The sequence below is a fragment of the Mitsuaria sp. BK041 genome (assembly GCF_014193085.1).
Taxonomy (GTDB): Bacteria; Pseudomonadota; Gammaproteobacteria; order Burkholderiales; family Burkholderiaceae_C; genus Roseateles.
Genome location: NZ_JACHYT010000001.1, coordinates 705,804 through 761,821 on the forward strand (window position 1 = coordinate 705,804; position 56,018 = coordinate 761,821).

General features: G+C 71.4%; 48 protein-coding genes and 1 pseudogene (1 of these 49 only partly in view). 35 read left to right on the top strand and 14 right to left on the bottom strand.

Annotated features, from left to right (window positions below):
- A pseudogene (locus tag FHT38_RS25560) lies at nt 1-851 on the bottom strand (hypothetical protein); the annotation flags it as partial.
- Between the two features lie 239 nt (nt 852-1,090).
- Here FHT38_RS25560 and FHT38_RS03050 point away from each other — a divergent pair.
- Nucleotides 1,091-2,671: a hypothetical protein gene (locus FHT38_RS03050; RefSeq protein WP_175538168.1), complete on the top strand. Its 1,581-nt coding sequence runs from the start codon at nt 1,091-1,093 to the stop codon at nt 2,669-2,671.
- A 53-nt stretch (nt 2,672-2,724) separates the two neighbouring features.
- Here the strand turns inward: FHT38_RS03050 and FHT38_RS03055 are convergent, their stop codons facing one another.
- Together FHT38_RS03055 and FHT38_RS03065 are read right to left on the bottom strand one after the other, a co-directional pair.
- Nucleotides 2,725-5,631, bottom strand: coding sequence for an Ig-like domain-containing protein (locus tag FHT38_RS03055; RefSeq protein WP_183489778.1), 2,907 nt, complete (start codon nt 5,629-5,631; stop codon nt 2,725-2,727).
- Between the two features lie 1,258 nt (nt 5,632-6,889).
- Entirely contained in the window at nt 6,890-7,303 is a 414-nt protein-coding gene (locus FHT38_RS03065; RefSeq protein ID WP_183489781.1) for a hypothetical protein, read from the bottom strand.
- A gap of 331 nt (nt 7,304-7,634) precedes the next feature.
- Between FHT38_RS03065 and nudB the strand changes: the two genes are divergently transcribed.
- The 3 genes from nudB to clsB are packed head-to-tail and all read left to right on the top strand — an operon-like array spanning nt 7,635 to nt 10,251.
- Nucleotides 7,635-8,153, top strand: a complete 519-nt coding sequence (gene nudB, locus FHT38_RS03070; protein ID WP_183485769.1) for a dihydroneopterin triphosphate diphosphatase — start codon at nt 7,635-7,637, stop codon at nt 8,151-8,153.
- Nucleotides 8,150-8,980, top strand: a complete 831-nt coding sequence (locus tag FHT38_RS03075) for an endonuclease/exonuclease/phosphatase family protein (RefSeq protein WP_091721653.1) — start codon at nt 8,150-8,152, stop codon at nt 8,978-8,980. Before nudB ends, FHT38_RS03075 begins: the two co-directional genes overlap by 4 nt.
- Nucleotides 8,977-10,251, top strand: coding sequence for a cardiolipin synthase ClsB (gene clsB, locus FHT38_RS03080; protein ID WP_221211207.1), 1,275 nt, complete (start codon nt 8,977-8,979; stop codon nt 10,249-10,251). Before FHT38_RS03075 ends, clsB begins: the two co-directional genes overlap by 4 nt.
- Nucleotides 10,252-10,378: 127 nt before the next feature.
- Here clsB and FHT38_RS03085 read toward each other — a convergent pair whose 3' ends face one another.
- From FHT38_RS03085 to FHT38_RS03100, 4 genes are all read right to left on the bottom strand, one after another.
- Nucleotides 10,379-11,746, bottom strand: a complete 1,368-nt coding sequence (locus FHT38_RS03085) for an alpha/beta hydrolase (protein ID WP_183489784.1) — start codon at nt 11,744-11,746, stop codon at nt 10,379-10,381.
- Nucleotides 11,747-11,828: 82 nt separating this feature from the next.
- Nucleotides 11,829-13,388, bottom strand: a complete 1,560-nt coding sequence (gene hutH, locus FHT38_RS03090) for a histidine ammonia-lyase (protein WP_183489787.1) — start codon at nt 13,386-13,388, stop codon at nt 11,829-11,831.
- A 62-nt stretch (nt 13,389-13,450) separates the two neighbouring features.
- On the bottom strand, nt 13,451-15,145 hold the full coding sequence (hutU, locus tag FHT38_RS03095; protein ID WP_183489789.1) for a urocanate hydratase: 1,695 nt from the start codon (nt 15,143-15,145) through the stop codon (nt 13,451-13,453).
- 43 nt (nt 15,146-15,188) lie between these two features.
- Nucleotides 15,189-16,640: a cytosine permease gene (locus tag FHT38_RS03100; protein ID WP_091721668.1), complete on the bottom strand. Its 1,452-nt coding sequence runs from the start codon at nt 16,638-16,640 to the stop codon at nt 15,189-15,191.
- Nucleotides 16,641-16,738: 98 nt separating this feature from the next.
- Here FHT38_RS03100 and hutC point away from each other — a divergent pair, with 98 nt between their 5' ends.
- The 6 genes from hutC (at nt 16,739) to FHT38_RS25565 (ending at nt 23,328) form a co-directional block, all read left to right on the top strand.
- Nucleotides 16,739-17,494 carry a histidine utilization repressor gene (gene hutC, locus FHT38_RS03105; RefSeq protein ID WP_183485410.1) on the top strand — a complete coding sequence of 252 codons (756 nt, stop codon included), beginning with the start codon at nt 16,739-16,741 and terminating at the stop codon, nt 17,492-17,494.
- Between the two features lie 88 nt (nt 17,495-17,582).
- Nucleotides 17,583-18,137: a HutD family protein gene (locus tag FHT38_RS03110; RefSeq protein ID WP_175538170.1), complete on the top strand. Its 555-nt coding sequence runs from the start codon at nt 17,583-17,585 to the stop codon at nt 18,135-18,137.
- Nucleotides 18,134-19,366 (top strand): imidazolonepropionase, encoded by a 1,233-nt coding sequence (gene hutI / locus FHT38_RS03115; protein WP_221213730.1) that lies wholly within the window; start codon nt 18,134-18,136, stop codon nt 19,364-19,366. Before FHT38_RS03110 ends, hutI begins: the two co-directional genes overlap by 4 nt.
- Nucleotides 19,367-19,454: 88 nt before the next feature.
- Nucleotides 19,455-20,315 carry an N-formylglutamate deformylase gene (hutG, locus tag FHT38_RS03120; protein WP_183489791.1) on the top strand — a complete coding sequence of 287 codons (861 nt, stop codon included), beginning with the start codon at nt 19,455-19,457 and terminating at the stop codon, nt 20,313-20,315.
- Nucleotides 20,312-21,682, top strand: coding sequence for a formimidoylglutamate deiminase (hutF, locus tag FHT38_RS03125; protein ID WP_183489793.1), 1,371 nt, complete (start codon nt 20,312-20,314; stop codon nt 21,680-21,682). The genes hutG and hutF overlap by 4 nt, the downstream gene beginning before the upstream one ends.
- An 89-nt stretch (nt 21,683-21,771) precedes the next feature.
- Complete coding sequence (locus FHT38_RS25565) at nt 21,772-23,328, top strand: methyl-accepting chemotaxis protein (RefSeq protein WP_183489795.1); 1,557 nt, start codon at nt 21,772-21,774, stop codon at nt 23,326-23,328.
- Nucleotides 23,329-23,353: 25 nt separating this feature from the next.
- Here the strand turns inward: FHT38_RS25565 and FHT38_RS03135 are convergent, their stop codons facing one another.
- On the bottom strand, nt 23,354-25,036 hold the full coding sequence (locus FHT38_RS03135; RefSeq protein WP_183489796.1) for a diguanylate cyclase: 1,683 nt from the start codon (nt 25,034-25,036) through the stop codon (nt 23,354-23,356).
- A gap of 233 nt (nt 25,037-25,269) precedes the next feature.
- On the opposite strand from FHT38_RS03135, the gene FHT38_RS03140 reads away from it, so the two are divergent.
- The 17 genes from FHT38_RS03140 (at nt 25,270) to FHT38_RS03220 (ending at nt 42,115) form a co-directional block, all read left to right on the top strand.
- Nucleotides 25,270-27,873 carry a GAF domain-containing protein gene (locus tag FHT38_RS03140; protein ID WP_183489798.1) on the top strand — a complete coding sequence of 868 codons (2,604 nt, stop codon included), beginning with the start codon at nt 25,270-25,272 and terminating at the stop codon, nt 27,871-27,873.
- Between the two features lie 179 nt (nt 27,874-28,052).
- Nucleotides 28,053-28,490, top strand: a complete 438-nt coding sequence (gspG, locus tag FHT38_RS03145; protein WP_183492376.1) for a type II secretion system major pseudopilin GspG — start codon at nt 28,053-28,055, stop codon at nt 28,488-28,490.
- Between the two features lie 69 nt (nt 28,491-28,559).
- Nucleotides 28,560-29,153, top strand: coding sequence for a hypothetical protein (locus FHT38_RS03150; protein ID WP_221213977.1), 594 nt, complete (start codon nt 28,560-28,562; stop codon nt 29,151-29,153).
- 100 nt (nt 29,154-29,253) lie between these two features.
- On the top strand, nt 29,254-29,877 hold the full coding sequence (locus FHT38_RS03155) for a hypothetical protein (RefSeq protein ID WP_183489802.1): 624 nt from the start codon (nt 29,254-29,256) through the stop codon (nt 29,875-29,877).
- A 63-nt stretch (nt 29,878-29,940) separates the two neighbouring features.
- Nucleotides 29,941-30,597: a type II secretion system protein N gene (locus FHT38_RS03160; RefSeq protein ID WP_183489804.1), complete on the top strand. Its 657-nt coding sequence runs from the start codon at nt 29,941-29,943 to the stop codon at nt 30,595-30,597.
- Nucleotides 30,598-30,605: 8 nt separating this feature from the next.
- Nucleotides 30,606-32,729 (top strand): type II secretion system secretin GspD, encoded by a 2,124-nt coding sequence (gene gspD / locus FHT38_RS03165; RefSeq protein WP_183489807.1) that lies wholly within the window; start codon nt 30,606-30,608, stop codon nt 32,727-32,729.
- Entirely contained in the window at nt 32,726-34,204 is a 1,479-nt protein-coding gene (gene gspE / locus FHT38_RS03170; RefSeq protein ID WP_183489811.1) for a type II secretion system ATPase GspE, read from the top strand. The genes gspD and gspE overlap by 4 nt, the downstream gene beginning before the upstream one ends.
- A complete protein-coding gene (gspF, locus tag FHT38_RS03175) occupies nt 34,201-35,403 on the top strand; it encodes a type II secretion system inner membrane protein GspF (RefSeq protein ID WP_183489814.1) in 1,203 nt (400 codons plus the stop codon). The genes gspE and gspF overlap by 4 nt, the downstream gene beginning before the upstream one ends.
- An 8-nt stretch (nt 35,404-35,411) precedes the next feature.
- Nucleotides 35,412-35,912 (top strand): prepilin-type N-terminal cleavage/methylation domain-containing protein, encoded by a 501-nt coding sequence (locus tag FHT38_RS03180; protein WP_183489818.1) that lies wholly within the window; start codon nt 35,412-35,414, stop codon nt 35,910-35,912.
- Nucleotides 35,902-36,309 carry a type II secretion system minor pseudopilin GspI gene (gene gspI, locus FHT38_RS03185; RefSeq protein WP_255488587.1) on the top strand — a complete coding sequence of 136 codons (408 nt, stop codon included), beginning with the start codon at nt 35,902-35,904 and terminating at the stop codon, nt 36,307-36,309. Before FHT38_RS03180 ends, gspI begins: the two co-directional genes overlap by 11 nt.
- Nucleotides 36,306-36,851: a type II secretion system protein GspJ gene (locus FHT38_RS03190; RefSeq protein WP_183489824.1), complete on the top strand. Its 546-nt coding sequence runs from the start codon at nt 36,306-36,308 to the stop codon at nt 36,849-36,851. The genes gspI and FHT38_RS03190 overlap by 4 nt, the downstream gene beginning before the upstream one ends.
- Nucleotides 36,848-37,726 carry a type II secretion system minor pseudopilin GspK gene (gspK, locus tag FHT38_RS03195; RefSeq protein WP_183495075.1) on the top strand — a complete coding sequence of 293 codons (879 nt, stop codon included), beginning with the start codon at nt 36,848-36,850 and terminating at the stop codon, nt 37,724-37,726. The genes FHT38_RS03190 and gspK overlap by 4 nt, the downstream gene beginning before the upstream one ends.
- A complete protein-coding gene (gspL, locus tag FHT38_RS03200) occupies nt 37,723-38,895 on the top strand; it encodes a type II secretion system protein GspL (protein WP_183489830.1) in 1,173 nt (390 codons plus the stop codon). The genes gspK and gspL overlap by 4 nt, the downstream gene beginning before the upstream one ends.
- Nucleotides 38,892-39,395 (top strand): type II secretion system protein GspM, encoded by a 504-nt coding sequence (gspM, locus tag FHT38_RS03205; protein WP_183489833.1) that lies wholly within the window; start codon nt 38,892-38,894, stop codon nt 39,393-39,395. The genes gspL and gspM overlap by 4 nt, the downstream gene beginning before the upstream one ends.
- Entirely contained in the window at nt 39,392-40,138 is a 747-nt protein-coding gene (gene gspN, locus FHT38_RS03210) for a type II secretion system protein N (protein ID WP_183489836.1), read from the top strand. The genes gspM and gspN overlap by 4 nt, the downstream gene beginning before the upstream one ends.
- Nucleotides 40,139-40,211: 73 nt before the next feature.
- Entirely contained in the window at nt 40,212-41,105 is an 894-nt protein-coding gene (locus FHT38_RS03215; RefSeq protein ID WP_183489840.1) for a DUF429 domain-containing protein, read from the top strand.
- Between the two features lie 116 nt (nt 41,106-41,221).
- Nucleotides 41,222-42,115 carry a ketopantoate reductase family protein gene (locus FHT38_RS03220; RefSeq protein WP_183492377.1) on the top strand — a complete coding sequence of 298 codons (894 nt, stop codon included), beginning with the start codon at nt 41,222-41,224 and terminating at the stop codon, nt 42,113-42,115.
- A 124-nt stretch (nt 42,116-42,239) separates the two neighbouring features.
- On the opposite strand, the gene rocF is transcribed toward FHT38_RS03220, so the two are convergent.
- The 4 genes from rocF to FHT38_RS03240 all read right to left on the bottom strand — a co-directional run bounded on the left by rocF (nt 42,240) and on the right by FHT38_RS03240 (nt 46,124).
- Nucleotides 42,240-43,160, bottom strand: coding sequence for an arginase (gene rocF / locus FHT38_RS03225; RefSeq protein WP_183489843.1), 921 nt, complete (start codon nt 43,158-43,160; stop codon nt 42,240-42,242).
- 42 nt (nt 43,161-43,202) lie between these two features.
- Nucleotides 43,203-44,111 (bottom strand): LOG family protein, encoded by a 909-nt coding sequence (locus FHT38_RS03230; protein ID WP_183489846.1) that lies wholly within the window; start codon nt 44,109-44,111, stop codon nt 43,203-43,205.
- A 96-nt stretch (nt 44,112-44,207) separates the two neighbouring features.
- The gene (locus tag FHT38_RS03235; protein ID WP_183485451.1) at nt 44,208-44,957 is read right to left on the bottom strand and encodes a HesA/MoeB/ThiF family protein; all 750 of its coding nucleotides are present in this window, start codon (nt 44,955-44,957) and stop codon (nt 44,208-44,210) included.
- Nucleotides 44,958-44,960: 3 nt separating this feature from the next.
- The gene (locus FHT38_RS03240; protein WP_183485454.1) at nt 44,961-46,124 is read right to left on the bottom strand and encodes a trypsin-like peptidase domain-containing protein; all 1,164 of its coding nucleotides are present in this window, start codon (nt 46,122-46,124) and stop codon (nt 44,961-44,963) included.
- 13 nt (nt 46,125-46,137) lie between these two features.
- Between FHT38_RS03240 and FHT38_RS03245 the strand changes: the two genes are divergently transcribed.
- The 3 genes from FHT38_RS03245 to FHT38_RS03255 all read left to right on the top strand — a co-directional run bounded on the left by FHT38_RS03245 (nt 46,138) and on the right by FHT38_RS03255 (nt 48,709).
- Nucleotides 46,138-46,890, top strand: a complete 753-nt coding sequence (locus FHT38_RS03245) for a Nif3-like dinuclear metal center hexameric protein (RefSeq protein ID WP_183489849.1) — start codon at nt 46,138-46,140, stop codon at nt 46,888-46,890.
- The gene (gene pdxA, locus FHT38_RS03250) at nt 46,887-47,936 is read left to right on the top strand and encodes a 4-hydroxythreonine-4-phosphate dehydrogenase PdxA (RefSeq protein WP_183489851.1); all 1,050 of its coding nucleotides are present in this window, start codon (nt 46,887-46,889) and stop codon (nt 47,934-47,936) included. Before FHT38_RS03245 ends, pdxA begins: the two co-directional genes overlap by 4 nt.
- A gap of 116 nt (nt 47,937-48,052) precedes the next feature.
- The gene (locus FHT38_RS03255; protein WP_147243037.1) at nt 48,053-48,709 is read left to right on the top strand and encodes an energy transducer TonB; all 657 of its coding nucleotides are present in this window, start codon (nt 48,053-48,055) and stop codon (nt 48,707-48,709) included.
- A gap of 43 nt (nt 48,710-48,752) precedes the next feature.
- Here the strand turns inward: FHT38_RS03255 and FHT38_RS03260 are convergent, their stop codons facing one another.
- Nucleotides 48,753-51,185, bottom strand: a complete 2,433-nt coding sequence (locus tag FHT38_RS03260) for a DUF1631 family protein (protein ID WP_255488588.1) — start codon at nt 51,183-51,185, stop codon at nt 48,753-48,755.
- Between the two features lie 117 nt (nt 51,186-51,302).
- A complete protein-coding gene (gene mscL / locus FHT38_RS03265) occupies nt 51,303-51,746 on the bottom strand; it encodes a large conductance mechanosensitive channel protein MscL (protein ID WP_091721743.1) in 444 nt (147 codons plus the stop codon).
- 220 nt (nt 51,747-51,966) lie between these two features.
- Between mscL and petA the strand changes: the two genes are divergently transcribed.
- The 5 genes from petA to FHT38_RS03290 form a co-directional block, all read left to right on the top strand.
- Nucleotides 51,967-52,563, top strand: a complete 597-nt coding sequence (petA, locus tag FHT38_RS03270; protein ID WP_091721747.1) for a ubiquinol-cytochrome c reductase iron-sulfur subunit — start codon at nt 51,967-51,969, stop codon at nt 52,561-52,563.
- 20 nt (nt 52,564-52,583) lie between these two features.
- Nucleotides 52,584-53,984, top strand: coding sequence for a cytochrome bc complex cytochrome b subunit (locus FHT38_RS03275; protein WP_183489856.1), 1,401 nt, complete (start codon nt 52,584-52,586; stop codon nt 53,982-53,984).
- Between the two features lie 26 nt (nt 53,985-54,010).
- The gene (locus FHT38_RS03280) at nt 54,011-54,793 is read left to right on the top strand and encodes a cytochrome c1 (protein WP_091721753.1); all 783 of its coding nucleotides are present in this window, start codon (nt 54,011-54,013) and stop codon (nt 54,791-54,793) included.
- 167 nt (nt 54,794-54,960) lie between these two features.
- A complete protein-coding gene (locus FHT38_RS03285; RefSeq protein ID WP_091721758.1) occupies nt 54,961-55,578 on the top strand; it encodes a glutathione S-transferase N-terminal domain-containing protein in 618 nt (205 codons plus the stop codon).
- A 14-nt stretch (nt 55,579-55,592) separates the two neighbouring features.
- On the top strand, nt 55,593-56,018 hold the 5' portion of the coding sequence (locus FHT38_RS03290; RefSeq protein ID WP_091721763.1) for a ClpXP protease specificity-enhancing factor. Its footprint extends 123 nt past the window's final position; only the first 426 of its 549 coding nucleotides appear in the window; it begins with the start codon at nt 55,593-55,595; its stop codon lies off the right edge, out of view.

Below are 56,018 nucleotides of genomic sequence, written 5' to 3' on the forward strand. Positions count from 1 at the left end.
GGATCAACCGGATCGACCGGATCGACCGGATCAACCGGATCAACCGGATCAACCGGATCGACCGGATCGACCGGATCGACCGGGTCAACCGGATCGACCGGGTCAACCGGATCGACCGGGACAACCGGATCGACCGGGTCGACGGGATGAATCGGATCAACCGGGTGATCAGGGTCGGAGGGAACAACGGGATCCACCGGTTGCTCGGGTCTGACGGGGTCCACCGGCGGCATCGGATCGGAGGGAAGCTCCGGGTCGGCCGGATGGACCGGCTGTTCGGGCTCGACCGGGACGACCGGGTCGGCCGGCGGCCGGGGGACGTCGGGGGGGCCCGGATCGACGGGGGGCTGAGGATCGGATGGGCGCGGCGGGTGACCGTCACCGGCACCGCCGTGGGTGCCGCCACCGCCGCCGCCACCGCTCGCGGCCGCCGCGATGCTGGCGCCCATCAGCGCGACACCGGGCCAGACCCAGCCGCCCTCGGCTGGGCCGGCGGACGCCGCCGCGACGGACCGCGGCGTGTCCGCTCGCGCGCCGCCGCAGTCGGCGGCGTTCGATGCGGCGCTCTCCGGCGACGTGGCTTGGGGGAGGCACTCGGCCGGCGCCGGCGCGTCGCTTGCGGCAGCGGCCTCGTCGCTGGTGGACGCTGCAGTCGCGGTCTCGGCCTCAGCGGCGGGCGTCGATTCGTCGTCGGCCTCGCGTCTCGGGCGCGGCAGCGGGCGGTTTTTCTCCGGGGTGGACGACGGCGGGAGGGCGCGCGGATGCGGCGCGGTGGCCGGCGAGGCGGGGAAGGTGGGGGACGTGGTAGCCGGTTCGGGCTGGCTGGGCGAGGGGGTCGGAGCGGCGTTCATGGCGACTAGCACGGATGGATGGAATGCCGGCAGTCTCCGAGGTCCGAACCTGAGGGGCGATGGCTGAAACGGGTGTGATTCCTGTAGCCGAATAGCAAGTTCATGTCAGTCATAGGCCCCTGCCATGACTTGAAGAGGTGGGGCTCCGACGATTCCCCTCGCCGAGCGCTAGCCTGATGAAGCCAATCCTCAGGCGTTTATGCTTCCGCCTTCCCCCGGACGGGGCGGCTTCGGACGGAATGGACATGGCGATCGGCGAGCGGGGCGAGGGCGGCGGCAAGGGCAGGGGCGGGCGGACGCGTCCCGCGGGCGCGCGGCGCGGCGGTGGCGCCGTCACCCGGACGGCGCTGTCGCCGCAGGCGCGTTGGGAGCGGCTGGTGATGCGCCGCCCCGGGCTGGCCTTGCCGCGGCTCCAGCGCCTGATCGCGCGCGAGGACGAACCGCCTTTCCAGGCGCTGCTGGGCGCCTTCTTCATCCTTGAGCGCTGGGGCCGCGGGCCTGAACTCCAGGCCGAGCTGGAGCGCGCTTTGGCGCGCGCGCTGCAGCACCGCCTGCTGGAAGAGGCCGCCGAGCTCAGCGAGGCGCTGGGCCGCATGCATTACCAGCGCGGCGACTACGTCCAGGCCTGCAACGCCTGGAGCCAGACCCTGGAGCTGGCCGACGACGAGACCCGCTGGGCCTGCCTGGCCCGCATCGGCCTGGCGCACCTGTGCTTCGCGCTGGGCGACTGGGCGCGCGGCGGTCGCGTGCTGGACCAGGCCGAGCTGCACTACCCGCAGCTGGGCGACGACCCCTACATGCGCTCCAAGATCGCGCTGAACCGCGCGGTGTCGCTGCGCGCGACGCAGGGCCCGCAGGCCGCGCTGCCGCGCCTGGACGAGGCCCGCGCCGACGCGCGCGCCGTCGGGCACCGCGACTACGAGGCCGAGGCCATGTGGCATCACGCGCGCTGCGCCCGCGACAGCGGCGCCCTCGACCACGCGCTGGCGCTGGCGCTCCAGGCCGAGGATCTCTCGCGCCGCAGCCGCTATCGCTGGCTGCAGGCGCAGACGCTTTTGCTGGTCAGCGAGCTGCGCCGCGGTGCAGAGGCGGTGGCGGCCGCGCAGCAGGCGCTCGCGCTGGGCGAGGCGATCCAGTCGCGCTCGCTGCAGGCGGCGGCGCATGGCCGGCTCGGGCAGTTGATGGCCGAGCAGGAGCAGCTCGGGCCGAGCTGGTACCACCAGCAGCAGCGGCAACGCCTGGAGGCGACGCTGGGCCAGACGGAGTTGCCCGCGCGCCTGGAGCAACTGGCGCGCTTCGACACGGACCCGCATGGCGCGGAGGGGCTGCTGCTCGCGCTTGGCCGGTCCTCCGCCGTGGTGGCCTCCATCGCCGAGGTCGAGGCGCAGTGGCAGCAGGCGCGGCCCCGTTTGATGGAGGCGCTGGCGCTGACCGGACTGGAACTGCGATGGACGCCGGGCGGCCTGGCCGGCGGGCGGATCGAGCGCAACGATCGCTCGTCGCAGCTGCTGACCTTGCGCGACGCGAGCGGCGGGGCGGTCGGCGCGCTGGTGCTCGAACGCGCCACTGGCGCCGTCTGGTCGCGCGCCGATCGCAGCCGCGCCGAGCGGCTCGCGGGGTGGCTGCAGCGGCTGATCGCGCAGCTGCCGCTGCCGGGCGCGACCGCCGCCGCCATCGAGACGGTCGACCCCGCCGAGCAGGCCCGTGCGCTCGTGGCGACCCTGGAGCGCCTGTCCGGCGAGACCGACGCCGCGGTCCAGGCGGCCGGGCTGCCACAGGCGCTGGCGCTCGCGCGGCGGCTCGCCGCGCGGCTCGGCTGAGGCGCCCCGTCACGGCCGCGGCGGGCGACCGCGCCGCAGCCGCGACGAGCGCTTCAGACCACCGCCTGGCCCGCGATCACGAGATGGAGCGGGTCGCTCGCCCACAGCGCGGCCGGCGCGATCGTCCGGCCGTCGTCGCCGATGCCGCCGTCGTCCGGCCCGTCGATCAACAGCTCAGCCTGCACGCGTGACGTGACGCCGCGGAGGACGCGTGCCTCGACGCCTTGCAGCCGGTCCAGGTCGACCACCGGGAGGCTGCCGATACCCAGGCCGTCGTCGATCCGACCGTGAACCGGCGCCTCGAGCCGGATCCCGACCTCCTCGATCACCCCCCGCTCGCCCTGGACGGTGAAGCGGATCGTCTTGACGGTCTCGCCGGCCGCGAAGCTCAGCAGGCCGGCGCTCGGGCCGGAGAAGTCGATGCCACCGGCCAGCTCGTCGGCGGATTGGCTGGCCGTCGTGGACGCGCGGTCCACCGCGAAGCGCACGCTGCCCGCCTCGCCCAGGTCACCGCTGCGCGTCACCGTGAACACCAGCTGGGTGGTGCCGTCCGCTCCGTCGACAAGCTGCCCGTCCGAGAGGCTGTACACCGTATCCGCAGCGACGGCGCTCGCGGTCCGGGTCGTGACGTTGCCCGCGCGATCGGTCGCCAGCACGCGCAGGTGGACCGTGTCGCCGCCGTCGAATCGACGCGCCGCTCCCGCGACCGGTGTCGCGGTGGCCGTGTCCAGCTGCCACTGCCCGTCGGCGTCCGCGCGCGTGAGGTAGCGCACTTCGTAGCCGTTGGCGGGGTTGCCGTCGGTGTCGAGTTCGACGGTGACGCTCACATTCGCCTCGGTCTTGCCGCCCAGCACCGGGCGGGGACGCACCGTGCTGCCGATGTCGAGGACGCTGTCCGGCGCGCTGGCGTCGACCGTGACCGCCAGGAGCGCCGACGTGAAGCCGCTCGCGACCGCGCCGAAGCGATGCGTGCCGTCCGCGAGCGCGGCGCCGGTGAGCGTGTATTGCCAGCGGCCGGCGCTGTCCGCCACCACCGTGCCCAGCGCCTCGCCCGCCTCGAGCAGGCCGTTGTCGTCGGCATCGCGGAACAGCGTCACCGTCGCGGCCGCCGCGGCGAAGCCGGCGAGTGTCAGCGGCGAGGCCGCGCTGCCGTTGGCGAAGGTGAGTTCGTCATGGGCCGACGCACCGGTGTCGCTGCCGCGGCCGAGCTGCACGACCGGCGTGCCGATCGGCTTCACGTCCAGCGTTGCCACCGTGGGGACGATGCTGACGTTGCCGGCGCGGTCCGTCGCGGTGATCTCCACCTGGCGGACGCCCGGGACCTGGCCGATGCCGCATTTGTAGGCCAGACGCTCAAGCAGCGTCTGCGTGACGTTCTCGGTCAGTGTCATGTTCGGCGTGATGGTCACGACCACCGAGCCGTCGCCGGGACGCGTGTAGACCATGTCCATCAGCAGGCCCGGGAACCAGCCCACCGCCGAGTGGCTGAATGGCTGCCCCAGGTTGTCCATGAAGAGGAGCTGGTCCGGCTTGTCCAGGTCGTAGAAGCCGAAGATCTCCGTGTCGTTGCGCAGGTTCGGCGGGTAGTTGTTGGTGGGCGCGAGCGCGCCGGCGACCGCGCTGGTGAACTTGAGCTGCAGCTGGACGACGCCGCTGCTCTCGGTGACCTGGCTCCGGGTCGGCAGGCCGAGCGTGACGCCGATGGGCACGCCCGACACGGCCGTCAGGCTGGCATCGAGCCCCGGCGCCGCGCCGTTGAGGTCCAGGACCGGCGGCGTGGTGTCCAGCAACAGGACGCTGGTGGCCGAGCCGGTCCGGCCGAGGTGATCGGTGACCGTGACCTTGAACTGCCGGGGGCCTTCCTGCGGCTGCGCGGCGACGCTGCCCAGCGTCAGCGACTCGAGCAGCGCCTGCGTCTGGGCGGCGCTGGCCCAGCCGCCGTCCTCGAGGCGGAACACGAAGCGGTCGGCCGCGCGGCTCGCGTGCCACGCGGTGCCGGCCACGGTGAAGGAGGTGGCGGCCTGATCGAGCGCCGTTACCGTGCCGCCCACCCGGCTGCCCAGGACGTCGTCCCGGCTCGCGCCCGAGCCGCCGGCCTCGATCGTCACCTGCTGGAAGCGCGCGTCGGGATTGGCGTGCCGCAGGCCGGCGCCGTCCGGCAGCAGGGCACGCGGCGCGGTCAGCGTGCGGAAGGCGATGTCGGCGTCCAGGCCGGGCCGGGCGCCATTGAAGTCCAGCGTGGGGACGCGGGTGTCCACCATCACCGACACCTGCGCGTCGGCGCTGACGTTGCCCGCCACGTCGAGCAGGCTCAGGGTGACGGTCCGTTCGCCGTCGCGCGGCCGGGTCTGGAGGTTGTTCAGGCGGATCGCGTTGGTCAGCGCGGCGGCGTCGGAGCCGGTCAGCGCGCTGCCGTCGGCGCGCCAGATCGCCAGCGACGCGGTGGCCGCGTCGTAGCGGTAGGCCAGGTCGTCCAGGCCGCCGATGCGTACGCCCTGCGCCTGGCCGTCGCGGCTCAGGTCCAGGTCGCGGTCCAGGCGGAGGCGGTCGTTGAGCGGATCGAAGCCATCGCCGCCCAGGCGCAGGCGCAATTCATGGAGGTCTTGCGGGGTCAGGGCGGCTTCGGTGGCGGTGAGCGCGACACCGGTGGCGATCGTGGCGCGGTCGACGATGCGGTGCAGCGCCGACTGCGGGCCGGGCTGCGACGAGAGGTCCAGGTCGTCGGCGTGGGTGTAGAGGGCCAGGCGCAGCGCGCTGAGCCCGCTGCTGCCGTGGGCATTGGCCTGCCGCGCCAGCACCGTGTGCAGGCCGTCGCGGGTGAACAGCGCCGCGTCCACGCTGTTGCCCTGCCCGTCGTGCCAGGTCTGGCCGAGGTCCAGGCTGAACTGCCAGTGCGCGTCGGGCGCCAGCCCGGACACGATCACCCGCGCGTCGCGGGTGCGGTGGTCCACGGCGGACATCCCGGAGTCCTGCGCCAGCGCGAGCCGAACAGGCCCCGGGCGCTGGGCGGGATCCGGCTCGAACGGGTCGATGGGCGGGGTCGGATCCCCGCCCGGCTGAGCGGGCTCGGAGGGGCCTCCGGGGCGGGTGGGATCCTCCGGCAGCGGCGGTTCAGCCGGGCGAGACGGGTCCTCGGGGTGGCCCGTGCCCCCCGGACGAGTGGGGTTCCCGGGCTGCGAAGGATCCTCCGGATGGGAGGGATCCCCAGGCTGCGAGGGGTTCGTCGGGTCGGTGGGATCCGTAGGCCGGGTCGGGTCCGTCGGGCCAGCGGGATCGGCTGGATTGCCTGGATTGCCAGCATCGCCAGAGTTGCCGGAGCTGCCGGAGCCGCCGGAGTTGCCGGAGTTGCCGGAGCTGCCGGAGCTGCCGGAGCTGCCGGAGTTGCCGGAGCTACCAGAGCTACCAGAGCTACCAGAGCTACCAGAGTTGCCGGAGTTGCCGGAGTTGCCGGGGTCGGAGGGATTGGCGGGCGACGCGGGCTCCCCCGGCGTCGCCGGGTCCGTGGGCCGGCCCGGCCCGATGGCATGCGCCGGAGCGAAGGGGGCGTCATCGCGAGTACCGCGCAGGCCGCCGGCCATCACCCCGAACGCCCAAGGCGTGATCAGCCCCGCGCCGGGCCAGATCCAGCCGATGACGGGGCCGCGGTCGTCGTCGGTCGCCGCGCCGGGTGTCACCTCGGACCTCGTTCCGCAAGTGACGGCGGTGTTCTGGGCGTCGATGTTGGCGTTGGCCGGCGTCGGCGCGTCGGAGGCGGGGCAGTCGGGGATCGTCGTGTCGGCCGCCGGGGCCGTTGCAGAAGAGGCCGGCGACTGCTGTTCATCGCCGTTGGCCGAGGGGGCCACCCCCTCATCCGCCGGACGTCCGGCGCGATCGGCCCTCGACGTGGGGGTGCCTCGAGCTGGCGGCAAGGTCGCGGTCGGAGACGGCGACGGCGACGGCGACGGCGACGGGGGGAGGGGCGAGGCGGTCATCGCGGCCGAAGCGGCCGGCAGAGAGCGGGGATCGGACATGGGCAAAGGGGGTTCACCAAGGAAGCCCGCAGTGTTCCGGGCTGAAACCGCCCGATCGATGACCGGAAACGACGTGAGATTGGCGGTCCTTAGCAAAACCGAGTCGGTCGAGGCCCGCAGAAACACTGCTCCGGAAGGGCGAGGGGGTGAACCGGCGCGCGCGAGCGCCTCACCCGGGCGCACCGGACGAGGGCGGCGGCGCGCAGGATCAGAGGATCTCGTCGACCAGCGCCTTGCCCGCGACGGCGCCCGCCGCGAGGTAGGCGCCGACGCTGCTGCCGAGCTCGCCGGCCTCCTTCATCACGGTGCTCGCGCCGCTGGCCACCGCGTCCTTGACCTCGCCCGCCAGTTCCGCCACCTCGGACGCGCCGCTCGAGACCGCGTGGCCCACCGCCTTGGCGCCGTCCTCCAGCGCCTGCAGGCCTTCCTCGCTCCAATGGACGACGCTGCTCACCGCGTTCTCGCCGCCTTGCCAGGCGGCCTGCGCCAAGCCGATCGCGCCGGCGGCGACGCTGCCGTACTCGCGGGCGTTGATCTCGAAGCTGCCGCTCGGCCGGTTGACGAGTTGGCGCGACGCGACCGGCGCGGCGCCGGTGCCGTTGATCTGGGAAACCGTGGTCATGACCCCTCCAGGGTGTGTGCTTGGTGAGCCCATTCTTCCGGCGGCCGGCACGGCGGATGCCCACATGAGCGACCAGGGCCGACGGCTCTACAAACTTTCTATATTTCCTGCCGCACATCTGCCGGCGCCCTTGTGCCGCGCTTGTGAACAAGCGTTGCGGGACTCGGCGCCGCTCATGTCGGAAACCGCGATGCGCCCGTTGTTGTCGACTGTTTGTCCCGCTCGTCCGCATCCATGTCGGCCGCGTGCCAGGCCTGGCACGCGCCGGTCGCGCCATGACGCTGGGATATGCTTGCCCGCTATGAGCGAAGTGCCTCTCGCCCCTGCCGCGATGCCCCCGGCGGCCGCCGCCGACACCGACGCCGACGCGTCCGCGCGCCCCTACAAGATTCCCGAGTCGGTGCTGGTCGTGATCCACACCCCGGCGCTGGACGTGCTGATGCTGGAACGCGCCGACCGGCCCGGTTTCTGGCAGTGCGTGACCGGCTCCAAGGACCGCCTCGACGAGCCGCTGGTCGAGACCGCGAGCCGCGAGGTGCTCGAGGAAACCGGCATCCGCGTGCAAGACCTGGCCCCGGGCGCGCTCGACGACTGGGGCCTGGTCAATGTCTACGAGATCTATCCGGTCTGGCGTCACCGCTACGCCCCGGGCGTGAGCCGCAACACCGAACATGTCTTCGGCCTGACGGTGCCGGCCGGCACCGCGGTGACGCTGGCGCCGCGCGAGCACCTGCGCTACCGCTGGCTGCCCTGGCGCGAGGCCGCGGACCTGTGCTTCTCACCCTCCAACGCCGAGGCCGTGCTGCAGCTGCCCGCGCAGCGCGCCCGCCGGGCCGGGAGCGCCGCATGATCCGCCGCACCCCGCGCCACGCGGCCGTGGCCAATTCCGCGACCACCGACACCTCGCCCGCGGACAGCGTCGGCCGGCTGCGGGTGGCGACCTACAACATCCACAAGGGCGTGCGCGGCATGGGGCCGGGCAAGCGGCTGGAGATCCACAACCTGGGCATGGGCGTGCAGGCGCTGGACGCGGACCTGGTGTTCCTGCAGGAGGTGCGGCTCTTCCACCACCGCGAGGCGCGCCAGTTCGAGCGCACCTGGTTCGGCTGGCCGGAGCAGGGCCAGGCGGAGTTCCTCGCGCCCGAGGGCTACGAGGTGGCCTATCGCACCAACGCGGTGACGCGCCATGGCGAGCATGGCAACGCGCTGCTGTCGCGCTACCCGATCGGGGACGTCGGCCACCATGACGTGTCGGACCACCGCTTCGAGCAGCGCGGCCTGCTGCATGTGCCGGTGCAGTGGCAGGGCACGGAGGTGCACGCGGTGGTGGCGCACCTGGGGCTGATCCACGGCAGCCGGGTGCGGCAGGTGCAGCGGCTGGGCGCGTTCATCGAGGACCATGTGCCCAAGGGCGCGCCGCTGGTGGTGGCCGGCGACTTCAACGACTGGGGCGAGCGGCTGGACGAGCCGATGCGCGCCGGCGGGCTGAGCCGCGCGGCGCTGCCGGGCGCGCGGCGCTCGCTGCCGACCTTCCCGTCGCGGGTGCCGGTGTTCTCGCTGGACCGCATCTACACGCGCGGGCTGCGCTGCGTCGACATGAAGGTGCCGCGCGGTCCGGCCTGGGCGCGCATGTCCGACCACCTGCCGCTGCTGGCTGAACTCGTCCTGGAATCTTGAAGCGGCCGCAGGAACCCCTCTTCCCCTGGACCCTCGGGTCGCAGCCCAGCTTCTCGGGCGGCAACGCGGTGGGGCTGCTGTGCGGGGGCGATGCGCTGTTCCCGGCGCAGATCGCGGCGATCGACCGGGCCGAGCACGAGGTCTGGCTCGCGACCTACATCTTTCATGACGACGAGGCCGGCGCCGCGACGCTGGGCGCCTTGCGTCGCGCGGCCCTGCGCGGCGTGCGGGTGCGGGTGGTCGTGGACGGCTTCGGTTCCAAGGCCAGCCTGGGCTGGCTGCGCGAGCAGCTCGACGGCGCACCGGTGGCGCTGGCGGTGTTCCGGCCGATCGACCGCTGGTGGAACTGGCTGCATCCCGGTCAGCTGCGGCGGCTGCACCAGAAGCTGTGCGTGGTGGACGGCCAGGTCGGTTTCGTCGGCGGCATCAACGTGATCGACGACCGCATCGACCTGCATCACGGCCGCACCGAGGCGCCGCGGCTGGACTTCGCGGTGAGCGTCAGCGGTCCGGCGGTGCGGGCGATCGAGCAGGCCGCGCGCGCCGTCTGGACGCGGGCCTGGCTGGGGCACGACTTCGGCGACGAGATGCGCGCGATGATCCGCAGCGCCTCGCCGGCGCGGCGCGCCAAGCGCCTGATGCGTCGCATCCGGATGCCGCGCGGCGAGCATCGCCGGCGCGATCCCGAGCGCCTGGCGCCGGTGCGCGTGGCCTTCGTGCTGCGCGACAACCTGCGCCAGCGTCGCACGATCGAACGCGCCTATGTCGAGGCGATCCGCGGCGCGACCGCGCGGGTGGACCTGATCACGCCCTACTTCTATCCGGGGCAGCGCTTCCGGCGCGCGCTGAAGGACGCGGCCCGGCGCGGCGTCCAGGTCAGGCTGCTGCTGCAGGGCAAGGTCGATTACAAGATCGCGGCGATGGCGGCGCATGCGCTCTACGACGAGCTGCTCGGCCACGGCGTGCAGATCTACGAGTACACGCCGGCCTTCCTGCATGCCAAGGTCTGCGTCGTCGACAACGACTGGGCGACGGTGGGCAGCTCCAACATCGATCCGCTGTCGCTGCTGCTCAACCTGGAGGCGAACATCGTGGTGCGCGACGCGCCGTTCGCCGGGGACGTGGCCCGCGAGTTCGACGCCGCTGTCGCCCGCTCGCGGCGCGTCGAACATCCCGAAGGCCGCGGCCTGCGCGGCGTGCTCGGGCGCGCGCTGGTGGCGTGGGTGGCCTATGTCTACCTGCGCGTGGCGGGGCTGACCGGGCGGTATTGAGCGTTCGTGCGGGAGGCCAAGCGCGGGCTCTCCACGATGCAGGGGGCATCGCGTCCGCGAACCCCCAGCATCATTCCGGCCCCACTCGCAGTCGTGGGACACGACCATCTTCGAACCGAGGACTGAGTCAATAGGTGCCTTGGCCCTTGGGCATCGGAGGACGGACCTCGACAGGGAACGGATCCCGCTGCTGACGATTGCCGTCGCGCGGCTTGGCGTTGAACTGCCGGTCGACGAAGCGCAGCATCGGCTCCACACGCGCCGCCCAGCTCGCTTCATCGTGCGTCGCGCCCTCCGCCTCGAGGTAGGCGATGTCTCCGCTGGCCCAGCCGCGCGCGTACAGCACGCCACGCAGCTTGCGCAATTGCCGGATCGCCTCGGCCCCTTCGCCGGTCCCCATGTCCAGCCACAGCTTCGGACGCGGCACCGACATCGGCAGCGGTGTCTTCTGCGCATCCCGAATCGGGAATTCGTTGTCCCACCACAGCGAGGGCGACACCACCAGCGCCGTGCCGAACACGTCGCCGTGATGCACCGCCAGCCACAGGCTCATGATCCCGCCCAGCGACGATCCGCCCACCGCCGTGTGCGCCGCGTCCGGCAGCGTGCGGTAGCGCGCGTCGATCGCGGGCTTGAGCTGCTCGATCAGGTAGCGCGCGTAGGCCGCCGCCTGGCCGCCCTGCGTGTGGCCGTCCCGGCTCATCGCGGTGGCGGTGTACTCGTCGATGCGGCGCGCGGTGTTGTTGACCGCCACGATGATCATCGGCTGGACCTGCCCGTCCACCGTCAGGCGCTGCGCCGTCTCGTCGACCTGCCATTCGGCGCCGGCTGCCGCCGCGTCGAAGACGTTCTGCCCGTCGTGCAGGTAGAGCACCGGATAACGGCGCTGCGTGTCGCGCTCGTAGTTCGGCGGCAGCCAGACCTGCACGCCGCGCGCGCCGACGAAGCGCTCCGGCAGCGGCTCCAGGCGCTCGATGGTGCCGGCGCGGCTCAGCGAGATCGGCGCGCCCGGCGCGTTGAACGCACGCGTGACGCGCACCTCGTCCGACACCAGCTCGATCGCGCGGTTGCCGCCGGTCTCCCAGCCCGCGTCGCCTTCGCCCTGGCCGGGGCGCTCGATGCGGAACTTGTAGGGCACGGTGCCGCCCGGCGGCACGCGCTCGAAGCGCGTGGTGACGCTGTACCAGCCGTCGCGCCCCAGTCCGGCGGCCGGCGCGATCAGCGAGCGCGTCCAGCTCAGCGGCGCGGCGCCGCCACGCACGCCCACCATGTCCCGGGCCGGATCGAAGCGGCCGGCGGCGATCTCCTCGCGCAGGTCGATGTCGAAGACCACCCGGGTCGCGGCGAAGGCGCGCGGCGCGACCAGCATCGCCGCCATCAGCAGCAACAGCGCGGCAACGAAGCGGACAAGCGCGGGCGAGGGGCGAGCCGGCGCGCGGCCGGCGGAAACGACAACGGCGCGCGGGAGGCGCGCCGTGGAGGCGGTGTGAGGCATGTGGAACCCACCAGGTGAGCCGGACGGTCAGGCCGCCGTCCGGCGGGTCGGCGGCGGGCCGGGCCCGCCGAGGCCTCGGATGTTAGTCCAGCACGACCAGCTCGGTGCGCGCGCGCAGCAGCGCCGCGGGACCGCGCGGACCATCGTCGTTGACCAGCGCGAAGGCGCGCTCGATGTCCGGCGCCAGGTAGTGGTCGGTGGGCATGGCGGGGCAGCGCTCGCGCAGCAGGGCGTGCATGTCCTCCAGCGGCGCCGAGCTGCGCAGCGGGCGCAGGAACTCGATGCCCTGGGCCGCGGCCAGCAGCTCGATCGCGACGATGTGCGCCGTGTTGTCGAGCATCGGGCCCAGGCGGCGCGCGCCGAAGGTCGCCATCGAGACGTGGTCCTCCTGGTTGGCCGAGGTCGGCAGGCTGTCGACGCTGGCCGGATGCGCGAGCGACTTGTTCTCGCTGGCCAGCGCCGCCGCGGTGACGTGGGCGATCATGAAGCCGGAGTTGAGGCCCGCGTTCTCGGTCAGGAAGGGCGGCAGGCGCGAGACGCCGGTGTCGATGAGCATCGCGATGCGGCGCTCGGCGATGGCGCCGACCTCCGCGATCGCGCAGGCCAGCGCGTCCGCCGCCAGCGCGACCGGCTCCGCGTGGAAGTTGCCGCCCGAGATCATCGCGGCCGGGCCGTCGGCCGGCGCGAACACCAGCGGGTTGTCGGTGACCGCGTTGGCCTCGCGCAGCAGCACGTCGCGGACGTAGCGCGACTGGTCCAGGCAGGCGCCCATGACCTGCGGCTGGCAGCGCAGGCAGTAGGGGTCCTGGACGCGATCGTCGCCATCGCGATGCGATTGACGGATCGGGCTGCCGGCGAGCAGCGCGCGGTAGGCCGCGGCCGTCTCGATCTGGCCGGGCTGGCCGCGCACCTCATGGATGCGGGGATCGAAGGGGCCGTCGCTGCCGCGCGCGGCGTCCAGACTCAGCGCGCCGCTGACGACGGCGGCGGCATAGACGGTCTCGAAACGCAGCAGGCCCTCCAGCGCCAGCGCGGTCGAGGTCTGCGTGCCGTTGATCAGCGCCAGGCCCTCCTTGGCCTCCAGCACCAGCGGCTTCAGACCGGCGCGCTCCAGCACCGCGAGCGCGGGCTGGCGCTGGCCGTCGACCAGCATCTCGCCTTCGCCCATCAGCGCCAGCGTCATGTGCGACAGCGGGGCGAGGTCGCCGGAGGCGCCCACCGATCCCTGCGCCGGCACGTAGGGCACCAGGCCCGCGTTGAAGGCGTCCAGGATGCTCTGCACGACGGACTCGCGCACGCCGGAGAAGCCGCGCGCCAGCGAGGCCGCCTTGGTCGCCAGCATCAGCCGCACGACCTGGGGCGCCAGCGGCGCGCCGACGCCGACGCAGTGCGAGCGGATCAGGTTGCGCTGCAGCGCGGCCAGCTCGTCCTTGCCGATGCGCTTGGAAGCCAGCTTGCCGAAGCCGGTGTTGACGCCGTAGACCGGATCGTCGCCTGCCGCGGCCGCCTGCACGACGGCGGCGCCGCGGCGGATCGCCGGCCAGGCGTCGGCGTGCAGCGTCAGCGTCACGCCGCCGGCGCGGATGCGGCGCAGCTGGTCCAGCGTCAGCCGGCCGGGGATGAGTTCAAGGGAAGTCGTCATGGGAACTCGGTTCGAGAACGGATTCGTGGATCGGGGATCGTGGATCGACCAGGGCGGCGGGCTCAGCGGCCGAGCATCGGCAGCTTCAGGCCGCGCTCCTGCGCGGTCTGCTGCGCGATCTCGTAGCCCGCATCGGCATGCCGCATGACGCCGGTGCCGGGGTCGTTCCACAGCACGCGGGCCAGGCGCTTGTCGGCGGCTTCGGTGCCGTCGCAGACGATCACCACGCCGCTGTGCTGCGAGTAGCCCATGCCCACGCCGCCGCCGTGGTGCAGCGACACCCAGGTCGCGCCGCCGGCGGTGTTGAGCATCGCGTTGAGCAGCGGCCAGTCGGAGACGGCGTCGGAGCCGTCCTTCATCGACTCGGTCTCGCGGTTGGGGCTGGACACCGAGCCGGAATCCAGGTGGTCGCGGCCGATGACGATGGGCGCCTTCAACTCGCCGGTGCGGACCATCTCGTTGAAGGCCAGGCCCGCCTTGTGGCGCTCGCCCAGGCCCAGCCAGCAGATGCGCGCCGGCAGGCCCTGGAAGGCGATGCGCTCGCGCGCCATGTCCAGCCAGCGGTGCACGCCGGCGTGGTGCGGGAACAGCTCCTTGATCTTGGCGTCGGTCTTGTAGATGTCCTCCGGATCGCCGGACAGCGCGACCCAGCGGAACGGGCCGCGGCCCTCGCAGAACTGCGGGCGCACGTAGGCGGGCACGAAGCCGGGGAAGTCGAAGGCGTTCTTCACGCCCTGGTCGAAGGCGACCTGGCGGATGTTGTTGCCGTAGTCGACGGTGGGAATGCCCATCGCCTGGAAGTCCAGCATCGCCTGCACATGCACCGCGCAGCCGCGCGCGGCGGCGGCCTTCAGGTCGGCGTGCTTGGCGGGATCGGCGGCGGCGGCCTTCCACTGCTCGACGGTCCAGCCCACCGGCAGGTAGCCGTTGATCAGGTCGTGCGCCGAGGTCTGGTCGGTGACCAGGTCCGGCTTGATCGCGCTGCCGGCCTTCACGCGGGCCGCCAACGCCGGCAGCACTTCCGCCGCGTTGCCCAGCAGCGCGATGGAGACGGCCTTCTTCTCGGCCGTGTACTTGGCGATGCGGGCCAGCGCGTCGTCCAGGTCGGCGGCCTGCTCGTCGACGTAGCGGGTCTTGAGGCGGAAGTCGATGCGCGACTGCTGGCATTCGATGGTCAGCGAGCAGGCGCCGGCGAAGGTCGCCGCCAGCGGCTGCGCGCCGCCCATGCCGCCCAGGCCGGCGGTCAGCACCCAGCGGCCGACCAGGTCGCCGCCGAAGTGCTGGCGGCCGGCCTCGGCGAAGGTCTCATACGTGCCCTGCACGATGCCCTGCGAGCCGATGTAGATCCAGGAGCCGGCCGTCATCTGGCCGTACATCATCAGGCCCTTGCGATCGAGTTCGTTGAAGTGCTCCCAGTTGGCCCAGGCCGGCACCAGGTTGGAGTTGGCCAGCAGCACGCGCGGCGCGTCGACGTGCGAGGGGAAGACGCCCACCGGCTTGCCCGACTGGATCAGCAGGGTCTCGTCCTCGTTGAGGTTCTTCAGCGACGTCAGGATCTGCTCGAAGCAGTCCCAGTTGCGCGCCGCCTTGCCGATGCCGCCGTAGACCACCAGCGCATCGGGGTTCTCGGCCACGACCGGATCCAGGTTGTTCTGGATCATCCGGTAGGCGGCCTCGATCAGCCAGTTCTTGCAGGTGAGCTGCGTGCCGATCGGGGCACGGACGGGACGGGGTTGGGCGTGGTGCGCGTGGCTCATGGCGGTTCCTTCTCGGGAGGCTCGGGATCGTGGGGCGTGAGGGTCAGCGGCGGCCGGGGGCCGTCTCGCCGTCGGGATAGATCATGGTGGCGGGCACACGCATCGTGCGGCGCGCCAGCGGGTAATAGACCAGCGAGGTCAGCACCAGGCTGACGATCCAGGAGATGTCGGCGCCGCCCAGCCAGTCGGCGATCGGGCCGCGGTACAGCTTCTGGTTGAGGAAGGGGATCTGCACGATCACGCCCAGCAGGTAGCAGCCCAGCGCCATCGCGTTCCAGGCGCCGTAGCGGCCCTGCGGGTCGTAGAGCGCGGGAATGTCGACCTTCTCGCGCGAGACCAGGTAGTAGTCCACCAGGTTGATCGCGCTCCAGGGCACGAAGACCGCGAGCAGCAGCAGCACGAAGTTCTTGAAGTGGTTCAGGAAGTCGGCGCTGGCCAGCACCGCGATCGCCATCGAGGCCAGCACGAAGCCCAGGATGGTCGCCGCGCGGGCCGCCGCGCCGATGCGCAGCGACGGCCGGAAGGCGCCCAGCGTGGTCAGCAGCGTCATGCAGCCGCCGTAGGCGTTCAGGCAATTGACGGTCAGCTTGCCGGCGACGATCACCGCGTAGATCGCCGCGGCCACGGCCGGCCCGGCGAGCTCGCCCATGAAGCCGACCTGGTTCTTCAGGAATCCGCCGCCGGCGGCCGCCACCAGCACGCCGAAGGTCATCGCCAGTTGCGCGCCCAGCACCGTGCCGGCGAAGGTGGTCCAGAACGTGCGCGCGGTCGAGGTGCCGGACGGCAGGTAGCGCGAGTAGTCGGCCACGTAGGGCGCGAAGGTCAGCTGCCAGCCGGCCGACAGCGCCATCGTCAGCAGCAGCGAGGCCATGGTGAAAGGCTTCTGGCCGAAGACGGCGGCCACGTCCTGCTGCTGGAACAGCCGCAGCGCCAGGTAGCCGAAGCCCAGGATCCCCAGCACCGTGGCGATTCGGCCGACGATGTGGATCAGCCGGTAGCCCACGGTGGCGATCAGCGCGGTCAGGCCGCCGAAGATCGCGATGCCCACCAGCGGCGACTCCGCGCCCAGCAGCAGGTTGATCGCCTGGCCCGACAGCACCGTGCCGGTCGCGGCGAAGCCCAGGTACATCACCAGCGTCAGCAGCAGCGGCAGGGCCGCGCCCTTGACGCCGAACTGCACCCGGCTGGAGATCATCTGCGGCAGGCCCAGCCGCGGTCCCTGCGCCGAATGCAGCGCCATCACCGCGCCGCCCAGCAGGTTGCCCAGCAGCAGGCCGACGATGGCCGTCAGCGCCTCCGCGCCGAAGACGATGGCCAGGGCGCCGTCCACCACCGCGGTGATCTGCAGGTTGGCCGCCATCCAGAGGCTGAACTGGCTGCCGGGGCTGCCGTGGCGCTCGCGTTCGGGCACGCGGTCGATGGTGCGCGTCTCCAGCAGCCGGTCCGGCGGGGCGGACGCACCGGCGCGCGACGCGGCGGAAGTCGATACGGTCATGGATGTCTCCTGGGCGCCGTCGTGCGTGTCGCATCTGCTGGCGGGATGCGGCGGACTCTAGTTGTCTATACAAGTACAGTCAAGTAGGATGCGACCCCATGGCGACGAAGTCCTCGAGCTCTCTTCCGGCCTCCGCGTTGAGCGGTGCGGGCGGCCCCGCGCCGCAGTACCTGAAGGTCAAGACGCACCTGCGCGAAGGCATCGCGGGCGGGCGCTGGCGGCCGGGCGAGCGCCTGCCGTCGGAGGCGGACCTGACGGAGACCTTTGGCGTCAGCCGCATGACGGTCAATCGCGCGCTGCGCGAGCTGCACCAGGAAGGCCTGGTCGAGCGGGTGCAGGGCGTGGGCAGCTTCGTGGCGCAGCTGCACCGGATCGCCTCGACGCTGACGGTGCGCGACGTGCATGAGGAAATCGCCGCGCGCAATCACCGGCACGAGGCCAGCGTCCATGTCCTGGAGACGATCAAGGCCGATGCCGAACAGGCCGGCCTGCTGGGCGTGCGTACCGGCGCGACGCTGTTCCACAGCGTCATCGTGCATCGCGAGAACGGCGTGGCGATCCAGTGCGAGGACCGGCTCGTGAATCCGGCCTGCGCGCCGGCCTACATGGACCAGGACTTCACGCGCGTCACGCCCACCCATTACCTGCTGGAAGTGGCGCCGCTGTCGGAAGCGCGCTACACCATCGAGGCCGCCATGCCGGTGGCGCTCGAGGCCCGGCTGCTGGGCATGCCGCGCGGCGAACCCTGCCTGGTCGTGAAACGTGTCACATCCAGCCAGGGCCGCGCGGTGACGGCGGTGCGATTGGTGCATCCGGCCAGCCGCTACCTGCTAGAGGGGAGCTTCCAGGCGTGACCCCCGGGTTGACGTTTGGTGACGTGTCCTCATGAGCGAGTCTTCGAGAATCCCGCCCTTCAGCAATAGCCCTGCGCAGTTGGATGACATGAGCTGGATGAGGATCACCGCCGACGAGGTTGCCCCGACCCCGTGGCGCAATGGGGGAGGCCGGACCCGCGAGCTGCTCGCGTGGCCGCACGTCGCGGACTGGAAGGTGCGCATCAGCGTCGCGGACATCGACCGCGACGGGCCGTTCTCGGCCTACCCTGGCGTGGACCGCTGGTTCGGCGTGCTGTCGGGGGAAGGCGTGATCATGCGTGGCCGTGCGCTCAAGCCCAACGAGGGCATGGTCCGGTTTCCCGGCGAGGACGCGCCCGACTGCACGCTGATCGACGGCCCGACGCAGGACTTCAACGTGATGCACCGGCGCGATGCCGGCGTGTTCCGGCTGCAGCCGGCCGACCGGCCGCTGATCCCGCACGGCGCGCGCTGGCTGGGCCTGTTCACGCAGGAAGGCGGCTTGCTGATCCACGGTCACCGCTCGGTGCCGCTGGCGCCCCACACGCTGGCCTGGTGTGAATCGCCGGCCGCGCACAGCTGCGTCTTCGACGACGGCGATCAACATGGACCGGCCTGGTGGCTGGTCTGGAGCGACACATGACGATGACCTCGACCGCCGCGCCACGCCGCGCCCTGTGGACCCACGCGACACTGGCGACCTTCGCTGGCGAGCGCGACTGGGGACTGGTGCACGACGGCGCGCTGCTGGTCGAGGACGAACAACTGCGCTGGGCCGGCCCCGCGGCCGAGCTGCCGGCCGACCTGCGCGACGGCGTCGCCGACACGCACGACCTGGGCGGCGCGCTGGTGACGCCCGGGCTGATCGACTGCCACACGCACCTGGTCTACGGCGGCGAGCGATCGGCGGAATTCGAGCTGCGCCTGCAGGGCGCGACCTATGAGGAGATCGCCCGCGCCGGCGGTGGCATCCGCTCCACCGTCGCCGCGACGCGCGCCGCCGACGAGCAGGCGCTGTGGACGCTGGCGGCGGCGCGCGCCCGCGCGCTGATGGCCGAGGGGCTGACCACGCTGGAGGTGAAGTCCGGCTACGGCCTGTCGCTGGCGGACGAGGCGAAGTGCCTGCGGGTGGCGCGCCAGCTCGCCGGGCTCGGCCTGACGGTGCGCACCACCTGCCTGGGCGCGCATGCGCTGCCGCCGGAATTCGAAGGCCGCCAGGACGAGTACGTCGACGCCGTCTGCGCCTGGCTGCCGCAACTCCAGCGCGAGGGCCTGGTCGACGCGGTCGACGTGTTCTGCGAGCGCATCGCCTTCACGCCGGCGCAGACCCGCCGCGTCTTCGAGGCCGCGCGCGCGCTCGGGCTGCCGGTCAAGCTGCATGCGGAACAGCTCAGCGACCAGGGCGGCGCCGCGCTGGCGGCCGAGTTCGGCGCGCTGTCCTGCGACCACCTCGAATGGCTGAGCGAGAACGGCATCGCCGCGATGGCGCGGGCCGGCACCGTCGCGGTGCTGCTGCCCGGCGCGTTCTACTTCCTGCGCGAGACCAGGCTGCCGCCGGTCCAGGCGCTGCGCGACGCCGGCGTGCCGATCGCGCTGGCGACCGACCACAACCCCGGCAGCTCGCCGGGCCTGTCGCTGCTGCTGATGCTGAACATGGCCTGCACCTTCTTCCGCATGACGCCGGAGGAGGCGCTGCGCGGCCTGACGGTGAACGCGGCGCGGGCGCTCGGCTTGCCCGACCGCGGGCGGCTGGTCGCCGGCCTGCGCGCCGATTTCTGCGTCTGGGAGGCCGCGCATCCGCGCGAGCTGGCCTACTGGTTCGGACGCAACCCGCTGCGGCAGGTGGTGGCGGGCGGCCAGGCGCGAGCGTGAGACAAGCGGCGGACGATCGCGCGACGACGTGATCGCGGCCGCGGCGCGACGGCCTGTTGCCGTCGCGCGGAGACAAGAGGAACGAGCGATGAAGCACGACGTCTTTGAACTGCGGCGCGGCCGCACCCCGCTGCTGATCAGCATGCCGCACGTGGGCCGCGAGATCCCGGCCGACCAGCATCACCGTTATGTCCCGCGCGCGCTGGGCAGCGAGGACACCGACTGGCACCTGGAGCCGCTGTACGCGCCGATCGCCGAGCAGCTCGGCGCCGGGATGCTGGTGCCGCGCTTCTCGCGCTACCTGATCGACCTGAACCGCCCGCCCGAGGACACGCCGATGTACCCCGGCGCCTCCAATACCGAGCTCTGCCCGACGCGCTTCTTCACCGGCGAGCCGCTCTACCAGGACGGCCTGGCGCCGGACGCGGCCGAGAAGCAGCGCCGCATCGAGCAGTACTGGGCGCCCTACCACCAGGCGCTGCAGGGCGAGCTGCAGCGGCTGCGGCAGGAGCACGGCTTCGCGCTGCTGTTCGAGGCCCACAGCATCCGCTCGGAACTGCCCTGGCTCTTCGAGGGCCGCCTGCCCGACCTCAACATCGGCACCGTCGAGGGCAAGTCCTGCAAGCAGGTGACGCGCCAGGCGATCGAGATCGTGCTGCAGGCGCAGGACGACTTCAGCTGGGTCGTCGACGGCCGCTTCAAGGGCGGCTACATCACGCGCCAGTACGGCCGGCCCGAGCTGGGCCAGCAGGCGGTGCAGCTGGAGATGTGCTACCGCTGCTACATGGTCGAGAACGACATGGGCTTCACCGGCTACGAGCTCGACGCGGGCTGTGTCGAGCGGGTGCGGCCGGTGCTGACGATGCTGCTGCAGGCCTACCTGATGGCCAACCCGTCGGCCAACCCGTCGGCCAACCCATCGACCCACCCGCCGCGGAGCGCCGCATGAGCGCCGCTCCCGTGACGCCGACGGCCTTCCACGCGCCGCTGGCCTGGCTGGACGGGCGCTGGCAGGCTGAGGTGCTGATGCGCGTGGGCGCCGACGGGCACTGGACCGCGCTGAGTGCCGGCGCGCCGGCGCCGGCCGATGCGCTGCGCCTGGGCGGGCCGGTGCTGCCGACGCTGGTCGATGCCCACAGCCACGCGTTCCAGCGCGCCTTCGCCGGCCTGGCCGAGCAGCGCGACAGCGACAGCGACGATTTCTGGTCCTGGCGCGACCGCATGTACGGCGTGGCGCTGCGCGTGACGCCGGCGCAGCTGAAGGACATCGCCGCGCAGCTCTACACCGAGCTGCTGGCCGGCGGCTACACGCAGGTCTGCGAGTTCCACTACCTGCATCACCGCGAGGACGGCACGCCCTACGAGGACGAACACGCGATGGCCCTGGCGCTGGCCGAGGCCGCGCAGGAGGTGGGCATCGGGCTGACGCTGCTGCCGGTGTTGTACGCGCACGCCGGTTTCGCCCAGCGCGGGCTGCGCGAGACGCAGCGGCGTTTCCGCACCGATGCGGACTGGGTCTGGCAGGCTTGCCGCCGCATCAACGCCGCCGGGTTGCCGCTGGTGCGGGCTGGCGTGGCGGTGCACTCGCTGCGCGCGGCCCATGAGGCCGACGTGCGCACGCTGCAGGCGCTGGTCGGGGACGCGGACATTCCCATCCACGTGCACGTCGCCGAGCAGATGCAGGAGGTCAATGACTGCCTCGCGGCGACCGGCCAGCGGCCGATCGACTTGCTGGCCGACTACGGCCTGGATCCGCGCTGGCAGCTGGTGCACGCCACCCACAGCACGCGCGAGGAGATCGCGCGCATCGCCGCCAGCGGCGCGGGCGTGGTGATCTGCCCGGGCACCGAAGGCAACCTCGGCGACGGGCTGGCCGACCTGCCGGGCTGGCTGACGGCCGGCGTGCCGCTGACGGTGGGCTCGGACAGTCAGGTCACGCGCGGCTGGGTCGAGGAACTGCGCTGGCTGGAGTACGGCCAGCGCCTGGGCCTGCAGCGGCGCAACGTGGCGGCGCGGCCGGGGCACCAGCCCTCGACGGCGGCGCGGCTGTTCGATGCCTGCGTCGCGGGCAGCGCGCGGGCGGCCGGGCTGCCGTCCTGGGGCTTGCAGGCCGGCGCGCGGGCCGACTTCCTGGTGCTGGACACGACGGCCAGCGGGCTGGCGGGCCTGCCGGACGCCGCGCTGCTGGACGGCCTGGTCTTCGCCAGCCAGGGCGCCGCCTGGCGCGAGGTCTATGTCGCCGGCCAGCCGCGCTCGATCGACGACGCCGGCCGCCGCGAGCGCTTCGTGGCGACGATGGCCGCGCTCTGGCGCTGACGCGGGCGAGCCCCCCGTTTCCACAGGGTTCCGGGCCGGCACGCCGGCTGCTAGGCTGTTTCCGTTCGGCAACTTCGTCGGGAGCAGCCATGCGGACCCTGCGCAACTTCACCATCCGGACGCGCCTCATGGCGCTGGGACTCCTGTCGGTCCTCGCGATGCTGCTGATCGGCGGCGACGGGCTCTGGGCGATGGCCCGCACCAAGCAGGACTTCCAGCATTACGTGCGGCAGGACGTCGAGTCGCTGGTGCAGCTCTCGGAAGTGCGTGCCGGTGTCGGCAACCTGCGCCGCTACGAGAAGGACATGCTGATCAACATCGGCGACGACGCCGCGGTGAAGCGTTATCACGAGGAGTGGCGCAAGACCTTCGAGGGCGTCCTGCGCAGCCTGGACGTGATCGGCGGGCTGGACATCCTGCCCGAGATCAAGGCGATGCCGCCGGCGATGAAGGCCTCGCTGGGCAACTACCGGAACGGCCTGGACGGCATCGTGGCGCGCATCCTGAAGCAGGAGTTCGTCGACTCGGCCGAGGCCAACCGGCAGACGGAGCCGATCAAGGGGCCGGTCCGGGAGATGGACAAGCAGCTCGGCGAGATGACGCAGGCCATCATGGCGCGCGGCAACCAGGAGGTGCAGCGCATCGACGGCGAGGAGACCCGCGTGCGCATGGCGCTGGGCGGCGTGATGCTGCTGGGCGTGGTGGTCATCGGCACCTTCACCTTCTTCAACATCGCGTCCATCCTGATGCCGCTGGCGCAGGCGGTCAGCGCCACCGAGCGCATCGCCCGCCAGGACCTGAGCGAGCGCGTGGACGTGCACGGCACCGACGAGACCGCCGCGATGATGCGCGGCGTGCAGGGCATGCAGCACTCGATCCGCCACGTGGTGAGCGGAGTGCGCAGCGCCACGGACAGCATCGCGACGGCGTCGCGCGAGGTCGCGGCCGGCGCGCATGACCTCAGCCATCGCACCGAGCAGGCGGCCTCCAACCTGCAGGAGACCGCGTCGGCGATGGAAGAGCTGACGGCCAGCGTGCAGCACAACGCCGACTCGGCCCGGCAGGCCAACCAACTGGCCGAGGAGGCCGCCGGCGCGGCCGACCGCGGCGTCAGCGTGGTCGGCGAGGTGGTGGCGACGATGGGCCGGATCAGCGCCTCGTCGGCGCGCATCGGCGACATCATCGGCACCATCGACGGCATCGCCTTCCAGACCAACATCCTGGCCTTGAACGCCGCGGTGGAAGCCGCGCGCGCGGGCGAGCAGGGCCGCGGCTTCGCGGTGGTGGCGAGCGAGGTGCGCTCGCTGGCGCAGCGCAGCGCCGAGGCCGCCAAGGAGATCAAGCAGCTGATCACCGCCAGCGGCGAGAGCGTCGCCAGCGGCGCGGCGCTGGTCGAGCGCGCGGGCGAGACGATCAACGAGATCTCCGACTCGATCACCCGCGTGTCGCGCATCGTGGCGGAGATCAGCCATGCGACCGCCGAGCAGAGCGGCGGCATCAACCAGATCGGCTCGGCCATCGCGCAGCTGGACCAGATGACGCAGCAGAACGCCGCGCTGGTCGAAGAATCCGCCGCCGCGGCGCAGAGCCTGCAGCATCAGGCGGATGCGCTGTCGCAGTCGGTGGCCGTCTTCAAGCTGGGCTGACACGGCCCCGCGGCGGCCCGCCGGTTCAGACTCCCATCACCTGCACGCGGTTGCGGCCGGCGTGCTTGGCCGCGTACAGCGCCTGGTCGGCGGTCTCCACCAGCATTGCGGCCTTCGCGGGCGGCTCCCCGGCCGCCAGGCCGATGGACACCGTGACGCGCAGGTCCGGCGCGAGCTCGCCCCACGCATGGTTGGCGATCGCGCCGCGCAGGCGCTCGCAGATCTCCTGGCCGCGCTCGGCCGGGACGCCGACGAAGACCAGCATGAACTCCTCGCCACCGACCCGCGCCAGCAGGTCGGCGCTGCGCAGCTGCCGCCGCAGCACCTGCGCCACCTTCTGCAGCGCCTGGTCGCCGACGCCGTGCCCGAAGGCATCGTTGACCTGCTTGAAGTGGTCGATGTCCAGCAGTCCCAGCGCGATCGGCTTGTGCTCCTGCCGCGCCCGCTCGAGCAGCAGCGGCAGCGCGAACTCGGCATGACGCCGGTTGTTGAGGCCGGTCAGCGCATCTTCATGGGCCATGCGGCCGAGCTCCGCGGCCTCGCGTCGCAGGCGCTGCTGCTCCTGCTCGGCCAGCTCGGCCCGCTCGCGCTCGCGACGCGCGTCCTGCATCGCATGCTCGGCCCGCGCCTGGGCCTGCTCGAATTCCTGCCGGATCAGCATCGCCTCGGTCTGCAGCGCCATCGCGCTGCGGGCCGTCTGGCGTTCCAGCGACGACAGCAGTTCGTGCGCCGCCAGCGCTCGCGCGGCATCGCCGCGCAGCTTGCAGGCCCGATAGATCGCCAGCGCGAGCTGCCGCCGCAGGCGCGTGGGCAATGACTGCGGCGCCTGTTGGCCGACCAGGTCCTGCAGCGTCGCCAGCGCCGGCAGCGCGTCGGTCGCGCCGGCGCCGTCGTCGCGCTTGAGCTGCAACAGCGCCCGCTGCGCGCGCGCCTGCAACACCATGCCGGCGTAGCCGTGCCGCTGCGCCAGCCGCTCGTATTCGTCGGCGATGAGCAGCGCGTCGTCGATCGCGCCGGTGCCCAGCTGCAGCTCGACCAGGTTGGACAGCGACACCACGACCAGGAAGGGATTGCCTTCCTCCCGCACCAGGTCGGCGGCGCGCACGGCGTAGGGCTCGGCCTGGGCCAGCGCCTCGGCGGCCGAGCGCCGGTCCTCGTCGCGGATCGCCTCCGCGTGCGCCTGCAGCCAGAAATGCGCCAGGTTGTTGAGGCAGGACAGCAGCAGTTCGCGCTCGCCGGCGGCCTGCTGCTGGGCGATCTCCAGCGCCTGCAGCGTGTGCTGGCAGGCCTGCTCGACCTGATCCGTCACCGCGAAGGCCACCGCCAGCCGGTTCAGCGCCCAGGCTTCGCGCGCCGGATCCTGCGCGCGCCGCGCCGCGGCCAGGCCTTGCCAGCCGGCCTGCATCGCGTCCCGCCCCATCTGGAACTGCGCGTAGACGTAGCAGAGCTCGGTCAGCGCCTGCGCGGTCCATTCGTCCTGGTCGGGGCCGTCGATCAGCCGCACCAGCGCCACCGCCTCGCTGGCGCGCCGCAGCGCCGCGGGCAGGTCGCCCTGGCGGGGGAGGTTGTGGGCGATCAGGATCAGCGCCCGTGCGCGCTCCCGCACCGAATCGGCCGCCACCAGCGCCAGTTCCAGCGCATCGGTCGCGTCGCGGTAGGCGCCGCGGCGGCTCAGGTGCAGGGCTCGGGCCAGTTCGCGCTGGAACAAGGCGACTCCTCCTTCGGCGATGCGGTGCGACCTCGAACGCACAGCATTGGCCGGCGGACATCGCGCGTCAATCGCGGCTGGCCCCAGTGCCACACGGGGTCCGTGGCGGGCGTGCCAAAAGTCTCGAAAGCAGCGCCGCGTCCCTTCATCGGCCCGCCACGGTTGGCGTCGCCCGATACCCTTGCGGGCTCAGGGAGTCAATCGCCTGCCATGCACGGGCGCTGGACGATGCCATGCCGAAGTCCTTCGAGTACCACTTCGCCGACTGCCGCCTCAACGTCGCCACGCGGGAGCTGTGGTTGCGCCGCTGCCGGCAGCAGGTCGAGCCGCGCGTCCTGGACTTCCTGATCTGCCTGATCGAGCGCCGCGGTCGCGTGGTGCGCAAGGACGAGCTGATCGCCCAGGTCTGGGGCGGCGAGATCCTCACCGACAGCGTCCTGGGCCGTGCGGCGAGCAAGGCCCGGCGGGCCATCGGCGACATGGCGGACGCCCCTTTCCTGGTCCGGACCGTGCATGGCGTCGGATACCAGTTCATCGGCGAGGTGGAGGCGGTCGAGGCATCGCGCAAGCCGCGGGTCCCGGCCGGAGTGAACCTGCCGCCTGCCGCGCCGGCCGTCATGCCCGGACCGCCGCCCGCCGGTACGCGCACGGCCGCGACCGTCCGATCCCGTGACGCGGAGGCGCTCGACGTCTTCGCGCTGGACGATGAAGTCGCCGCCTGGAGGGCCGCGCTGCCCGCCGCGCTCGGCCCGGCGCGGCTCGACACCCTGATCGCGCTGGCCTGGCATCTGCGCCAGCGCGACACGCCGCAGGCGCTGGTCCTGGCCGAGGAGGCGAGCCTGCTGCTGCTCGGCGGTCCGCTCGACCGGGCCGCCGCGCGGGCCGACGCCCGGCTGATGCTGGTGCGCGGCGAAGCCCGCTGGCTGGCCGGCCAGTTGCATGCGGCGAGCGACCTGGCCGAGCAGGCGGCCTTGGCCTTCGACGCCTGCGGGGATGTCGCCGGCGCCTGCGACGCCGCGCTGCTGCGCGCCGCCATCGCCGCCGACCGCGAGGACGGCGAGGACCTTGAGGCCTGCGTGCGGGCGGCGCTGGCGCGTCCCGGCGTCCAGAACGACAAGGAACGCCACGCATTGCTGCAATTGCAGCTCGCGCTCGCGCAGGCGCTGCGGCGTCCGGGCGAAGCCTTCGCCCGGTGGTCGGCGGCGATCGACGGCTGGCGGGCCGCCTGCGGCCCCGGCGTGCGGGCCGTCTGTCATTACGTCCAGGCGAACTGGGCCTTCGCCAGCGGCGACCGCGGGCATCGGTTGCGGCATGCGATGGCCGCGCGCCAGTTGTACGCGGCGGTGGGGCAGCGCCGCGACGTCGTGAGGGAGACCGGGAACCTCGGCGCGCTCTTCGCCAATCTCTTCGACAACGAGTCGGCGCTGCAGCACCTGAGCGCCGCCCTGACGGAGGCCCGCGCCGCCGGCTGGCCGCTGACGCTGGCGGCCTGCCTGGCGCAGTCCGCCGCCGTCATCGGCACGCTGATGGGACGGCCGGCCGACGCGATCCCGCTGCTCGATGAGGCGAGCGGGTTGCTGGTCGGGTTCCCGGGGCACCGGGTGTCGTTGATGACGCTGCGCTACCGCGGCGACCTGCAACTGGCGCTCGGGCAGCACGCGACCGCGCTGCCGGCCTTCGAGCAGACGGCGGCACAGGCCCGGCGGCGCGGCCTGATCCCCTTCGAGATCGACGCGCTGATCGGCGAGGCCAAGGCGCTGTCCGGCCTGGGCCAGGCGCCGCGGGCCCGCGAGTCGGCCTTGCAGGCGCTGCGGCTGGCCGAGGCGAGCGACAACGACTACTGCCGGTTCCTCGTGTTCGAGGCGCTGGCCGGTCTCTGGCGCGACCATCCGGCGTTGCCGCACGACCCGGTGCCGGAAGCCAGCGTCGTGCTGCACTACCTGCTGCTGGCCCTGGAGAAGCAGGGCACGGACAACCCGGGCACACCGCCGCCGGCGCTGCTGGAGGCGCTGGCCGCGGAGTACGCCCGGCTGGGCGATTACGTCAACGCCTATGCCCACGAGGTCCGCGGCCGCGCGGCCCGGGCGCAGGCCCAGTCGGCCGAGGCCGATGGCCGCGCCATCGCGATGAAGATCCGCCACGACACCGAGCAGGCGCAGGCCGACAGCGAGCACCACCGGGCGCTCGCCGCCGCCCACGCGGAGCGGGCCGAGGCGCTGACGCAGACCAATGCCATCCTCGCGCGCCTGGGCACCATCGGCCAGGAGATCACGCGCCACCTCGACGCGCCGGCGATCTTCGACGCGCTCGCGCGCCATGTGCACGGTCTGCTCGACGCCTCGTCGCTGGCGGTGTTCCTGCTGGACGCGGACGGCCGGGCGCTGGAGCTGGCATTTGGCACGGAGGCGGGCGGCCCGTTGCCCGACTATCGCGTGGCGCTGGATGACGCTTGCGCGAACGCTGCGCGCTGCGCCCGCGAGCGCCGCGAGATTCACGTGCGATGGCCCGATGACGCCGGTCGCGTCGTCCCGGGCACGCAGCCCACGCGCAGCGCGCTGTTCGCGCCCTTGAGCATTGGCGACCGGCTGCTGGGCGTGCTGACCGTCCAGTCGCCGCGCGCCGATGCCTACGGCGAGCGCGAGCACCTGATTCTGCGCACCTTGAGCGCCTACAGCGCGGTGGCGCTGGGCAACGCGGCGGTCTATCGGCAGCTCGAATCAGCGCGGGATGCGCTGGCGCTGACGCACGCCGAATTGATCGAGCGCGAGGGGCAATTGCGCCGCGCGCTCGGCGAAACCGGCTCAATCACCGTCCCGGCACCGCTGCCGCAAGGGTAAACCCCTTGGCGGAAACCCGAAGCGGATGTTTCGTCCGGCTTCGGTGACACCTCGGTTAAATCTCCGTCGCAAAACCGTCCTGAGTCCATCAAGACGGGCGGATGTCCCTCCGCCAATATTCGATTCATTCCTTCACCGGAAATCAACACCGAGTGTGAATGAATTATGACGGCATCAAGATGGGAAGTCGCTTCATGACTGGAATCCGCAGATTTTCCAGGGGATTTACCCTGATCGAGATCATGGTCGTGCTGGTGATCCTGGGCGTGCTCGCGGCGTTGATCGCGCCAAAGATCCTGGACCGGCCGGAACAGGCGCGAATACTGGCGGCGAAACAGGACATCGCGACCCTTTCGCAGGCGCTCAAGATGTACAAGCTGGATAACCAGCGTTACCCCAGCACGGGGCAGGGGCTCACCGCGCTGGTGCAGAAGCCGACGGCCGCACCAATTCCGGTCAACTGGCGCGATGGTGGATATCTGGAGCGCCTCCCCAATGATCCCTGGGGGAATCCCTACAAGTATTCCTCGCCTGGCCTGCACGGCGATTTCGACGTGATCAGTCTGGGCAGCGCCGGTGAAGGGAATACCACGGTCATCGGTTCCTGGATGCAGTGAGCCAGCGGATTGCGGAAGAGTTCCGCGACCGATTTCCCCCTCTTTCCTCCTTGATTGCAGAGATATCTCATGCGGCATCACTTGATCCTGTTGTCGATCTGCGTGGCGATCACGCTGGCCGGATGCAGCGGCAAAAGCGGGGGCGCGCCCGCGATCACTGCGGCGCAGAGCGAACCCGCCGCCGACCCGCCGACGGAAAAGGCCGCTTCCACGCGGACCCGCGATCCCATGAGCGCGTTCGTGATGGCGCCGGGTAGCAGCGGCCGCGGAGAGGTGATGTCCGAGCTGAGGAAGCATGGCGGCGAACTGCGTGAACCGGAGGTCAGTTACACCGTCTACGACACGCCCGCCTCGCTCGGCGTGGACGAGGCCAGCAAGCAGATCCAGGCTCAGTTGGAAAAGGACGAGCGGATATTGATCGACAGCGATGGCACGCCGGAATCCCGCAAAAAGGCCGCCGAATTGACGTATGCCGCAATTGGCGCATCGATCGACGATATTGCCGCAGTCTTGATCCGCAAGGGCCCCGAGGACAAAGGCGGCGGCTATTTGCTCATTCCAATCTACAGCAAGGCGGATGTCGCCGGACAAGTTGCCCGAGGCGTGATTCCCGCGCCCGAGGCCCAATCCAATTCGGCGAGCAATTTCTTCTTCACGCCCTGACCGGTCAGGGCGGCCGCCGATCCTGTGTTCTTCGGTCGAGTCACAGGCGCCCGAGAACGTCAACCCTCCCTCAACAATGAAGGATATTCTTGTGCAAAACATGAAGAAAATCATCGCGGCCGCCCTGCTGATGGGCATGGCGGCCTCCAGCTGGGCCGATTGGGAAACCTGCAATTACCGCGGTGAAGCCCTGCCTGACGGTGGTACCAAGGTCATCAACGACAAGCAGGCGTCGAAGACCTGGGACGACTGGGTCTGGCGCGGCAAGCAGGATAATCGCGTCCAATATTGCTCGCCGAACTCCAAGGAATGCACGTTCGGTTGGACCGGATCGAAAACCACGTCCTATTCCCACACCGTCGGCTGGAGCGTCGGCGGTGGGTTTGGTTTCCCGATCAAGGCCATCGGGATCGAGATCGAAGGCCAGTACCAGCGGTCCAAAACCTGGACGCAATCCCAGACGGAGTCCTTCGACGAGCGGACCACCTTCGCGCCTGGCAAGTGGGCACAGCCGGTGATCGTCGCCGTTCGCCGCTGGCGCACCGGTCACTTCAACGGCGCCCACTTCCTGCAGGAGTTCGCGAACGGGACGCCGGTTCCGGGCAAGAAGTGGGGCTGCTACGTCTATGACTGGTCCTGGAGGAACTTCGGCAGCTGGTCCGGCAACGAGAAGGACTGGGGCTACCACATGATCCAAGTCGTGAACGACCGCCGCAATCTCTGATCGTCCATCGATGAGCCCGTCCCGCCCCATTCCTGGGCGGGACTTTCTCCAGCAGTACACCGGATGAAGCCGACCCTCCTTCCGTTCCATCGCGCGGCGACGGGCGTTGCCGCCGGCGATGTGCTGACCACGCTGGCATGCGGCGCGGCGGGCCTTGGCCTGCTCTGGACCGTGGCGAGTCTGGGATGGCGCCTGGCGGACCTGCCGCAGGCCGTCGCGCCGCTGGCGCCGGACCGCGTCGCGCAGCAGCACGTGGCGCAGATCAACGGGCCTCACCCTTTTGGCATCGCCGCCCCCCGCGGTGGCGCCGCGGCGTCCGAGGCCGATGCCGAGGATCCGTCGGCCGGCCGCTGGCATCTGCTGGCAACCCTGGCGACCGGCAGCGGCGGCGGCACGGCCATGCTGGACCGGGCCGGCGGCGAGGTCAGGATCGTCCGGCAAGGCGAGTGGCTCTCGCCCGGCCGGCGGGTGGCCCGCATCCTTCCCGGCGGCATCGAGGTCGATGGCCCTGGCGGCACGCAACGCATCGATCTGCAGGACTTCCTGCCGTTCTGGGGTGTTCTCCGTCCGCCGGGCGAGGGCGCCGACCGGTCCGAGCCGGGGCGCGACAGCCCATCCGCCCGAGGCGCTCCGGCCGAAGACGGCCGTCTTCCCGGCGCCGTCCCCGACCGGACAGTCCCCGCCCGCCTCGCCCTTCCCGCGGTTTCTCCGTCTCGTTGAGCGTCCCCATGAAACTACATCCGTGGCTGTTGGCCGCCACCTTGCTGTGCGTCAACGCTCCCTTGTGGGCCGCCGAGGAGCCGGTTGCCCTGAACTTCGCCAACGTGGAAGTGAGCAGCGTATTGCGGCTGGCCTCGCAGCTCACCGGCAAGCAGTTCGTGATCGATCCGCGTGTGCGGGGCAACATCAGCGTCGTGTCTGCGGAGCCCCTGCCGCGCGAGCTGGTGTACCCGACGCTGGTAGCCGCCTTGCGACTGCAGGGCATCGCCGCGATCGACGACGGCAGGACGGTGCGCATCGTGCCGGAGGCCGAAGCGCGGAGTCAGGGCGCGCCGCTGGTCGGAAAACCACCCGCCGGCGACAGCCTCGCCACGCAGGTCTTCAACCTGCGCCACGAGTCGGCGGTGGCGCTGAGCCTGGCCATCAAGCCGCTGCTGAACGCCAACGCGACCGCGGTCGGCTACCCCGGCAACAACACGCTGGTGGTGACCGACTTCTCCGACAACCTGCGCCGCATCGGCAAGGTGCTGCAGGCGATCGACGTTCCCAGCGTCGACGAGCCGCAGATCGTGCCACTGCGTTACGCCTCGGCCTCCGAGCTGGCCGGGCTTCTGCAGAGCCTGGTGGCTGAAGGAGCAGGCGGGGCCGCCGCGGGCGCCGGGGCCGGCATTGGCGGCGAGCGCTTCACCGTGTTGGCCGAGCCGCGCAGCAACAGCCTGCTGCTGAAGGGCAACAGCCCGGGAAAACTGCAGCGCGCGCGGCAACTGATCCAGCAACTGGACCAGCCGGAGGCCGGCGGCAACATCGAGGTCATCTATCTGCGCAACGCGGTGGCCGTCGAGGTGGCGCAGACGCTGCGCGCCTTGCTCTCGGCCGATGGCGGCGCGCCCGGCAACGGCGGCGCCGCGGCCGGCGCCGCCGTTGCGCCTGGCGGCGGAGGGTTCACGGCGGGCTCGGGCGGCGGCGTCCAGGGGGGCGGCGCGCTGACGGGAAGCAGCCGGTCCGCGAGCGGCGGCGCGACGCCGGCCGGCAACGCAGGCGCGGCGGGCGGTGCCATCTTCGCGGCGTCGCAGCCGGCCTCCGGCCTCGCGCAGGGCAGCTACATCCAGGCCGACGCCGCCAACAACGCGCTGATCATCAGCGCCCCGCCCATCATCAGCCAGCGCCTGAAGAAGGTGGTGGCCAAGCTCGACCTGCGGCGCACGCAGATCTATGTCGAGGCCCTGATCGCCGAGGTCAACAGCGACACCGCCGCGCAGTTCGGCATCCAGTGGCAGTCGCTGGGCGGCGCGGCGGCGGGCGTCACGGGCACGCACGTGATCGGCAGCGCCAACTTCAACGCGCCGGCGTCCAACATCGCGGGCGTCGCCCAGAACCCGCTGACGATGGGCAACGGGCTCAACGTCGGCATCAGCCGCGGCACCATCACGCTGCCCAACGGCACGGTGATCAACAACCTGCTCGCGCTGGCCAGCTTCCTCGAGAGCAACAACAACGCCAACATCCTGTCCACGCCCACGCTGATGACCCTGGACAACCAGGAGGCGCAGATCCAGATCGGCCAGGACATCCCCGTCATCACCGGCAGCTACTCGCAGACCAGCGGCTCGGCCACGCCGTTCCAGACCTTCGACCGCCGCAAGGTCGGCCTGGGGCTGCGCATCCTGCCGCAGGTGGCCGAAGGCGGCACGGTGCGGATGAAGATCATGCAGGAGGCCTCGACGGTGGTGCCGGGCACGCTGACCAATCCCTCCGGCCCGACCATCAACACCCGCACCATCGAGACCGCCGTGCAGGTCGAGGACGGCGGCCTGCTGGTGCTGGGCGGCCTGATCCAGGACACCTCGTCCGACGGCGTCAGCAAGGTGCCGGTGATCGGCGACCTGCCGCTGGTGGGCAACCTGTTCCGCTACACCACGCGGCAACGCAGCAAGACCAACCTGCTGGTGTTCCTGCGGCCGCGCACGCTGCGCTCCGCCGAGGCCGACCAGCAGCTCTCCTCCGAGCGCTACGACTACATCGCCGGCGCGCAGCGACGCATGAACGGTGATGCCGCCGCGCCCGTGCTGCCGATGCTCACGCCTCAGCCCACGCCAGCCGCGCCGCCGGCGGGCGGGAGCCCCGCCCCATGAGCGCCGACGCCGCCTTGCCGCGCCTGCCCTACGCCTTCGCCCGGGGGCAGGGCGTGCTGGTGCACGGGGGGGGCGCGGACGCGGCCGTGCTGTGGGTGCGCCGCGGCGCGCGCGCCGACGCCGCGGCCGAGGCGCGCCGCATCGCCGGCGCGCGGCTACCGGTGGAGCTGGTCGACGCCGAGCGCTTCGACCAGGCGCTGACCCGCCTCTATGCCGACGGCGGCGACAGCGCCGCGTCGATCGTCGACGGCGCCGGCCAGGACGTGGACCTCGACCAGTTGCTCAGCGACCTGCCGCCGATCGAGGACCTGCTCGACAGCCAGGGCGACGCGCCCGTCATCCGCCTCATCAACGCGCTGCTGACCGAGGCCGTGCGCGAAGGCGCCTCCGACATCCACATCGAGCCCGAGGAGGCCCGCACCGTCGTGCGCCTGCGCCGCGACGGCGAGCTGCGCGAGGTGCTGTCGCCGCCGCGCGCGCTGCATGCCGCGATGGCCTCGCGCATCAAGATCCTGGCCCAGCTCGACATCGCCGAGAAGCGCCTGCCGCAGGACGGCCGCATCGCCATCCGGCTGGCGGGCCGCGCCGTCGACATCCGCGTCTCCACCGTGCCCACCGGCCATGGCGAGCGCGTCGTGATGCGGCTGCTCGACAAGGATCCCTCGCGGCTGGACCTGGGCGCGCTGGGCATGGCGGCCGACACGCTGGCGGCCATGGATCGCGCGCTTCGGGCGCCGCACGGCATCGTGCTGGTCACGGGGCCGACCGGCTCGGGCAAGACCACCACGCTGTATGGCGCCCTGACGCGCCTGAACGCGCGCGAGCGCAACATCATGACGGTCGAGGATCCGGTCGAGTACGACCTGGCGGGCATCGGCCAGGTGCAGGTCAATCCGCGCATCGACATGAGCTTCGCGCGCGCGCTGCGTGCCCTGCTGCGGCAGGACCCGGACGTGGTCATGATCGGCGAGATCCGGGACCTGGAGACCGCGCAGATCGCGATCCAGGCCAGCCTGACCGGCCACCTGGTGCTGGCCACCATCCACACCAACGATTCGGTCAGCGCGATCACGCGCCTGGTCGACATGGGCGTGGAGCCCTTCCTGCTGGCGTCGAGCCTGACCGGCGTGCTGGCGCAGCGGCTGGTGCGCTGCCTGTGCCCCGACTGCCGCGAGCCCGATCCGCTGCCGCCGCGCGCGGATGGCGGCGAGCCGGCGGACGGGCCCGCGTGGCGCGCCACTGGCTGCGAGCGCTGCGGCCACAGCGGCTATCGCGGCCGTCTTGGCATCTTCGAGTGGCTCGAGGTCGACGACCCGCTGCGCCGGCTGGTCCACGAAGGGGCCGGCGAGCATCGCATCCGCGACGCGGCGCGCGAGCGCGGCGGCTTGCGGCTGCTGCGCGAGGACGGCTGGCGCTGGGTGCGCGAGGGCATGACCTCGCGCGATGAACTGCTGCGCGTGACGGGCGATCGATGAGCACCTTCCGCTATCGCGCCGCGGACGCGGCCGGCATCGTCAGCACCGGGCTGCAGGAGGCCGATTCCGCGCGCCATCTGCGCGGCCTGCTGCGCGAGCGCGGCCTGCTGCCGCTGGCGGTGGAGGAGGTCAGCGGCGCGGGCGCGGCCCGCCGCCATCGCGGCCGGCTCAACGCGCGGGCGCTGTACCTGCTCACGCAGCAGTGGTCCTCGCTGCTCAAGGCGGGCCTGAACGTCGACGCGGCGCTGGTGGCGCTGGCCAACCAGGCGGAGACGCCGGCGCAGCGCGACGTCCTGTCGGAGGTGCGCGCCGAGGTCCGCGCCGGGCGCACGCTGGCGGCGGCGCTGGCGCAGCATCCGCGCAGCTTCCCGCCGCTCTACGTGGCGCTGGTGCGGGCCGGCGAGGCGGCGGGCGAACTCGCTGAGGTGCTGTCCCGCCTGGCCGACTACCTGGCCGACAGCGACGCGCTGCGGCGCAAGACGATGGAGGCGCTGATCTATCCGGCCATGATGATCACCGTGGCCATCGCGGTCGTGGCGGCCCTGCTCGTCTACGTCGTGCCGCAGGTGGTGGGCGTGTTCGAGCATCAGCGCCAGGCCTTGCCGCTGATGACGCGCGCGCTGATCGGGCTCAGCCATGGCGTCAAGGTCGCGGGGCTGCCGCTGCTGGCGCTGCTCGCGCTCGCCGTCGCCTGGTGGCGCCGGGCCTGGCGCGGCGACGCCTTCCGGCGCCGCGTCGAGGTGCGCCTGCTGGCGCTGCCGGTGATCGGCAAGCTGCTGTGCTCGGCCGACACCGCGCGCTTCGCCAGCACGCTGGCCATCCTGGTGCGCAGCGGCGTGCCGTTGCTGGTCGCGCTGGAGGCGGGCAAGGCGCTGGTCCAGCGTCTGCCGCTGAAGGACATCGTGGACCACGCGCTGCGCGAGGTCAGCGCGGGCAAGGCGCTGAGCCGCTCGCTCAAGCGCGACAAGGGCTTCCCGCCGCTGCTGGTGCAGCTGATCGCCAGCGGCGAGCAGAGCGGCCAGCTGCCCGAGATGCTGGCTCAGGCGGCGCGCCTGGAGCAGATGACGCTGGCGCACGACGTGGCGGTGCTGACCCGGCTGCTGGAGCCCGCGATGATCCTGCTGATGGGCTGCATGGTGCTGGCGATCGTGCTGGCCATCCTGCAGCCGGTGTTCGACATCAACCAGTTGCTGCATTGAGGCGGCCGATGCGAATGCTTTCCCCTTCGCGCCGCGCCGCCGGCTTCACGCTGCTGGAGATCCTGCTGGTGCTGGTGATCCTGGGCATCGCCGCGATGGCGGCCGCGCCGTCGCTGGGCTGGGTCGGCCAGGCGCGGCGCGACGACGCGGTCGAGACGCTGCGGCTGGCGCTGGAGCAGGCCGTCTTCGAAAGCATGCTGGGCGGCCAGCAGCTGGTCTTCGTCTCCAGCGGCGATGCCTACCATTTCGAGCGCCGCGGCGACGAGGGCGTGTGGTCGCTGACCGAGGCCGACGGCCCGCTGCGCGCGCGGGCGCTGCCCGACGCGGTGCGGATCGAGGCCGCTTGGCAGGACAACCAGGCGCAGCGCGGTCAGCCGCGGCTGTCCTTCGCGGGCAGCGCGCCGCCGCTGTTCCGGCTCCGCCTGCGGGCCGGCGGCCGGCAGGTGCAGTTGCAGTCCACGCCCTCGGGCGCGGTGACGCAGTACACGCTCGACGGCCATGCACCCTGACGCGCGCGGCATGACCCTGATCGAGGTGCTGGTGGCGCTGCTGGTGCTGAGCATCGCGCTGATGGCGGCGGTGCGCGCCACCGGCGTGACCGTCGACAACGCCGCGGCGCTGCGGACCCGGCTGTGCGCCGAATGGGTCGCGCAGGACCGGCTCGAATGGCATCGGGCGCGCGCCGACTGGATCGACACCGGCCGGCAGCCCGCGGAGCCGGTGCGCCAGGGCGGGCTGGACTTCGTCGTCGTCGAGGAGGTGAGCGCCACGCCCAGCCCGCTGGCGCGCCGCGTCGACGTGCATGTGCAGCTGGCCGCCGCGCCTGGGCACGACGTGGCCCTGGTCAGCGGCTACCTGATGAACCAGGGCCGCCCGGACGGCCCGCGCCCGGGAGCACCTTCATGAGCCCGCGCCGCGCCGCCTCGGGCCTCAGCCTGATCGAGGTCATGATCGCGATGGTGCTGATGGCGCTGGTCGGCCTGATGGCCGAGCGCGGCCTGTCGCAGATGCTGCGCGCGCGCGACCAGGTGGCCGCGGAGCAGCAGCGCTGGCGCGACATCGCCTTCGCCTTCGGCCGGCTGTCGGAGGACGTGGCCTTCGCGGCGCAGGGCCTGCCCGGCGACGCCGACGCGACGGCCTGGCGCGGCACCGGCGAGCGTCTGCGCTGGGTGCGCTGGGGCCAGGGCGGCCGGCTGCTGCGCCTGGACTACGACCTGCAGGACGGCCGGCTGCGGCGAGCCACCGCCGCGATCGAGGGCGGGACGCCGGAGCCGGCGGTGCTGCTCGACGGCGTCGCCGGTCTGCGCATCCGGTTGCTGGACAGCGCTGGCGGCCATCATGCCGGCTGGCCCGCCGAAGGCGTGAAGGACAGCCGCCCGCTGGCCGTCATCGTCGCCCTGACGCTGCGCGAGGGCACGCAGCTGCAACGGACCTTCGCCTTGCCATGAGCAGCGCCCGGCGACTCCGGCCCGATCGCGGCGTGGCCCTGCTGCTAGCCCTGCTGGTCACGGCCCTGTGCGCGATCCTGGCCAGCGCGGTGCTGTGGCGCGTCGACCTGTGGCTGACGCAGGTCGAGGTCCTGCACGACGCGCGCCAGGCGCAGCGTCTGGCGCTGGGCGGCTTGGACTGGGGGCGCTCGGTGCTGTGGGAGCGCGACCGCAACCAGGTGTCGGTGGACTATCTCGGCGAGCCCTGGGCGACGCGGGTGCCGCAGATCCCCGTGGCCGGCGGCGAGGTCGGCGGGCAGATGTTCGACGAGCAGGCCCGCTTCAATCTCGCCTCGCTTCCGCGCGCCGGCGCGGACGACGACGCGGCGTGGCAAGCCTATGGGCGGCTGCTCGAAGCGCTGGGCCTGCCGCCCGCGCTGGCGGCGGCCTTGCGGGCGCGGCTGTCGCCGTCGGCGACGCCGCGGCTGATCCTCTCCGGCACGGGCAGCCTGGATGGCGTGCCGGGCTACTCGGCGCCGGTCCTCGAGCGGTTGCGCGCCTTCGTCACGGTGCTGCCGGAGACCGGCACCACGGTGAACGTCAACACCGCGTCTGCCGAGGTGCTTGCCGCGATGGTGCCCGGGCTGACGCCGGGCGATGCGCGCGCCGTGATCGCCCGTCGCGCCGTCGAGCCGTTCATCAACGTCGGCGGCTTCATCGCCCGGCTGCCGGAGGCGGCGCAAGGCCGGGTGAAACCGGACGCGCTGGCGGTGCGCAGCCGCTATTTCCGTGTCGACACCTTCGCGAAATTCGGCCGCGGCCGCGCCGCCTTGTCGGCGCTGCTGCAGCGCCAGGCGGGCGCGTGGCCGTCGATTGTCTGGATGAGGACCCCATGAGCGCCACACTCTTCGTCTATCTCGATGCGGACTGGCCGCGGCAGGGCACGGTCTGCGCCTGGCGGCTGGTGGACGGCCGGACTGTCCATGACGGGACGGGCGCGCCCGGCGACTGGCCGCCGGCGGACCGCCACGTGGCCATCCTGTCGATGGATCAGGTCCGCCACGCGCTGGCCGCGCTCCCGCCCGGCGTGCGCTGGAACGACGCCGGACCGCTGGCCATGGCGATCGAGGAGCAGCTTGCGGCGCCGCTGGAGCAGCAGACGGTGGTGCCGCTGCGGCAGGAGGGCGGCGCCACGCGGTGCGCGGTCGTGCAGACGGAGCGCCTGAAGACGCTGATCGCCTGCTTCGGCGAACTGAAGCGGCCGCTGGCGCGCGTCGAATGCGAGGCCGACAAGCTGCCGCCGCCCGAGGACGGCTGGCGGGTGCATCGCGCGCCGCACGGCGCCTGGCTGCACGACGGCCGGCGCGCCCTGGCGCTCGACGAGGCGGAGGGCGGCCAGCCGCCGCTGCTGCTGCGCCTGGCGCTGGCGGAAGGGCCGCCGCCCGCGATGCTGTGGGTGTCCGGGGCCACGCCCGAACTGGCCGCGGCCTGGGGCGAGGCGCTCGCGCTGCCGGTGCGGCCGGCGCCGCCCGACGACTGGCGGCTGCATTGCGCCACGCCCGGCGTGAACCTGCTGACGGGCGAGCTGGCGCCGCGGCGCGACTGGACGTCGACGCCGCGCGTGCGTCTGGCGGCGGGGCTGCTCGCGTTCGCGCTGCTGGGGCAACTGGGGCTCGACGCGGCCGGCTGGGCGACGGCGAGCTGGCGCATCGGCCAGTTGCGTGAGCAGCAACTGGCCGTGCTCCGCGGCGTGACGGACGCGCCGGCGTCGCGGCGGCCCGGGCAGGACCTGCGCGCGGTCTGGGCCGCGGCGCGGGCGCGCGTCGGCGAGCCGGGCGCGGACGAGTTCCTGCCGATGTTGTCGGCCTTGGCGCGCACGCTGCCGACCCGGCCCTGGCGCAAGGTCGAGTTCGCCGAGGACCGGCTCAGCGTGGACTGGCAGGGCAATGAAGAGGAGGCCGCGCGGGCCGAGGCGCGTCTGGCGGCCTCGGGCTACGAGAGCGTGAGCCGGCCGCTGGCGGAGGGCCAGGTCTCCACCGCGCTTCGATTTGGAGGAGAGCCATGAGCAATTGGCGGATGCAGGCGCGCGGCTGGTGGCTGGCCCGCTTGCCGCGGGAACGCGCGCTGCTGGCGGCGGGGGCCGCCTTGTGCGGTGCGGCCTGCGTGTACTGGGGGCTGGGCGCGATGGCCGCGGCGCACGAGCGCGCCGAGCGGACGCGCGACCAGGAGCAGCGCGTGCTGTGGCGCATGCAGACGCGCAGCGAGGAGCTGCTGCGGCTGAAGGCGCAGCCGCCGCGGCCGCGCCTGAGCGGCGGCGCGCTGCAAGGCGCGGCCGCCAATCTGCTGCAGCGGCAGGGCCTGCCGGCAACGCTGCTGCAGCCACAGGCCGACGGACGCGGCGTGCGCCTGAGCGGACAGTTGCCGTTCGAGCGCGCGACCGCGTGGCTGGCCGCCGCCCAGCTGGAGCAGGGCCTGGTGGTGCGGCATGCGCTGATCGAGGCGGGCGAGGCGCCCGGCCTGGTCAAGCTCGACGTCGACCTGGTGCCGCGTGAGGGCACGCCATGAAGCGGATCGTGATCGCACTGGCGGTGCTGTGCGGCGCGCTGGTGGCGACCGTGTGCCAGGCGCCGGCGGCGCTGCTGGACCTGGGGGTGCGCCAGGCCAGTGAGGGACGGGTGCGCATCGCCGATGTGCGCGGCAGCGCCTGGAACGGTGAGGGCGTGATCCTGGCCGATGCCGCGGCGGGGCATGGCGCGCTGCCGCTGGGTCAACTGGGCTGGCGGCTCGCCGGCGTGCGGGACGGGGCGCTGGAGATCGCGCTGGCCTTCGACGGCCGCCCGCTGGGCCGCCTTCGTCTGGATGTGACCGGCATCGGCACCACCGTGGCCGACTGGCGCCTGCCAGCCGCCGAGACCTTGGCCCTGCTGCCCGGCGCGCTGGGACGCGGGCAGTGGGAAGGGCAGCTGGCGCTGACGGCCGCCGACGGGCGCTGCGACTGGCTGGGGCGTTGCGCCGGGCACGCGCAGCTCGCGTGGTCGGGCGCGGCGACAAGGCGCATCGAGAACGGCGCACTGGGCGACTACCAGCTCGCCCTCGATGGCAACGCGGGCGGTGTGGACTTCGAGCTCGGCAGCGGCGACGGGCCCATCGCGCTGACGGGCAAGGGCCGATGGCAGCAGGGGCAGCTGCGCTTCAATGGTCTGGCGCGTGGCAACGATGCGGTGCTGTCGCAGTTCCCTGGCTTCCTCGGCAAGGTGTTCGAGGCCACCGGCCGTCCCGGCGAATACCGGATCACCATCGAGCGCTGACGCGCATCCACGCGAGGGCGGTCCTCGGCGCCGGCCGGCAAGCGGTGGACGGCGGATGGATACAGTGGCGGCCATGTCGAAACTCCCGAGAGCCTCCGCTGTCTCTGCTGTCTCTGCTGTCTCTGCTGTCTCCGCGCCCTCCGTTGAGTCCGCCGACAGCCATCGCCTGCTGGTCGGCGTGGACTTCAGCAGCGCGCCGACGGCCCGCAAGCCGATCCGGCTGGCCTTCGGCCAGCGGCGCGGCGCGGTCGTGAAGCTGGAGCGGCAGGAGGCGCTCCCGTCGCTGGACGCCTTCGCGGCCTGGCTGGCGGCGCCGGGATCGTGGCTCGGCGGCTTCGACCTCCCTTTCGGCCTGCCGCGTGAGCTGGTCGAGACGCTGGGCTGGCCCACCGAGTGGGCCGCGTTGATCGCGCACTACGCGAGCCTGTCGCGCGCGGAGATCCGCGACACCTTCGCCGCCTTCTGCGATGCCCGTCCGGCGGGCCGCAAGTTCGCGCACCGCGCCTGCGACGCGCCGGCCGGCTCGTCCCCGAGCATGAAGTGGGTGAATCCGCCGGTGGCCTACATGCTGCACGCGGGCGTGCCCCGGCTGGTGGCCGCGGGCGTGCATCTGCCGGGGCTGCATGCGGGCGACCCGTCGCGCGTGGCGCTGGAGGCGTATCCCGGGCTGCTCGCGCGCGAGCTGATCGGCCAGCGCAGCTACAAGAGCGACGACCGCGCCAAGCACACGCCCGAGCGCTTGATCGCGCGCAAGGACCTGATCGAGGCGCTGGAGCAGGGCCGCACGCGGCTGGACCTGCGGCTCAAGCTCAGCCACGCGCAGCGCGACGAGCTCGCCGATGACGGCAGCGGCGACAAGCTCGACGCGGTGCTGTGCCTGATGCAGGCGGCCTGGGCCGATGCGCGGGCGGACTACGGCCAGCCCGCCGGCATGGACCCGCTCGAAGGCTGGATCGTCTGTGCTTGAATCGGGATCGCCCGGCGAGGCGCCCGGCTCCCCCACGCGATGACAAGGAAGATCCCATGACGCCAGTCGATGTTCCCGAGGCGCAAGCGCCGCTGCAAACACCGCCGCAGGTGCCGTTGCAGGTCGCCGTGATGGGCGCCGGCGCGGTGGGCTGCTTCTTCGGCGGCATGCTGGCGCGCGCCGGCCATGACGTGACGCTGATCGGGCGGCCGGCCCACGTGGCGGCGGTCCGCGATCACGGCTTGCGCATGGAGACGCGGATGTTCGACGAGCAGGTCCGCCTGCGCGCCGATACCGAGCCCGCCGCCGCCCGCGGCGCGCAGCTGGTGCTGTTCTGCGTGAAGTCGACCGACACGGTGTCGGCGGCACAGGCGCTGGCGCCGCACCTCGGCGCGGACACGCTGCTGCTGTCGATGCAGAACGGCGTCGACAACGCCGAGCGGCTGCGCGAGACCCTGCCGCAGCCGGTGTCCGCGGCGGTGGTGTACGTCGCGACGGAGATGGCCGGGCCCGGCCACGTGAAGCATCACGGTCGCGGCGAGCTGGTCATCGAGCCCGCGCCCGGCGCCGAGCGCGCCGCGCAGGCGCTGGTCGCGGCCGGCGTGCCGGTCGACATCTCGGACAACGTGCGCGGCGCGCTGTGGTCCAAGCTGCTGATCAACTGCGCCTACAACGCGCTGTCCGCGCTGACGCAGCAGCCTTACGGCGAGCTGGTGAAGGGCGAGGGCGTCTGGATGGTGATGGACCAGCTCGTCGACGAGGGCCTGGCGGTGGCGGCGGCCGACGGCGTCACCCTGCTGGGGGACGTCCGTCAGGCGGTGCGCAAGATCGCGGAGACGATGCCGGGCCAGTTCTCCTCGACCGCCCAGGACCTGGCCCGCGGCAAGCCGACCGAGATCGATCACCTGAATGGATTCCTGGTCCGGCGCGGGGAGGCGCTGGGCGTGCCCACGCCGGCCAACCGCGTGCTGCACACGCTGGTCCATCTGGCGGAGCTCAGCCGCGACTGACTGGCGGCCGACCCCAAGGCCGCGGTGGAAGCCGTCCCCAACGGGAAGAAGCCGGGACGAGCCCGGCTTCGTGACGGTGGCCGCGCGCGGCCTGGCCCTCAAGGGACGGTGCCCGGGGCGCGCTTCACTTGCGCATCAGCGTCGACTTGCCGAACAGCGACTCGACCAGGTCCACCGCCACCAGCGCGGTCTTGTTGCGCACGTCCAGCGCCGGGTTGAGCTCCATGATGTCCAGCGACGCCAGCCGGCCGGTGTCCGCGATCATCTCCATGCAGAGCTGGGCCTCGCGGTAGGTCGGTCCCCCCGGGATGGTGGTGCCGACGCCGGGCGCGACGTCCGGGTCGAGGAAGTCCACGTCGAAGCTGACATGCAGGTGGGTGTTGGCGTCCATCGTGGCCAGCGCCAGCTCCATCGTGTGGCGCATGCCCATCTCGTCGATGTAGCGCATGTCGAAGACTTCCAGGCCGACCTCGTGGACGAAGCGCTTCTCGCCGGGGTCGACGCTGCGGATGCCGATCTGGCGGATCCACTTCGGATCGATCGCGGGGACCTTGCCGCCGATCTGGATCAGCTCCTGCGGGCCGTAGCCGCACAGGCAGGCGACCGGCATGCCGTGGATGTTGCCGCTGGGCGTGAGCTGGCTGGTGTTGAAGTCGGCATGGGCGTCCAGCCACAGCACGCGCAGCTTCTTGCCGGTGTCGCGGCAGTGGTGCGCCACCGCCGCGATCGAGCCCAGCCCCAGGCAGTGGTCGCCGCCGAGCAGGATGGGCATGCGGCCGGTGCCCAGTTCGGCGTAGACCGCGTCGTGCACCGCCTGGTTCCAGGCGGTGACCTCGTCCAGGTGGCGGTAGCCGGCGGTCGGCGGCTGCCAGGGGTTGGACGGGCCGGTGAGGTTGCCGCAGTCCTTGACCTCGACGCCATGTGCCCGCAGCGCCTCGGCCAGGCCGGCCACCCGCAGGGCCTCCGGCCCCATGCTGGCGCCTCGGGCGCCGGCCCCCACGTCGGTGGGGGCGCCGATCAGGCTCACGTGTCGTGCTGCGGTCATGGTCCAACCTCTCTTGCTTTGGGATGCCCCCGGAAGGGCGGATCAGGTGCCGTCGCCCCCGCTGCCGTTGCCGTTCGCGGGCGAGCCGATGTCGTATTCCTTCATCAGCAGCGCCCAGGCCTCGTCGGCGGTCTCGACGTAGTGGAAGAGCTGCTCGTCGCCCGGGCTGATCATCCCGGTGTCGATCAGCAGCTCGAAGTCGATCAGGCGCGACCAGAAGTCGCGTCCGAACAGCAGGATGGGGCGACGGCGGCACTTGCCGGTCTGGATCAGCGTCAGCGTCTCGAAGAGCTCGTCCAGCGTGCCGTAGCCGCCAGGGAAGGCCGCCAGCGCCACCGACCGGATCAGGAAGTGCATCTTGCGCAGCCCGAAGTAGTGGAAGCGGAAGCAGAGCTCCGGCGTGATGTACTGGTTGGGCCGCTGCTCGTGCGGCAGCACGATGTTCAGGCCGATGCTGCGGCCGCCGGCCTCGTGCGCGCCGCGGTTGCCGGCTTCCATGATGCCGGGACCGCCACCGGTGACGACGTACAGCGGATGCGCGAAGTCCTTGGTGTGCTCGGTGATCAGGCGCGCGAACCTGCGCGCTTCCTCGTAGTAGCCGCTCATCACCAGACGGCGCTCGGCGCGTTGCAGCGCGGCCTCGTCCTTGGCGGCCCGCGCGGCCTCGACCGCCGCCTGCGCGGACTCGCGGTCGGCGATGCGCGCGCTGCCGAAGATCACCACCGTCGACTGGATGTCCAGCTCCTGCTGGATCAGCTCCGGTTTCAGCAACTCGAGCTGCATGCGCACCGGGCGCAGCTCGGGGCGGAGCAGGAAATCGGTGTCGGTGAACGCCAGCTGGTAGGCGCTGGGGGGATTGGCGTCGAACGCGGCGTCGAAGGCCGCTTGTTGCACGGCCTCCTCCTGCGCGGAGGGGAAGTTGCGGGCGGTGAGTTTGTCGCTTCTGATCATGATTCGATGGCCCGGGAGCTTACGGGCGTTGCCACTTAATTTCTGTTCGTCTCGCGCGGCGGCGCAGCGGCGTGGACGACGGTTTGTTGCGCGCGCTCAGCGGTCGCCGCAGCACGGGCAGCGCGGGTCGCGCGCGACCTGCAGGTCGGTCCATTCCATCCGCCGCGCATCCAGCATCAGCAGCCGGCCCGGCAGCGCCGAGCCCATGCCGGTGAGCAGCTTCAGCGCCTCGGCCGCCTGCATGCTGCCGATGATCCCGACCAGCGGCGCGAAGACGCCCATCACCGCGCAGCGCTGCTCTTCCGGCGGCTGGTCCGCCGGGAACAGGCAGGCGTAGCAGGGGAAGCGCCGTTCGCGGCTGTCGTAGACGCTCAGCTGCGCGTCGAAGCCCAGCGCGGCGCCCGACACCAGCGGCTTGCCGTGCTTGACGCAGGCCGCGTTGACGAGGTGGCGGGTGGGGAAGTTGTCGGTGCAGTCCAGCACCACGTCGGCCTGCGGCACGAGCGTGTCCAGCAGCGCGGCGTCGGCGCGCTCGGTGATCGCGCGCACGCGCGGTTCGGGATTGATGGCGGCGATGCCGGCGGCGGCCGATTCGGCCTTGGGCTGGTCCACCCGCGCCAGGCTGTGCGCGATCTGGCGCTGCAGGTTGGTCACGTCGACGCGGTCATGGTCGACCAGCGTGATGCGCCCGACGCCCGCCGTGCCCAGGAACAGCGCCGCCGGCGAGCCCAGGCCGCCGGCGCCGATTACCAGCGCATGCGCGTCCAGCAGGCGCTGCTGGCCCTCGACGCCGATGTCGTCCAGCAGGATGTGGCGCGAATAGCGCAGCAGTTGGTCGTCATCCATGGTTCATTCCGGCGGGGTCTCGTCGCTGGTCTGCGGCTGGCGCAGGCCCACCTGCAGCGGCAGCTTGAGCAGTTCCTTGCCGCGCTGCACCGCGATCACCGTCTGGCTCTCGGGCCGCAGCGCCGCCACCACGTTGACCAGTTCCCTCGGCGAGCGCACCGCCTGGCCGCCAACCGCGGTGACGACGTCGCCCGCCTCCAGGCCGGCCTTCGCGGCGGGGCTGGCCTTGAAGACTTCCTTGACCAGCACGCCGTGATCGACGGCCAGCTTGAGCGTGTCGACGACCTCCGGATTGACGTCGCCGGTGATGACGCCGAGCCAGCCGCGCGAGACCTTGCCGTCCTTCACCAGCGCTTCCAGCACCTGGTAGGCGGAGTCCACCGGGATCGCGAAGCCGATACCGAGGCTGCCGCCGCCGGTGCGCGAGTAGATCGCGGTGTTGATGCCCACCAGCCGGCCCTGCACGTCCACCAGTGCGCCGCCGGAGTTGCCGGGGTTGATGGCGGCGTCGGTCTGGATGAAGTTCTCGAAGGTGCTCAGGCCCAGCTGCGTGCGGCCCAGCGCGCTGACGATGCCGGAGGTGACCGTCTGGCCGACGTTGAAGGGATTGCCGATCGCCAGCACCACGTCGCCGACCTGCAGCTCGCCGGCCTTGCCGGGATGGATCACCGGCAGCGGCGGTGGCAGCGTGATGCGCAGAACGGCCAGGTCGGTCTCGGGATCGGTGCCGACCAGGCGCGCCGCGGTGTCGCGGCCGTCGGCCAGCTGGACCCGGATCTCGGTGGCGCCGGAGACGACATGGTTGTTGGTCAGCACGTAGCCGTCCGGCGAGACGATCACGCCCGAGCCCAGGCCGGTCTGCGGCCGCTGCTGCTGCGGCAGCCGCTTGCCGAAATGGAAGCGCAGCCAGGGGTCGGCGTCGATCTCGCGCTGGCTGGGCGCCGGCTTGTTGGCGAGCACCGCGACGACCGCGGGCGAGGCCGCCTGCGCCGCGGCGGCGAAGCTGAACTGGACCGCCGCGCGCGGCGGGGCGCCGGCGGCGGCCGGCAGCGTGGGCACGACCTTGGGCGCCTCGTGCAGCCATTCCGGCTTGAGCGTCGACACGACGAAGTAGCCGGCCAGCGCCACCGTGGTGGCCTGGGAGAAAATCAGCCAGGTTTGACGCAAGAGAGATCCTGTCATGGCACATCGCACGGAGCTGGAGCGGCTGCTCGCCGCCACGCTGGAGCCCACGCGGTTCAAGGATTATGGGCCGAACGGTCTGCAGGTCGAGGGCCGCGACCAGATCCGGCAACTGGTGTGCGGGGTCACCGCCAGCCTCGCGCTGATCGACGCCGCCATCGAGGCCGGCGCCGATGCGATCCTGGTCCACCACGGCCTGTTCTGGCGCGGCCAGGACGGCCTCGTCACCGGCTGGATGAAGCAGCGACTGGCCCGGCTGCTGACGCATGAGATCAACCTGTTCGCCTACCACCTGCCGCTGGATGCGCATCCGGAACTCGGCAACAACGCGCAACTGGCGAAACACCTGGGCTGGGCCGCCGACGGCCGTTTCGGCGAGCAGGACCTGGGCTGCGTCGGCGCTTTGCCGGCGGCGCTGGACACGCTCGATGCGCTGACCGCCCACGTCGGCGAGCGACTGGGCCGCGCCACCGTGCAGGCGGCCGGCGACGGTCGCGCGCTGCGGCGCGTGGCCTGGTGCACCGGCGGCGCGCAAGGCTACTTCGAGGCCGCCATCGCCGCCGGCGCCGATGTCTTCATCACCGGCGAGATCTCCGAGCCGCAGGCCCATTACGCCGCCGAGACCGGCGTGGCCTTCATCGCTGCCGGCCACCATGCGACCGAGCGCTACGGCGTGCAGGCCCTGGGGCGGCAGGTGTCGGAGCAGCTCGGCCTGCACTACCGCTTCATCGACATCCCCAATCCCGCATGAACCGGCCGTCCACTTCCCCCCCGAGCCCGCGCCCGAGCCCGCGCCCGCTGCTGCTGACGATGGGCGACGCCTGCGGCATCGGGCCCGAGATCGCCGTCGCCGCCTGGGCCCGCGACCGCGGCGCGGACCTGCGCCTGGTGGGTGACGTCGCGGTCTTCCGGCGGGCCGTCGGCATCCTGGGCCTGGACCTGCCGGTGGCGGTGCTCGAGCAGGCCGACGATCCCGCCCCGCCCGATTGCCTGCCGGTCTGGCAGCCGCCGGGCCTGCCCGCGGACCTGGTCGACCAGCCACTGGGCCGCGTCAGCGCGGCGGCGGGCGCGGCGGCGGCGCGCTGCATCGTCGCGGCGGTGCATGAGCAGCAGGCCGGCCGCTCGCGCGCGCTGGTCACGGCGCCCATCCACAAGGAAGCGCTGCATGCCGGCGGCATCGACCATCCCGGCCACACCGAGCTGCTGCAGGCGCTCTGCGCCGACGCGCAAGGGCAGCTGCCGCCGGTGCGCATGATGCTGGCCAACGAGGAACTGCGGGTGGTGCTGGTGACCATCCATGTGGCCTTGCGCCAGGCGGTCGACCAGATCACGACGGGGCGGGTGCTGCAGACCCTGCGCATCACCGACGCCGCGCTGCGCCGCGCCGGCCTGGACGCGCCGCGCATCGCCGTGGCGGGCCTGAATCCGCACGCCGGCGAGGGCGGCCTGTTCGGCACCGAGGAGATCGAGCACATCGCGCCGGCGATCGCGCAGGCGCGGACGCTGGGCATCGATGCCCACGGACCGTTCGCGCCGGACACGGTGTTCATGCGCGCGCGCCACGCGCCGCCGCGGCACGTCGGTGAGTTCGATGCGGTCGTGGCGATGACCCACGACCAGGGGCTGATTCCGGTGAAGTACCTGGGCGTGGAGGAGGGCGTCAACGTGACCCTGGGCCTGCCGCTGGTGCGGACCAGCCCGGATCACGGCACCGCCTTCGACATCGCCGGCACCGGCCGCGCGGACCCGTCCAGCATGGCCGCGGCGATCCGCATGGCGCGCGCGATGTCGGCCTGAGCGGCGTCCTCGTCGCTGCGTGGCCCCGCTCCCCCTCAGGAGGGAGCGGGCTACGGTGGAACTGCCTTCGGGCCGCGCCCATAATTCCCGCCATCCAAAGCGACAGGGGGAGCCAGATGGAGATCGGAAAGACGAGGCGGTGGCAGTGGCTGGTCGCGCTGGCGCTGGCCGGCGTGATGCAGTTCGCTGCGCTGGGCACGGCGGCGGCGCAGGAGGTCAATCAGGCGCTGAACGTCTGGTTCGACGTGCTGTTCGACGAGAACGGCCAGGTCAAGGAGATCACGCCGGTCGACGAGGCGTCGCAGTCGCCCGGCTTCTGGAAGCAGATGACGGCCCGGCTGCAGAAGGCCAAGATCCCGCCGCGCCAGGAGGAGGGCCGCAACGCCACCTTCCGCACCGGCGTCGTGCTCTACCTGGCCGTGGACAAGGAGAAGTCGACGGTCGGCATCCGTTCGATGCAGCTGATGCCCATCCCCACCAAGCTCTACTACGCGGCCTACCCGGACGACGCGGCGGCGCTCGCGGGCTGGGAAGGCGAGATCCGGATGGTGTGCCGCGTCGGTGTCGACGGGACCTGCGTGGAGTCGACGGTCGAGATGCCCGCGGGCATGCCCCAGTCGCTGAAGCGATATGGCCGGACCTCGATGGCGCAGTGGCGCTTCAAGCCTCAGGAAGTGAACGGCAAGCCGGTCGAGGGCGAGTATGTGGTGCCGTTGAGATTCCGGACCGAGGACAACATGCCGGTCGATTTCCGCGACCCGCGCAAGCTGTGAGCTGAGGGACCGGCGCGGGCCGACCCGCGGTCGGTCCGGCGCCTCAGGACGCCTTGGCGCCCAGCGCCGCCAGTTGCTGCCGCGCGCGCGCCGTGGCGCGCTCCAGCAGGTAGGCATGCTCGAAGGCGCGCAGCCGCTCCGCCTCGCAGAGCTTGCGCAGCATCCGCGCCGTCATCGTCAGCGTCTCCTGGTGCTTGCTGCCGTGCGTGAAGATGAAGAAGCTGCGGGTCGCGCTGATGTGGGCGAGCCGCACCTTGATCCAATCGCCGTCGCGGTGCATCCGGTAGGCCGTGCCGATCTGCAGGTGGTCGATCAGCAGCTCACCGGCCGGGGGCGACGGGTCTTCCTCGGCCGCGGGCAGGCCATCGATGCTGATGTCCACCGCCTGCAGCGGTTGCTGTTCGTCGGCGCCCAGGTCCAGGTCGATGTCGACATGGCCGTCCCAGTCGACGTGCTCCTCCTGCACCAGGCCGAGTCTCTCGGCTTCCTCCTCGGACAGCTTCTCGCTCAGGTCCAGGTCCAGCGGCGCCGCGCTGGGGGCGGGCAGGTCCTGCTCGCGCGGCGGGGCCATGCCGAACACGGCCTCCAGCTGCTTGGCCAGCAGGTTGTACTCGAGCGGGCTGAGCGCCTGGCCCTTGAGCGAATCGGCGTGCGCCGGCAGCAGTTCGGCGAAGAACTTCTTGCGCTCGGGTTCGGGCCAGCGGATCAGGTCCAGGCCTTCGTTGAGCGTGCGCATCAGCACCGGCAGCGAGGCCAGGAAGGCCTGGCGCTGCTGCGGCGTGGTCTTGGGCTGCACCGACAGCACCAGGTCGCGGCCCATCTGGCGCAGCCGGTCGACCAGGGCGGCGTCCAGGTCCGGGTGCCGCGACGCATGCACCAGCACCTCGCTCCAGGTCTGGGTGAGGAAGTCGCGCAGGAAGTCCCGCATGTCGACGTTCGCCATCGCCTGCTGCAGCTGCTGCATGTAGCGGCGCTGCAGGCGCAGCTCGGTCTCCTTGCGCTCGAGCAGCGCGGCCGCGTCGCCCTGGGCCTTGAGGGCCTCGGAGGTCTGGTCCTCGATGAACTGCTCGAGCTGGACCAGCTTGGACTCGTAGAGGTCCATGCGGTCGAAGTCGCCGCTGACGACGTCCTGGACCAGTTCGCGCACCAGCGCGAGGAAGGACTTGCCGGGGTCGTCGGTGAAATCGTCGTAGGCGGCCGCCAGGGTCGCGATGCGGTTGACCAGGCGGCGCACCGGATGCCGGCGCGAGGAGAAGAAGGAGCGGTCGCCCAGCGCCGCGCGCAGCACCGGCAGCTGCAGCCGGGCGATCTGCTGCGCCATCAGCGGCGGCAGCTTGGCGTCGGACAGGATCTGGTCGAACAGGCCGGCCACGACGTCGATCACCATGTGGTCGAGCGAGCCGTTGGCCGCCTGCCGCAGTTCGTCGCGATGCAGGTGGATCAGGTTGGGCGGCAGCACCAGCGGCGCGCCCTCGACATAGGCGCCGGCGTCGCCCTCCCAGCCTTGCCACTGGCTGTTGGTCGGCAGGCTGCCGCCGGTGGTCGGACCGCCGAGGCCGGCCGAGGGCGTCTGCGCCAGCCGGCGCAGCAGTTCCATCAGTTGGGGATCCACCCCACCGCCAAAACCGCCGCCGAAGCCGCCGGCATGGGCGCCGCTGCCGCTGGCCGGATAACCGCCATGGCCGCTGCCCTGGAAACCGCCGGCCATGCTGTGCAGGCCGCCGGCGCGACTGCCTTGCAAGGGGTGGAGCGCGCCGGGCATCGTCGCGTAGCGGCTGTCGTGCAGCGGCACGCCCGAGGTGGTGGCGCCCTGCATCGAATGGCCGCTGCGCACGGCGCCCGCGGTCGCCCGCACGCGCAGGTCCTGCGGGCGCAGGCCGCGGCTGCGGAACAGGCCCGCGATGTCGGCGTAGCAGGCGCGCATCTCCAGCGAGAGCGCGCGGGTGAGCTCGTCGACCAGCACCTGGCGGGTGTCGGCGTCGTCGGTGACGGCGTTGACCCCCTCGATCAGCGCCTGGGCGATCGCCTGCGGGCGCAGCGGGTGACGGTCCTCGGCCACGCCTGGAATGTCGCCCATGTAGGAATTGACCTCGCGCAGCTCCCACTCGCTCTGGTGGCCGAGGGCCAGGCCGATCCGGTCGGTGGCGACCATGGTGTTGACCTGGTCGTCGTCCATCAGCGAGAGCTCGTCCCACTGCGTCACCTTGGGCGCGGCACGCGACGTGCCCGCCGCGGCGCCGCCCGGCGACGGTGTATCGGCGGCCTGCTGTCGCATGGACTGGTCGAAGCGCTGAGAGAACAGCGCCTGATGCTTGCGGAAGATGAATTGCGCGGACAGCAGCGCGTCCCGCCGCTTCGCCTGTCCGGAGGACAGTGCGGCGAGACCCATACCTTCGGCGCCGCGCTCGGCGGCTTGTTCCGCCGCCAGGCGCACGCGCTGCAGCGCCGCGTCGACGTGGGGATTCAGACGGTTCATCGAAGCTTCAGGCACATTGTGGTGACCACACCACATGATAAGTATCGGCGATGACCATCCCACCTCCGGGTGGGGCTCACCCGGCTTGTGCGCAAAAGGTGACGATTGATGAAAGCTTTACGCTTTGTCACGTCTCAGCGCGTCGCGGATCTCGCGAAGCAGCTGGATGTCTTCCGGCGGCGCCGCCGGCTCGGCCGGGGCGGCGGGGGTGTCGCGCTTCAGGCGGTTCACCTGCTTCACCATCACGAAGATGATGAAGGCCAGGATGATGAAGTTCAGCAGCACCGTCAGGAAGTTGCCGTAGGCGAAGAGCGGGACGCCGGCCTTGGTGAGCGCCTCGTAGGTCATGGGGCCGGTGTAGTTGGCGGGCGGGTCCGACAGGAGGATGAAGTAGCTGCTGAAGTCCAGCCCGCCGACCGCCTTGCCAATGATCGGCATGATCAGGTCCTTGACCACGGAGTCCACGATCTTGCCGAAGGCGGCGCCGATGATCACGCCCACGGCGAGGTCCATGACGTTGCCCTTGACGGCGAACTCACGGAATTCGGTCAAAAAACCCATCGCTTGCTCCTTGTGCTCCACGTGTGCGAAGGCGCCCACTACCAAGCGCTTTCCCGGGTGGCCCTCCGCCTCCGGGCAAGCATCCTAACGGCGTTTGCGCCACGACCGATGTCAACGTGGTGCACCGATGCACATCGGTAGAGCGCCTAGGGGCGGCCCGGAACTTTCTTACCTAGAATCGTTGGTTGCCCCTGATCAGAAGTTCCCTGTAAGGACCCTCATGAGTGACCCACAAGTGGACCAAGGCAAGCGCACCTGGCTGATCGCCACCGGCTGCGCGGGAGCAGTAGGCGGCGTGGCCACCGCCGTCCCGTTCGTCAGTACCTTCGCTCCCAGCGAGCGGGCCAAGGCGGCCGGCGCCGCCGTTGAAGTGGACATCGGCGGACTCGCCCCCGGTCAGAAGCTGACCGTCGAATGGCGCGGCAAGCCGGTGTGGATCGTCCACCGGACCAAGGAGCAGCTGGACGCGCTCAAGTCCAACGACCCGGACCTCGCCGATCCGCAGTCGGACCGCAAGGCCTTCCCCATCCCCGAGTACGCCAAGAACGAGTGGCGCTCGCGCAAGCCCGAGTATCTGGTCGTCGTCGGCATCTGCAGCCACCTGGGCTGCTCGCCCAGCGACAAGTTCCAGTCGGGGCCGCAGCCCTCGCTCCCGGACAACTGGCACGGCGGCTTCCTCTGCCCCTGCCACGGCTCGACCTTCGACATGGCCGGTCGCGTCTTCAAGAACAAGCCTGCCCCCGACAACCTCGAGGTGCCACCCTACACATTCCTGTCGGACACCAAGCTGTTGATCGGTGAAGACAAGCAGGCCTAACCCGGAGCGAGATTCACGACATGGCTGAATTCAAGGAAGCACCCGCCGGCGCTCCGATGGGCGTCCGGCTCATGACCTGGGTGGACAACCGGTTCCCGGCGTCCAAGCTCTACAAGGAGCACATGTCGGAGTACTACGCTCCGAAGAACTTCAACTGGTGGTACATCTTCGGCTCGCTGGCGCTGCTGGTGCTGGTGATCCAGATCGTCACCGGGATCTTCCTGGTGATGCACTACAAGCCCGACTCGGCGCTGGCCTTCGCGTCGGTCGAGTACATCATGCGGGACGTCCCCTGGGGCTGGCTGATCCGCTACATGCACTCGACGGGCGCCTCGGCGTTCTTCGTCGTGGTCTACCTGCACATGTTCCGTGGGCTGCTGTACGGCTCGTACAGAAAGCCGCGCGAGCTGGTCTGGATCTTCGGCTGCGCGATCTTCCTGTGCCTGATGGCCGAGGCCTTCATGGGCTACCTGCTCCCCTGGGGACAGATGTCCTACTGGGGCGCGCAGGTGATCGTGAACCTGTTCGCGGCCGTGCCCTTCGTCGGCAACGACCTGGCGCTGCTGATCCGCGGCGACTACGTCGTCGGCGATGCCACGCTGAACCGCTTCTTCAGCTTCCACGTGATCGCCGTGCCGCTGGTGCTGCTGGGCCTGGTGGTGGCGCACATCATCGCGTTGCACGAGGTGGGCTCGAACAATCCGGACGGCGTGGAGATCAAGGCCAAGAAGGGGCCGGACGGCCGCCCGCTCGACGGCATCCCGTTCCATCCGTACTACACGGTGCATGACATCTTCGGCGTCGGCCTCTTCCTGATGGCCTTCTCCGCGGTGATCTTCTTCGCGCCGGAACTGGGCGGCTACTTCCTCGAGTACAACAACTTCATCCCCGCCGACCCGCTGAAGACGCCGCCGCACATCGCGCCGGTCTGGTACTTCACGCCGTTCTACTCGATGCTGCGCGCCACCACCGACGTGATGGTCCAGGTGCTGTGCGGCGTGATCGGGATCTCCGCGGTCATCACGCTGCTGCGCGGCGGGCTGTCGACGCTGGGCAAGGGGATCGTGGTCGTGGGCGCGGTCGTGGGCATCGCGCTGCTGCTGACCTTCGACGCCAAGTTCTGGGGCGTCGTCGTGATGGGCGGCGCGGTCATCATCCTGTTCTTCCTGCCCTGGCTGGACCACAGCCCGGTCAAGTCGATCCGCTACCGGCCCGACTGGCACAAGTATCTCTATGGAATCTTCGTGCTGCTGTTCCTCGTGCTGGGCTACCTGGGCGTGAAGCCGCCGTCGGATGCGGGAACGATCGTGTCGCAGATCGGCACGCTGTACTACTTCGGCTTCTTCCTGCTGATGCCGTGGTGGAGCAAGGCCGGCCAGTTCAAGCCGGTGCCCGATCGCGTCACGTATCACCCGCACTGAACCGCCAACGTCACGGAGTCGAACGAATGAAGAAAATCATCGCCACGCTGCTGACGTCACTGTGCCTGGGCGCGGGCCTGACGTCGACGGCGCTCGCGTCGGAGGGCGGGATCGAGTGGGACCGCTTCCCGACGCAGAAGATGAACGACCTGGCCGCGCTGCAGAACGGCGCCAAGCTCTTCGTCAACTACTGCCTGAACTGCCATAGCGCGAACTTCATGCGCTACAACCGGCTCAAGGACATCGGCCTGACCGACGAGCAGATCAAGGGCAACCTGCTGTTCGCCGGGGAGAAGGTGGGCGAGACGATGAAGGTCTCGCTGGACCCGAAGCAGGCGAAGGACTGGTTCGGCGCGACGCCGCCCGACCTGACCGTGATCGCCCGATCGAGGGCCGACGGTGCCAAGGGAACGGGGGCGGATTACCTGTATACCTACCTCAGAAAGTACTACCGGGACGAAACCAAGGCCACGGGATGGAATAATCTCGCCTTCCCCAGCGTGGCGATGCCGCACGTGCTGTGGGAACTCCAGGGCGTCCGCACCGCCAGGTTCGAAGAGGAAAAGGACCCGCACGACCACGGCAAGGTCGTGCATGTCTTCAAGGGCTTCGAACAGGTCACGCCCGGGACGATGACACCGCAGCAGTACGACGAGTCCATCGCCGATCTGGTCGCCTACCTCCAATGGATGGGCGAACCGGCGCAGGGACTGCGTTTCCGGCTCGGCATCATCGTGGTGCTGTTCCTGCTGGGGTTCACCGTGTTCGCCTGGCGCTTGAACGCTTCCTTCTGGAAGGACGTCAAGTAAGTCCCGATGGCTCGGCCGCTGGCCGGGCCCTCAAGCGCAGTGGGGCGCCGAAGAGGCTCCCACTGCGTTGTCGTTTGTTTGTTTGGTCTTTGACCACGCCGGCCCTTGGCTGGTGTTGTTGTTAGAAAACGAGGACGCCGAGAGGCGTCGATCAGGAGTCCACTGCCATGATGGTGCTTTATTCCGGAACCACTTGCCCCTACTCGCACCGTTGCCGGTTCGTGCTGTTCGAGAAGGGCATGGACTTCGAGATCCGTGATGTCGACCTCTTCGCCAAGCCCGAGGACATCGCGCTGATGAACCCGTACAACGAGGTGCCCATCCTCGTCGAACGCGACCTCATCCTGTACGAGTCGCACATCATCAACGAGTACATCGACGAGCGCTTCCCGCATCCGCAGCTGATGCCTGGCGACCCGGTGGCCCGCGCCCGCGTGCGCCTGTTCCTGTTCAACTTCGAGAAGGAACTGTTCGCCCACGTCAACGTGCTGGAGAACCGCGGCCAGTCGGTCAAGCCGACCGAGAAGCAGCTGGAGAAGGCGCGTTCGCAGATCCGCGACCGCCTGACGCAGCTGGCGCCGATCTTCCTGAAGAACAAGTACATGCTGGGCGACGACTTCTCGATGCTGGACGTCGCGATCGCGCCGCTGCTGTGGCGCCTGGACTACTACGGCATCGACATGTCGAAGAACGCGGTGCCGCTGCTGAAGTATGCGGAGCGGATCTTCTCGCGTCCGGCCTACATCGAGGCGCTGACGCCGTCCGAGAAGGTGATGCGCAAGTAATACACTGCCTCCCCATGGATGACAGCAAGGATGGCGGCGGGCTCGCCGCCAGTTCGACGCGGCCGTATCTGATCCGCGCCCTGCACGAGTGGTGCACCGACAACGGGTTCACGCCCTACATCGCGGTCCACGTGGACCGCATGGTGCAGGTGCCGCTCGAGTACGTGAGCAACAACGAGATCGTGCTCAACGTGGGTTTCGACGCGACCAGCAACCTGGACCTCGGCAATGAACTGATCCAGTTCAAGGCCCGGTTCGGTGGCGTGGCGCGCGAGATCATCGTGCCGGTCGATCATGTGGTGGCGATCTACGCGCGGGAGAACGGGCAGGGCATGGCCTTCCCGCCGCCGAGCCCGGAAGAAGCCAGCGCTGCCGCGCGGGCTCCGTCCGGGAGCGCTCCCCGAGGCCTGCGCCTGGCCTCCGAGGGCGACGGCCAGGGC

What these genes read in the sequence shown, in the direction of transcription:
- FHT38_RS03190 (WP_183489824.1), top strand. Translation starts at nt 36,306, where the DNA reads ATGAGCCCGCGCCGCGCCGCCTCGGGCCTCAGCCTGATCGAGGTCATG.
- FHT38_RS03110 (WP_175538170.1), top strand. Translation starts at nt 17,583, where the DNA reads ATGAGCTGGATGAGGATCACCGCCGACGAGGTTGCCCCGACCCCGTGG.
- FHT38_RS03285 (WP_091721758.1), top strand. Translation starts at nt 54,961, where the DNA reads ATGATGGTGCTTTATTCCGGAACCACTTGCCCCTACTCGCACCGTTGC.
- hutH (WP_183489787.1), bottom strand. Translation starts at nt 13,388, where the DNA reads ATGACGACTTCCCTTGAACTCATCCCCGGCCGGCTGACGCTGGACCAG.
- FHT38_RS03140 (WP_183489798.1), top strand. Translation starts at nt 25,270, where the DNA reads ATGCCGAAGTCCTTCGAGTACCACTTCGCCGACTGCCGCCTCAACGTC.
- gspK (WP_183495075.1), top strand. Translation starts at nt 36,848, where the DNA reads ATGAGCAGCGCCCGGCGACTCCGGCCCGATCGCGGCGTGGCCCTGCTG.
- gspM (WP_183489833.1), top strand. Translation starts at nt 38,892, where the DNA reads ATGAGCAATTGGCGGATGCAGGCGCGCGGCTGGTGGCTGGCCCGCTTG.
- FHT38_RS03280 (WP_091721753.1), top strand. Translation starts at nt 54,011, where the DNA reads ATGAAGAAAATCATCGCCACGCTGCTGACGTCACTGTGCCTGGGCGCG.
- rocF (WP_183489843.1), bottom strand. Translation starts at nt 43,160, where the DNA reads ATGACCGCAGCACGACACGTGAGCCTGATCGGCGCCCCCACCGACGTG.
- hutC (WP_183485410.1), top strand. Translation starts at nt 16,739, where the DNA reads ATGGCGACGAAGTCCTCGAGCTCTCTTCCGGCCTCCGCGTTGAGCGGT.
- FHT38_RS03085 (WP_183489784.1), bottom strand. Translation starts at nt 11,746, where the DNA reads ATGCCTCACACCGCCTCCACGGCGCGCCTCCCGCGCGCCGTTGTCGTT.
- gspD (WP_183489807.1), top strand. Translation starts at nt 30,606, where the DNA reads ATGAAACTACATCCGTGGCTGTTGGCCGCCACCTTGCTGTGCGTCAAC.
- FHT38_RS03055 (WP_183489778.1), bottom strand. Translation starts at nt 5,631, where the DNA reads ATGTCCGCCGTGGACCACCGCACCCGCGACGCGCGGGTGATCGTGTCC.
- FHT38_RS03075 (WP_091721653.1), top strand. Translation starts at nt 8,150, where the DNA reads ATGATCCGCCGCACCCCGCGCCACGCGGCCGTGGCCAATTCCGCGACC.
- FHT38_RS03260 (WP_255488588.1), bottom strand. Translation starts at nt 51,185, where the DNA reads ATGAACCGTCTGAATCCCCACGTCGACGCGGCGCTGCAGCGCGTGCGC.
- gspL (WP_183489830.1), top strand. Translation starts at nt 37,723, where the DNA reads ATGAGCGCCACACTCTTCGTCTATCTCGATGCGGACTGGCCGCGGCAG.
- hutF (WP_183489793.1), top strand. Translation starts at nt 20,312, where the DNA reads ATGAGCGCCGCTCCCGTGACGCCGACGGCCTTCCACGCGCCGCTGGCC.
- FHT38_RS03100 (WP_091721668.1), bottom strand. Translation starts at nt 16,640, where the DNA reads ATGACCGTATCGACTTCCGCCGCGTCGCGCGCCGGTGCGTCCGCCCCG.
- hutU (WP_183489789.1), bottom strand. Translation starts at nt 15,145, where the DNA reads ATGAGCCACGCGCACCACGCCCAACCCCGTCCCGTCCGTGCCCCGATC.
- FHT38_RS25565 (WP_183489795.1), top strand. Translation starts at nt 21,772, where the DNA reads ATGCGGACCCTGCGCAACTTCACCATCCGGACGCGCCTCATGGCGCTG.
- mscL (WP_091721743.1), bottom strand. Translation starts at nt 51,746, where the DNA reads ATGGGTTTTTTGACCGAATTCCGTGAGTTCGCCGTCAAGGGCAACGTC.
- hutI (WP_221213730.1), top strand. Translation starts at nt 18,134, where the DNA reads ATGACGATGACCTCGACCGCCGCGCCACGCCGCGCCCTGTGGACCCAC.
- FHT38_RS03050 (WP_175538168.1), top strand. Translation starts at nt 1,091, where the DNA reads ATGGACATGGCGATCGGCGAGCGGGGCGAGGGCGGCGGCAAGGGCAGG.
- gspF (WP_183489814.1), top strand. Translation starts at nt 34,201, where the DNA reads ATGAGCACCTTCCGCTATCGCGCCGCGGACGCGGCCGGCATCGTCAGC.
- nudB (WP_183485769.1), top strand. Translation starts at nt 7,635, where the DNA reads ATGCCCCCGGCGGCCGCCGCCGACACCGACGCCGACGCGTCCGCGCGC.
- FHT38_RS03235 (WP_183485451.1), bottom strand. Translation starts at nt 44,957, where the DNA reads ATGGATGACGACCAACTGCTGCGCTATTCGCGCCACATCCTGCTGGAC.
- gspN (WP_183489836.1), top strand. Translation starts at nt 39,392, where the DNA reads ATGAAGCGGATCGTGATCGCACTGGCGGTGCTGTGCGGCGCGCTGGTG.
- FHT38_RS03150 (WP_221213977.1), top strand. Translation starts at nt 28,560, where the DNA reads ATGCGGCATCACTTGATCCTGTTGTCGATCTGCGTGGCGATCACGCTG.
- FHT38_RS03065 (WP_183489781.1), bottom strand. Translation starts at nt 7,303, where the DNA reads ATGACCACGGTTTCCCAGATCAACGGCACCGGCGCCGCGCCGGTCGCG.
- FHT38_RS03255 (WP_147243037.1), top strand. Translation starts at nt 48,053, where the DNA reads ATGGAGATCGGAAAGACGAGGCGGTGGCAGTGGCTGGTCGCGCTGGCG.
- hutG (WP_183489791.1), top strand. Translation starts at nt 19,455, where the DNA reads ATGAAGCACGACGTCTTTGAACTGCGGCGCGGCCGCACCCCGCTGCTG.
- FHT38_RS03160 (WP_183489804.1), top strand. Translation starts at nt 29,941, where the DNA reads ATGAAGCCGACCCTCCTTCCGTTCCATCGCGCGGCGACGGGCGTTGCC.
- FHT38_RS03155 (WP_183489802.1), top strand. Translation starts at nt 29,254, where the DNA reads ATGAAGAAAATCATCGCGGCCGCCCTGCTGATGGGCATGGCGGCCTCC.
- gspG (WP_183492376.1), top strand. Translation starts at nt 28,053, where the DNA reads ATGGGAAGTCGCTTCATGACTGGAATCCGCAGATTTTCCAGGGGATTT.
- FHT38_RS03230 (WP_183489846.1), bottom strand. Translation starts at nt 44,111, where the DNA reads ATGATCAGAAGCGACAAACTCACCGCCCGCAACTTCCCCTCCGCGCAG.
- petA (WP_091721747.1), top strand. Translation starts at nt 51,967, where the DNA reads ATGAGTGACCCACAAGTGGACCAAGGCAAGCGCACCTGGCTGATCGCC.
- FHT38_RS03245 (WP_183489849.1), top strand. Translation starts at nt 46,138, where the DNA reads ATGGCACATCGCACGGAGCTGGAGCGGCTGCTCGCCGCCACGCTGGAG.
- pdxA (WP_183489851.1), top strand. Translation starts at nt 46,887, where the DNA reads ATGAACCGGCCGTCCACTTCCCCCCCGAGCCCGCGCCCGAGCCCGCGC.
- FHT38_RS03215 (WP_183489840.1), top strand. Translation starts at nt 40,212, where the DNA reads ATGTCGAAACTCCCGAGAGCCTCCGCTGTCTCTGCTGTCTCTGCTGTC.
- gspI (WP_255488587.1), top strand. Translation starts at nt 35,902, where the DNA reads ATGCACCCTGACGCGCGCGGCATGACCCTGATCGAGGTGCTGGTGGCG.
- FHT38_RS03275 (WP_183489856.1), top strand. Translation starts at nt 52,584, where the DNA reads ATGGCTGAATTCAAGGAAGCACCCGCCGGCGCTCCGATGGGCGTCCGG.
- FHT38_RS03180 (WP_183489818.1), top strand. Translation starts at nt 35,412, where the DNA reads ATGCGAATGCTTTCCCCTTCGCGCCGCGCCGCCGGCTTCACGCTGCTG.
- gspE (WP_183489811.1), top strand. Translation starts at nt 32,726, where the DNA reads ATGAGCGCCGACGCCGCCTTGCCGCGCCTGCCCTACGCCTTCGCCCGG.